Source organism: Segatella copri (genome assembly GCF_009494835.1).
GTDB lineage: Bacteria > Bacteroidota > Bacteroidia > Bacteroidales > Bacteroidaceae > Prevotella > Prevotella copri_F.
The window spans coordinates 1-57,671 of the sequence record NZ_VZBE01000026.1 but is presented as its reverse complement, the minus strand read 5'-3'; the positions used below and the strand labels follow the sequence as shown (position 1 = coordinate 57,671).

The window sequence follows — 57,671 nt, the reverse complement described above, 5'->3', positions numbered from 1 at the left end:
TGTGGAGAATGTGAATCAGGTGATTGCTCCTGCTTTGGTAGGTTTCTCAGCCTTGGAGCAGCGTGCCATCGATTATAAGATGTTGGAACTCGACGGTACCAAGACCAAGTCTAATCTGGGTGCCAACGCCATCCTCGGTGTTTCTTTGGCTGTGGCTCATGCTGCTGCTGAGTATCTCCACATCCCATTGTATCGCTATATTGGCGGTTGCAATACTTACACCCTTCCTGTTCCTATGATGAACATCATCAATGGTGGTGCTCACTCTGATGCGCCTATCGCCTTCCAGGAATTTATGATCCGTCCTGTGGGTGCTCCTTCCGAGAAGGAGGCTATCCGTATGGGTGCTGAGGTGTTCCATGCCTTGGCTAAGCTCCTGAAGAGCCGCGGTCTTTCTACTGCCGTAGGTGATGAGGGCGGTTTTGCTCCTGCACTCGATGGTATTGAGGATGCGCTCGACAGCATTTGCCAGGCAATCAAGGATGCCGGTTATGAGCCAGGAAAGGACGTGAAGATTGCCATGGACTGTGCTGCCAGTGAGTTTGCCGTTCAGGAGAATGGTGAGTGGTATTATGATTACCGCCAGTTGAAGGATGGCAAGAAGAAGGATCCTAATGGTAAGAAACTGACTGCTGCTGAGCAGATCAAGTTCCTGGAAGAACTGATTACCAAATATCCTATCGATTCAATCGAGGATGGCCTTGATGAGAACGATTGGGACAACTGGGTAAAGTTGACTGCTGCCATCGGCGATCGTTGCCAGTTGGTAGGTGACGACCTCTTTGTTACCAACGTGAAGTTCCTGGAGAAGGGCATCAAGATGGGTGCTGCCAACTCTATCCTCATCAAGGTGAACCAGATAGGTTCTCTTACCGAGACACTGGATGCTATTGAGATGGCTCACCGTCATGGTTACACCACCGTTACTTCCCATCGTTCTGGTGAAACCGAGGATACAACAATTGCTGATATTGCTGTAGCAACTAACTCCGGTCAGATTAAGACGGGTTCTATGAGTCGTACCGACCGTATGGCTAAGTACAACCAGCTTATCCGCATCGAAGAGCAGTTGGGCAATAGCGCAGCTTACGGTTATACGAAGTTGAAATAGGAATGATGATATGAAATTGGAAAACACCAATTTCACCATAACAAAACATAATTAGTAATAACTGAATAGATCAGATACGAAATAGATGGGCATGGATAACCGTGAGGGTTGTCCATGCTTTTTTTCTTCTATGATGTATCTGCATCTTCATGTGTTTAACTGGATAACTTCGATATATATATTGATTATGACAAACGTATTGATTAGTGCCGCCGGACTTTGTGGTGCCACCATTATTGGTGCCATTTTGGGATTCTTCGTCAAGGAGTTGCCTCACAAATGGAACGACGCCGTATTGGGATATTGTGCCGGAATCATGCTGGCAGCTTCCACGTTGGGACTGATAGTGCCAGCCTTCGAACAGACCAGTCTTTGGTGGCTGGTCGTAATCGGCGTAATGGCAGGCGCCCTGTTTCTGAATGTGCTAGACCTGGTGACTCCCCATCTTCATCATATCACGGGACTAGACCCAGAGGAGCATCGCAACAATGCCAGGCTCAGTCATGTGATGCTCTTTGTGATGGCGATAGCCCTACATAAACTGCCCGAAGGCATGGCTGCTGGAGTGAGTGTCTGTTCGGCAGAGGGAGCAACGGAGTGGGGGGTATCTTTCGGTATCGCCCTGCAGAACATCCCTGAGGGTATGGTGATTATTGCTCCTTTGATGATGGCTGGTGTTACAGCAGTCCGCACCTTTTTTATTTCCATCTTCATCGCCCTGCTCGAAGTGATAGGCATTCTGTTGGGTTTCGGTTTGGGTTCAGCCTCTTCCACCTTCCTCCCCGTGATGCTGGGCTTTGCCGGTGGCGCCATGCTTTATGTAACGAGCGATGAGATGATTCCCGAAACCCATGCCCATGGCTTTCAGAAGCAAGCCACCTACGCCCTTCTCCTTGGATTCATCACCTTTGTGTTGATGGAGAAATATGTATGATTAGATTCTGATATTCGTTGCCATAATGTTGCTTACATATATAAAAAGGGGTAAATAACCCAAAAGCAACATGAATTACAAATAAAAGTTAGTATTATGGCAACAGTAAAAGTAAAATTCAGAGCATCCTCGGTGCCAGGAACGGAAGGCACATTGTATTATCACCTCATTCACCAGCGCTGCCTGCGCTGGATCAGCACCGACTATCATGTCTTTCCGGACGAGTGGAACGACAAGAAGTCGGCTATCATTGTTTCTAACCGCAACAGCAGACAGGCACATCTGCAGCTCATCCAGTCGCAGATAGATTGGGAGATGAAACAGATGCAGCGTATCATCCGTGATAAGGATGCCGAGGGCATCCCTTATACCATAGACGACCTAGACAAAGAGATACAGCAGCTGCCACCCTGCCAGAGCGTCTTTACCTTCTTCCGCCAACAGATAGCCAAGAAGGAGCAGATGCAGTGCATTGGCACCAAGAGCAACTATGTCAGTGCCGCCAACAGATTTATGGAGTTTCGTCATCACGAAGACCTCACCTTCTCCCAGATGACCAGCGAGATGATGGAAATGTATCAGGCATGGCTATGGAATAGAGGTGTCGGACAAAACACCGTGTCCTTCTATCTGCGAACCCTGCGCACATTCTACAACAAGGCAGTGGAAACAGGTCATGCGCCAGCCAATGATATCTTTGCTCACGTGCAGACCGCTAACGTGAGAACTGCCAAACGAGCCATCTCTGTAAAGGATATTCGCAAGATAGAAAACCTGGACTTGCCAACAGGATCCTCCCTTGACAAGGCACGAGACCTGTTCCTGCTCAGCTTCTATCTCCGAGGCATGGCATTCGTGGATATGGCATTCCTGAAGAAGACCGACCTGAAATGTGGCTTGGTAAGCTACAACCGTCGCAAGACCCACCAAAACCTCAATATCGAGTGGATGAAGCCAATGCAAGCCATCATCGATAAATACGCCAAACAGACCAAGAACTCCCCTTATCTGCTACCCATCCTGACAGGCAAGGAATCCTCTCCATACACGGCATACCGCAAAGTGGAGCACAACACCAACTACAACCTGAAGAAAATCGGTGAGAAGGTAGGCTTGAAGATACCGCTCACTACCTATGTGGCACGCCACACATGGGCAAGCGTAGCCTTGCACATGAACATCCCAATAGCCACCATCAGCCAGGGCATGGGACACAACTCCTATAAGACCACACAGATTTACTTGCAGTCATTAGACGTAGCAACCATCAATGAAGCCAACAAGCGGATTATAAAAACGATCTCAAAAGAGTTGTAAACAAATCGTTATGTTTACCCCATTTCGGATTGATGGGGTAAAATTTTTAGCAAACTTCGCCCTTTCTTCTTAGAAGAGAGTAATTTGGTTACAAAAGTACGAAAAATAGTTGGATTACGTGTCCATTTTTTATATTTTCTGTGTCCTTCCCCAAAATTTAACACAAATGTTTAGCAAATCTGCCTAGGGTGATTCCTGTAAATGGCAGATTTGCACTTATTTCGGCAGTTGTTGCCCTTTTCTAAGAAGAAAGCGCAAATGATGTAAAATAAAGCTACATGTGTAGAGGCTGTATGGCTAATACTCATTTATATAAGATTATGCATAATCATAAGAAATGGACCAGGCTTCCACAACCATCATGTATGGTTGCAGCTGAGGACATAAAGTAGAACGAGAATATGACGCAGGATTGCTTGAATTCACCTTCTACAGCCGACGTAAGTAAACGCTTACCAAAGGGCATCCACGTTATCGGGGCTGAAAGACTTTCGGATCCGAGTGTAGAAGGAATATCCCAACGTAAACGGATAAGAAAGAAAGAAGACCCTTCCACCAACCCCACTTCATGGAGTTATATTTTTATTCTTCACATGGCAGCTAAAGGGATGGAGAAATGGCTTGAAAAATTTAATGCTGACGAGAAAAATACCAAACGACCTTATTTCATTCATAAAACCCTTCGTTATTCTTACAAGGATGAAGAAAAGCAACAAGGAGTGAAAAAGACTTTGGAACAATCTGTCAGCGGACTTGTATTCTTGCAAGGTACGGTGAAGGACCTACAAGAATTTCTTGCAGATTATTTTCCCCAATTTCATTTAGTCAAAGACCGCAGTTTAGGACGACCTGCATCCATCAAGGACTCCATCATGCAACCCTTTATGAATGTGATGAAGACCCATCCGGAGCAGGTTACATTCCTTCGTGATGATTTTGAGAAGTTTGCCAAAGACCACGTGAAGTTGCGTGTCCTTACAGGACCATTCAAAGACTATGAAGGCTACATTGTCCGCATAGACCGTGACCGCCAGCTCGTCTTCGACTTCGGTGGACGAGCTGTAGCTATCCGTGGCGTGCATAAGGAAGACTTCGAAGTTGTAGAAGAGTAGTCGTAAAAACTCCCCCAAAAATTTGGTAGTTTCACAGAAAACCCTTATATTTGCACTGAATTAAAAAAAATAGGAGGTTTTATGGAAATATTGAATAAAGAATTTTGGGAGAAGCGTGATGCTGCGATGAAAAGATTCATGGCATCAAAGGAAAGAAAAAGAAAGCGTATGGCAGAGTTAGAGCAGATGCTCCGTCAGGATTATTTAGCTCGTACAGGAGAAGAGCCAAAGTTTGTAAATGTTTGGTGACATGAAACAGCTTTCTTTGAAAAGAATCAACGCCTCTTCACCGTATGATGTTATGATGGTAAATCCAAATACTTACCGTTTCGTAACAGATTATAGCGTTGAGATTGCTATTAGCTTTGATCTTGATGACTTGCTGGAGCATGGCGAGGCATACATGTTTAATATCACGAATGTGAACAAGCAACGTTCACCTCGTGATATGAAGGTACGAGATACCGTAATTGCTATCATAGACAATTTCTTTGAGACAAACGAGTTTGCTCTCCTTTATATATGTGAAACGGGCGATAGAAAGCAAGCTATGCGAAATCGCCTGTTTGATTCTTGGTTTGCTTATGCTAATGACAAAGAACAATATGTCATTATGGTTGCTAATATCCAAGACTTAGAAGGAGTAGAAAATTACGCAGCAATGATTCTAAGAAAAGATAATCCGCATTTTGTAGATTACGTGTCAGAATTCAACAATACTGTTAATATGTTTATGTTGAAACCCGAACATTAGCCTGGCGGTCCCAATCAGCATGCTGTCCCCAGACGGTCCCATCCCGCACAACCATGGCGAGGACTTTGATGCCCCGCCAACCTTATAGCGTAGCGGTTCCGAGCACCGGAGGGCGGTTACATCCTCTCGTCCCTGAGGGAAGAGAGGCTTGGTGAGAAAGGTGGAGCCTTCTTTAATGGTAAAGAAGGACGGGATGATTTTAGAAAATCTTATCATGTCCCTAATCTCATGTAATTATAACTCGAACAAAAAGGTGAATGTCAAGGCTGCCTAAATGGTAGCTTTGGCAATACCAATTAATAATATGTTTTTTGAAAAATGTTGGATGTGCTAACTGCTGAAAATCAGTAGTTACGTTCTAACGGTGATTTACAAAAAAACGTAAAATTCAAAATGATTATAATATGGATAAAATAACAAGATTCAGAGCATATCAGTTAGGAGTAAAAGGTGCTTCTTTTTCACTAGCAGTAGATGATGACTTTACTCTGATAGAGGCAAGGTTAAACGATTGTAATAGAGCAAACGTATTAAAAGAAATGCGAATTGCTGGAGCGAAAAGCATATCGTTACTGCATATTACCAGTTGGGATGTAGACCATTGCAATCCTAATGAACTTTGTGACATCCTTTGTTATCTAAAACCTCAAAGAATTCAATATCCAGGATATCAACCAGATTCAGATGGTGGCAGGGACTCGTTAAAGATGATAAATGATTATCTTTATCAAAAACAAATTCTTGCTGGTGTCATTTCTCCTGAATATGTCAATTCATTGGATGCTGGTGAGTCTGCAAAGTATTCAACAATTGTCTATAATCCAACCAAAGAATATGAAAAGCATAATGACATGTCTATTGCGGCTCTATTCAGAAAAGGTCGTTTTACAGTGTTAAGTTTAGGCGATTGTGAAAGCCCTGAGATAGCTAGCACCATAATGGATTGTGGTATTGCTAGTCATGAAACTGATGTGATGCTTATGGCGCATCATGGAGCAGATAATGGGTTTACAACGGAGGAGTTCATAAGGAGAATATCTCCCAAGATAGCGATATGTGCCAGCGATTATGATAATCAGTATGATCATCCTCGTCAGGAAGTAAGAGAAATGCTTTATAATAACGGCGTGAGATTTTTTACAACCAAGACTGGGGATGTGCTTGTGGTTTGTGATACGGATAACAATGTACATGTTACCAACTATATTGGGAATGGGACAAAAGTAAGTTCTACATATGAATTTAGACCAAAGTTTATAATAGAAAAATGAATTCAGAAATCGCTATAGCTCTATCAGGAGGTGGTTATCGTGCAGCAATGTTTCATTTAGGGACTTTGTCTTATTTGAACCACGTTGCTTTTCCCAATGGAAAATCTCTTCTTGATGTTGTAAATACAATATCTACTATATCAGGAGGCTCAATAACTGGTCTATGGTATATGATGAATTATAGTCTTTCTAATGAGATTGATAAAAGTTTCAAAACTTTGTATCATATCTTGTGTGATGAAGATTTGCCAAAGTCTGTATTGAATTCCTTTCTTTCTAAGGAAAATGAAAATACATCTCTGATAAAGGAGACTGTTAAATTTTATGATCAAATTTTCTTTCATGGCCAGACGTTTGGATTGTTGATGGAGACTGTTGAGTATGGTCATGTTCATCATTTCAGTGCTAATGGTACTGATTTTTCTAATGGGTATGGATTTCGCTTTCAGGCTTCTCGTGCAATTGAAAATGCAGCTCCTCAATATAGATATGGCTTTATAGGAAATAATAAACATAACATACCAAGAGATGTTGCAAAGGATATCAAACTTTCTGAAATATTAGCAGTATCAAGCTGTTTTCCTGGAGGTTTTGAACCTATGATATTTCCTGATGATTTCGATTTCTGTAAAAGTGGTAAGTATATTGATTTCTGTAAATCATGCAAATCGTTTGAGTTAATGGATGGTGGTATAGTAGATAATCAAGGAATTGAACCAGTTTTGTTGGCTAATCGACAAATGACTTTTAACAATTCTGAGGCACAAGGCAGAGCTGATTATCCTTGTCACGATTTGATTATTGTGTCAGATGTAGCATCTCCGATTCTTTCGGAAGAGAATGTTATAGACTTTGCTTTTCCATTAAAAAATATGTCTCTTAATAAGATAAGATATATACTTTTTGGGGGCTTGCTTATGTCTATTATCCTGTGTGTCTTGTCATTGGTTATTCATCTTGATTTTATTAGTGGAATATTCTGTGCTCTTTCAATGTTGTGTGGATGGTTCTGTAGATGCATTTATAAAGTTCAAAATAAAATTAAAGGAATACTAAGCACACTTCCAATTGATTTTGAAAATAGTTTGATAAATGGCTTACAGTTTGGTAAAGTTTGTGTCTTATTGAAAAATAGAGTTTCTTCGCTTCTTACTTTGGCGCAATCTATTTTTATGAAGCCTATCCGCCAAATGCGTTATAATGCATTGTATGAAAATGCTATTTGGAAAAATCGTTTGTTGAGTAACAATGTCAATGAATTATCCAGTAAGGGATCATGGAGATGGAAGAATAATTATCCTGATTATTTAAAGCCTTCGCAAGCAATAATAGAGAATAGTGACAGGGCTTCTTCTATGGGAACAACCTTATGGTTTACTAAAGATGACAGGGAACAGGAAATTCCCGAAGCTTTGTTTACTTGTGGACAATATACTATTTGCATGAATTTGTTGGAGTATATTGAGAAGTTAAAGAAAAATATGTCGAACACAACGAATACCCATAAACTCCTATTGGGATGTGAACAACAATTGAAATCGGATTGGGAGCAATTTCAATCTAATCCAAGATATCTTATAAATTTAGTAACAGCATGAAACATTATACAAGATTCAGAACTGGACACCCTAGAATTTAAGATAAAACAATTATGAGCGAGGAACAATACAATGAATTGCTGAAAGCCTACACAAAGGAGGCTTTAGCAAGTATGATAAAGGCTGATGTACGCAGTAGGTTTCCCGAACCTTATGTCAGTATGTATTGCCAACAATTTGATGATTTCAAAAATGTTGCAGACTTCTTTGAATTTGCAGCAAAGTTAATGAGAAGATAATAACATGTTTAACTAGTCTTTGCTTTCCTCTGATTCATATAAAATAAGTCTTAAGATTAGGTATAGAAAGCATTGCATCAAGGCGGTCCCAGCCCGCACAACATGGCGAGACCTTTGATGGTCCGCCAACCTTAGAGCGTAGCGGTTCTGAGCACCGGAGGGCGGTTACATCCTTCCTTTCTGAGAAGGGAAGGCTTGGTTAGGATGTGGAGCTCCCTTTGGAAAGGGAGACGGAGGGATTCGAAAAAACTCCTTTTAGCTAGCAATGCCAGCCAAAAGGAGTTATAAGAGTTAATCAAGGCGGTGTCGGGCAGCCCAGCTTCCAGCATCCAGACACGGACACTCCTTTGGAGTAGTCCCAGGCAAGTCCCGATGGCCCACAATCTTCGCTTTCGGAAAGAGAATCTTCAGATTCCTGAAAAGATCAATGAGTCTCGTTTCCTGCTCAGTTGTCATGGTGTTGCAAGGCTTGCCTTGCTCATCGAGCCCTCCCTCATAGCAGATGCCGATAGAGCATCTATTATATGGTCTGGCATGAGCCCCCACCTCCAGCAGCTTACGGTGCTGCGTCATCGTACCATTCTTACGGATGTAGAAGTGGTAGCCGATGTCATAAAACCCACGAGCCTTATGGTCACGGCGCAGCTGTTCCACACTATAGTCCTGATTGCATCGGGTAGCCGAGCAATGCAGTACCAGAAATCTCACAGAGTCGGCAGACATCATGTTCTTGCCGTTCTCCACTTTGGCGAGAAGCATGCGCTCAGAGCGTACCTTCTCCCCGCCAATGTTCATTGGAAAAGTATCTTTCGTCATAGGAATAATTTAACATTCAACATTCAACACTCAACATTGCTATAAGGCACTCGCGCACGAGCTTACTCCCAGTGCCGTGAGAGCAGCAATCAGCGCCTGTACGACTGCGTTCAAAATCGAAACCCAAGAAATCTTCTTGGAACCATCATTAAAATTCTTCATAATCAGAAATGTGTTTAAAAGTGAAACATTAGTTTGAAGGGGTGACCACACCCTGCACTATGCAGGATGCAGTCACAGGGAGAGTCTTACTCCAGGCCATCACCGCCACCTTCGCCGTTCTCAGAACCGGTACCTCCCGTGTTCTCGCTGCCACCACCTTGTGTGGTATCACCAGTGCCTTCCTCCTTGTCGGTAGTAGGCTTCTTCTTGGCAGCTTCCAGGTCTACGGTAGTCTTTCCTTCCTTCTCAGCCTTGAGCGTTGCAGCCTGGGCAGCACGACTTGCCACGGTCTCGAACTCAGCCTTGCTGATGAGGTTCTCGAAATCAGGACCTGGAGTGAAGATAATGTTCACCGCCTTGATGTTGTCGGCAGTAAACTTGTTCACTGTCTCAGCTCCATCGCAGGAAAGTGAAACCCAGAAGTCGCCCAACTCATCGAGTTGCACCTTCTTGCCATCCAGGAGCATCTCTACCAGACAGGTACACATGTCAGCGAGTACACCCTTCACCTTGCCTCGGGTATAACCACCATGTTCGGCAATGTGCTGCACGAACTTTCTGAATGAAATCACTTCCTTCACCTGGGCTCTTGCATAAGCCAGTGGGTCCTTTTCAGGATGGATAGGGTTTTGCATCATAAACACGGAATAATTAATCATAAAGTTGCCCATCGTCGGTATGGGACTTGGTATTTCCACATGCAGTCAATGTGCCCGACAGAAACGTTGTTACTTCCGAACTGCGTTGCAAAGGTACTACATTAAGAAACTGAAACCAAGGAAGAAAACAGTACCTAACTTTCTTCTTTCTTTCAGCTTGAATATCAGATAGATAAACGTAAAAAAAGAAACCGTTATGGAAATCAATATTAAAGGCGATCCCGGTCAAGGCAATACCTTCCAGGATATACATATAGATCATGTGGATAATTTCAATCCTAATGCTACCACTGTCGTCAATAATTATTATGGTGATAAGCAGAAATCTGTACCTGCAGCCGAAAAAGTACTGCAGGATGCAGAGCGGGAGAAGCGCAAAGCTGATATCATGCAATATGTAGCCAAACTTGCACGGTACGTATCCAAGGATTGGAAGAACCGCTACGAAACCCTATGGAAGAATATTCTTGCTCTTCCCGAGGTAGAAGCCGAAGTGTATGAGCCAGGCAAACAGAAGGGAACCACCTTCAATCGCAATCTCATAGCTAATATAATATTTATGATGGGTCGTGCAGAAGTTTTTACTACTGATAACGCTACCCATCTTACCATTGCCCTAGAAGGTGACAAAGAACATTCCGTGCGTAACCAATTGAGGGAATATCCCCAAAATGACGATATAAAGGAAAAGATCAATGATTTGCTGTATTAATCCAATATGCTATTATGCCATTTTCACATTGGGAATTTAATGCTTTCATCCACGAGAATGAATTCTGTCGGTTATTGTATGACTTTTTAGAGGATAACCAAGATCAAGTCTTACATAAAGACAACGATGACTTGCTTACCATCCTGTATGAAGCCTATCGTATAAGCGGAGGTATCATGAGCCAGGCGGCATCAGGCTGCCATATTGATGACTATATTAAATATGTACGCGCGGAATACGAAGGCATGACGAACGTCATCCTGGCAACAGTATGGGCAATCTTGTCCTTACAGAGTAATATCGCCCAATCCCTTCGTCCAGCCGTCTGCCCCCTCCGTAACGTAGTGTATGGCGATAAGTTTTTCCGTCTCATCAACCGTTTCGTTTCTTCCGTCAAGAGATCAGAGAGGCATTTGGAGATACAGTTTCCCCATGATATGCTCATCATTGATAGCGATTCGGTGTCTGCAGAAGAATCAATGGCACAAGCCCATCAGGCAGTGGAATCTATAAAGGCTAAGACGGACACCTCTATACAGCAGACATTGATATTCCCTCATGTAGAGCAATTCAACAATAACCCTGACAAGGTAATCAATCAGATTAAAAACAAATAGCCTATGTTTTTCAATACATGCATTCCCATGGTATCGCCAAGGATGAGAAACTATCAGGTTTCTTCCTGTTTCCTTAGCGTGAAGGGTGGTAAACTTGATTGGCTTCGCATAGCCACACAACTCAAAAACTGTGGCAATCCCCAGCTCATCATGTCTGCTACCGATGATATAGCCCATCATCAAGGTGTCATCGACCGGGTGATATGGGGTAATGCCATGCCTGCGTCTATCAAGACCTTGGGTAATGGAGCCAACTGCTATTTCTTCAAGCCTGTTTCTCTCGACAATGAGCTGGGATGGGTCATTACAGGATTGCGTCGGTATAAGAAGCAGCTGCACGAGTTTGTGCAGATCCGAGATGCAGTGGAGCGCCATATCTTGCTGGGCAATTATACAGAAGCTCATGCCATCTTGGATGAATCGCTTAAGAAGGTAGGTTATACGGTATGGTATTATGAGATGAAACTTCTCATATATGGTTATCAGGACAATCTCCAGGCAGTCCTTACAACGCTGAGCAATGTAAACAAGGAGAAGAAGAGCGACAAGGTAGGTATCGTGAGTGAATTGCTGAATTATCTGGCAAATCGCAGTCTTAAAAATTCCTCTGCCATCGAGTATGATATCAATCTCGTATCCCGGTACAAGCGGAATCGCAACGACTTCCAGAACGACCGTTACAATTATTTCCTCTTCCGGCTCAACTACTATCAGCATTATGACATAGATGATCTTTCTGTAACGCTCATCATGGAGTCGCTCAATTCTGCCATCGACCGCTACAATCTTCTGCTCTATGTGTTGCGTTCCTATCTTATCAAGGAACCGGAACATATGGCAAGTGTCTTGCATTTTGCTCGCAAGCTCTATCGTTTGTCGGGTGACAGCCTGCTTTATCCATTCCTGGCAATCAATGATGTGCAGAAAATGCCAGAGGATTACTATTCCGAAGAGTTCATCCGTATCCTGGATTACTATTATACAGGCAAGTATGAGGAAACAATCACGGCATGCAGGAATTTCTTGCTGAAGGATCCTTCTAATTTTGATGTAGTCAAGTTATACAGCCGTGCCTTGTTGTTCCTGCATCGGGGATTTCGAAACATCGACGGCAATAAGGATTGCATACTCAACGAGATAGCCTTCAATGTTTATCGGGTGATGACCGAGAAAGACAACGACCAGTACAAGGATACCCTTTATAAACTCAACAAGCATATCTATGGTTTCCAGATAGCAGCAGGTCTTGATTACTTCATCCGTGAGGAGCGCAATACGAGTCGATGCGAAACCTTGCGCCAACTCTCCATGACCTGTTTCGATCCTTATTTCAATGGCATCTTCCAGGATGATGACATACGTCAGGAATATATAGAGGCAGCCCTGCAGCGGATGCCTCATTCCAAGGCTCTCAACTATCAGCACCAACGCATACTGAAAGAGGTCATCGAGGATACGAGCATCGTGTCATACATTCGTGACGTTGATAATGCCAAGATATTGTTCGAAAACGGAATGTATGAGGAGGCATTGGAAAAGTGGAAGGTTATTCTTGACGATAATCACGACATTACGCCTACAGCCCAGACGGCAGTGGAATATATCTTCCGTTCTTATATGAAACTGGGAGTAGAATATCGTCAGCAGGCAGTTCGCTTCTATATCGACAAGTACATCGATAACAAGGCGTTTGTTTCGAAGATAGATACCCACCAGTTCCTTGCCGACATCAAGAAGCAGCGCTACGAAGGTATACGTAACAATATCGATTTCCTGCTTTTCATATTCCTCAATGCTGAGAAATATCCTCAGAAGCAGTTTGTGCTGGAGCGATATTGCAAGTATGAGGGTGTCAATTATCCTTCAGAGTTGATAGAACTCATGACCGGCAAGTCACCAGCCAAGGTAGAACTTTTCTTCTATATCTTGCTGACGGATGACATTCTCTATCATCATTACAAGTTGAAGAGTACCATGGATGTGCTGGAGGAAAAGCTCAAGATTGTAAGTTTCCTGCGCATGAAGTCACCTGACGACAAGCGATATTCCGCCATCTATACAGAACTGATGCACGAGTTGATTGCCTATCGAGGCATGAAGAAGCTCGATGACAGCAAAATCTATGTCAACGAGGAAGCAGTTTTCAAGTATGAATTGCAAGGCATATCCGACTTATACGACCGCTTCAAGAAACAGGCAGCCTTGGCAAATCAGGATCGCGTATATTACCTGGTTGGCGGATTGGATTATTCCAGTACCGAAAAAAATGCCGAGATGATAAATAATGTCGCCACATATTCTGATAATGTAATAGCTGAGGCTGCTACCCAGCTTTTTGATGTGATTCGCAGAGCATTTTTGAAGAGCCGTTTTGGATTGGGCACTTATCTCAGTACCCGTATTCGCCATGGTGTATTTGAGGGAGAGTTGCGTTCAGGCTTGGCACGTCTCAACTTGGTATATAGTACCGAGGGCACCACATATATTCCTAGCCATGTATGGCAAAGGGAATTTAATCTCGATGCAAAAAGCAACGATATTCTCAATAAGTCAATCATAGAGTTCTCCAAGAAGATAGATCATCTTATCTCAGAGTTCAAGGATACCGTGATACAGATTCATGTGGATGAGAATGACAACATGATGGGTGATTTCAACTATGAGGTATCCACCGATGACATCTGCACTCGTTTCCTGCAGATAGAAAGTACGGCTTCCGGAGTTGAAGACTTCTGCCGTCAGGTGATGGTATATCTCTGGGAGATTACCGAGCAACGCCTCGAAAAGATTCGTGGCAAGGTGAAGAATGAGCTGGCACCAGGCATGTTTGCCTTGCTCATCGACCTGGAATCGTCCATCCAGTCGCTTTCTACCGTACCAGAGCTCTACAAGCAACTCAACTCCACCATCAACAAGGCACGTGAGGAACTTACCGCCAAGCTGGCAAAGGTAGAGAAGTGGTTCTATCGCCAGGCTACCAAGTATGATGATTTCTTACTCGATAACCACATGCAGATGGCATTGGAATCTGCCGTCAAGTATATACCTGAGTTGAACGAGACAGGCAATGAGTTGTCGCTCGACATCAAACTGCACATTCGCTCGGAATACAGTGCCTCCATGTTCGATCTCTTCACCATATTCTTCAGCAATATGCTGAAATATTGCAAAAAGGAGCAGCGCTTTTCCTTTGGTATCAGTCCAACGGTGAAGGATGGGCACATTTTGCACCTGCAACTTGTTAACGACTTGCCTGATGGTACGGATGAGGACAGACTCAACCAGATATTCTATGAGCGCCTGCAAGACCAGTGCCGTCTCCAGAAGGAGAAAGGTAGTGGTTTGGTAAAGGCTATGAACATCCTGCAATTTGAGTTTGGCGACCAGAACAATTATTTCACCATCGTGGCGAAGGACGGTAAATGCCACACAGACATATATTTCAATCTCAACGAAATGCTGGTAGACACATCCCAGCTGAATCATCTCCCTTCATCTATAGCTTATGAGTAAGAACAAAAGAATACTCTTGGTAGAAGACTATGAGGAAAAGGCAAAGGACATCAGAAATTTCCTGAAGGCGAAATTCCCTGATTCCAAGGTCTATCATTGCACCTCTTATAATTCCGCCCAAGAGATGATATTCGAGGCAGAGCAGGAGTACGATCTTATCCTTCTCGATATGTCGATGAGCACCTTCGATCTCAACGATGATGCCAGTGGAGGCTTGCCAGAGCCAGCCGCAGGTCAAAATATCCTGGAGGGAATGTATCTGCGCAATATCTCCACGCCGGTCATAGTTGTCACGATGTACAACGTGTTTGGACGCAAGGAACTTGCCACCTTCGATATAGAGTTGAAAGAACAATATCCCGATAATTACCGTTCCTATGTTTACTATTCAGCCCAGAAGGGCGACTGGCGCAACAGGTTGGAACAACAGATTAAAAGCATATTCTCATGATAGACATACTGATAATGGACGATTCCGGCATCAAGGTAGAAGCGCTTCGTCACGTCATAACCAATCTCCTGCCACATGGAGAGGTGAAAATTGATACTGCTCCCAATATCTACAAAGGTAGGCTGCAGATGCAGGCAACGCAATACGATCTTCTTATTCTCGACATGGTGATGCCACATCATGAAGACGAAGAGCAATCGCATACGGCAGGAGCGGAGTATCTGGATGAAATCTATCAGAACGAGAGCATCAAGGTGCCTCTTCAGGTGATAGGTTTGACCGAATATGAAAAAGAGTTCACCCAACAGCAGCAGGATTTCCGTGACAAGCTATGGCATCTTCTCTTTTATAGTCACAAGGATACTAACTGGCGCAAAGACCTTCAGCAGAAGCTTCTACAGCTGCACCAGTTTAAGAAGTCGCTTGCAGAAAGCCTGGAGAATCGTTGTAAATACGATGTAGCTATCATCTGCACCCATGCCGAAGAATTTGAGCAAATGCTGAATACCTTTAGCCGTTGTCAATGGGATTATATGGAAAATGACGCTTTGCCCTATATCTTTCGCACGGCAACTATCCATACTGCAGGCTTGCATGAGCTTCGCATCATAGCGACATGCACAGATAAACCTGGAGTATGCGCCACTTCTGTTCTGGCTACTGCATTATATACGGTATTCAAGGTTGATACCGTCTTTATGGTGGGTTCGGTATCGGGATTGGAAAAAGAGAATCATGCCGAGGAACATATTGTTGTGGCAGAATGCATCAAGGGCAAAAATAAGGCAGAAAGTCCGGAAACCGCCAATCGCTCATTATTAGTCAAGATGTCTTCCTTCCTTTCCGAGTCAGACAATCCTTCCGTGCAGGTTTCGCGCCAGGTTGATGATGTGGAAGGCTATTCTCTTTATTATGCTTCCCATACCTTGGATAAGAAATCACTTAGCATAAAATCTTCAAAGGTAAGCCAAAGTGCTAAACTCCTTTATGATTTTATCCGTGAGATGCTATAGGAGGGGAAAATAGAAGAAAAAATGCAATAGGCTGCGATGGCAGATGCAGCCTATTGCGATGAGGAATGCAGCAGGCTGCAATGGCAAATGAAGTTAACTTCGTTGAAATTGAAGAAAAAGGCATTCTTACCCGCATGATTCAAAAATAACTTTTTCAAAAAACTGATAGGTGTAACTGCTAGTAATATAGTGGTGACGCTGTATTGGTGATATACGACAGAACGAACCAAATCTCTCAAACAAGTGAGTTAATATTGGAACATAGAACTGGATACAATATAAAAAATACAATAATGAGAACATATACATTTTGGAATAATAAAGGAGGCACTGGTAAAACAAGCTTGTGCTTCCAGAGTGTCTTGGAATATTCTCTGATTCATCAAGACCAAAGAATTTTAGTGGTGGATTTATGCCCACAAGCAAATTTGTCAGAGTTGCTATTGGGTGGAATGGAAAATAATGGTGCAGCGCATTTGGATGCTTTGTATCAATCTCAGCCTCGAAAGAGTATTGGAGGTTATTTTGAGGAGAGAATGCAGACACCTTTTGCTTATGCGACAAAGGTAAATCCTAGGGAGTATGTTTCTAGTCCAGTAACGGTGAATGCTAATATCCCACAAAATGTAGAACTAGTAGCAGGAGATCGTTTGGTGGAATTGCAGTCAAGTTTTATTTCTTCATTGACAGCTAATAAGATGCCTTCTGTTAATACGTATATTACAGTGATTGCATGGTTACGTGATTTACTGCAAGCGTTAGAAGAATATGATATCGTTTTTATAGATACAAATCCGAGCTTCTCTATTTATACACAGATAGCTTTGGCGGCAACTGATAGACTCATAGTTCCTGTTATGGCTGATGATTCTTCTAAGCGTGCCCTGTCAAATGTCTTGAGCTTAATATATGGTTATAAATTACCATCTAAAATTTATGCTTCTTATACTTTCAATAGTGAATTAACAAAAGCAGGCATGACATTGCCTCAAATACATCTTATAGTTAAGAATCGAATTACCCAATATATGGGAACGGCTGCAGCATATAGAGGAGTCTTGGCTTCCATAGACCAGGAGATAAATACCTTGATGAATGCCAATCATCAATATTTTTCAAGTAATAATGTTATAATGGAGGTGAGAGATTTTCAAACTTCAGGAGTTGCAGCTTTTGCAGAAGCAAAAAGCTTCAGTCAGTTGGTAAACGATCGAAGAATAAGGACAATTGGAGGCGAACGAGTTCAGTTGGATATTAATCAAATTCAAAATAATCAGCAGAGTATTGCTGGTATTGTTGCTCGTTTATAATATCATATAAGTTATATAGTATAATACCCAAAATATTATGTGTGATTTTACTGAAGAACAGAAACTGGCAGTTTGGAATAAAGGCAGAAAAGTAGAAGAGTTTCAGGATAGATATGTTCGTAAGGACGCTTGTGGTGCTTGGATGCTTTTTGAAAAGTATGGTGATCGTGATAGCCCTTTTGGTTGGGAAATTGATCATGTTTATCCCAAGTCAAAATTGGAAGCTCTTGGGGTTCCAACAAATTTGATAAATGATATTGATAATCTGCGACCGATGAATTGGCATAATAATCAGTCTAAAGGTTCAGATTACCCTTCTTATATGTCTGTGTTAAAAGCAGAAGATAATCATAATATAGAATGTGAGGATTCGAAATTGGTAAATCCTACAACACAAAGAAAAATATCTAGACTTTATCAGGAATATGGTATCTAGTTTTAGTTCTTTTATTGAGTTTTTTGCAGCAGTTTATGTTACAATGTGCATAGATAATGCATATTGTAAACAGTTTTGGACGCCTGTTTATTATAAAGAAATGAATAGTTTGTTGTCTAGTTATGATTTTACAGCAAGTAATTTGTCGATAAATAAAATTAAAGATGAAATAGAATCAACAAACAAAAGAGTGCAAAGTTATTCCCAGCATAAAGGAAGTATTATGCTATGTTATTGTGTTGTTCTTTTGACTTTTATTGGTTTTGAAGATTCTAAAGATGGTATAAGTAATTATTTACCATTAATTTATTGCTCTTTGGCTGTTGCCATTCTAGTCGTTGTTCCAAATTTTTTATTAAGATCTTGGAGATGGGTTGTTTTTTGGTTGATAGTATTTGCTTTTTTATATTATTATATAACTATAACAAGCTGTCAGTTTCTCTTAAACAATCCGATAGTATCTTTATTGTATGAGCATATTCGTTTTTCTCTTGTAATTTTAATAAGTTTTCCGATATTACACCAATTATATTTAGATTGGTTGTATTCTCGAATTTATAAAGCATATTTAAAAGATAAGATACACGATGAATATAATAAGTATAAAAGGTCTTTGGATGGCATTCAAAATCATCAAGAGACGTTAGTTCATAAACATTATAAAGAAGCGTGTTTTAAAAGTTGTTTTTCTAATAGGGATGATGAGTCGGATGAAACGTTGACTTTGTTTAACGATGTGTTGAGAAATAGACTTTTATCGGTTGCATCTCCATGGCAATTGACACTACTCTATTCGTTATTTGTACATTGGATAAAGGTTTTAAGAGATAAAGTTATTCTTCGTTTCTTTCATGAAGAAGTTGACGAAGAAATTCAGCCTAAAGGGGAGTATGATCTAAGTAGATTCTTGATAAAAGATTATTCTGAGTCATATAGGGATTATCTAATTGAAGCAAAGAAGCCTGGTGGTCCCAAAAATATTAAAGCTTATTGTAGGGCAAAAGGCTTGAGTGCAGAAGAGATGATAATTTGGGTAAAGAAAAATAACCCGAAGAGAAAGAATAAGCAAGATTGATATTCTGCAATTATGAATAGAATGAGAGTCTAATTTACTCAATACAGAATTATGAGCTAGCCGATAGTTCCTCTATCTCTGTTGTGTTAGTAAGACTTTATTACTCTCTAGGCGGTCCCATACCGCACAACCATGGCGAAGACCTTTGATGGTCTGCCAACCTTAGAGCGTAGCGGTTCCGAGCACCGAGTAGGGCGGTTTCCCTCTTCTTCCCTGAGGGGAGAAGACCGAGATGAGAGGTGGAGCCTTCTTTAATGGTAAAGAAGGACGGGTTGATTTTAGAAATAACACTATAATGATGAAAAATTTTAAAGATATAAAAGTAGCAGTAGCCGGTACCGGCTACGTAGGTCTGAGCATAGCAACCCTGTTGTCTCAGCACCATCATGTAACAGCAGTAGATGTAATCCCAGAGAAGGTGGAGAAACTCAACAACAAGATTTCTCCAATCCAGGATGATTACATCGAAAAGTATTTGGCTGAAAAGCCATTGAACCTCGTGGCAACCCTTGACGGCAAGTCAGCCTATAAGGATGCAGACTTCGTAGTGATTGCAGCACCAACCAACTACGACCCAGTAAAGAACTACTTCGATACATCCCATGTAGAAGAAGTTATCGACCTGGTTCTGGAGGTAAACCCAGATGCAGTGATGGTCATTAAGAGTACCATCCCTGTAGGTTATACCCGTAGCCTCTACTTGAAGTATGCCAAGAAGGGCGTGAAGAAGTTCAACCTTCTCTTCTCTCCAGAGTTCCTTCGTGAGAGCAAGGCACTCTATGATAACCTTTACCCAAGCCGCATCATCGTAGGCTATCCAAAGATTATCGATCGCCCTGAGTTCGCAGAGGAGAACGAGGCAATCAAGTCAGTAACCAATGTCGAGATGTTGAAGGAAGCAGCCAAGACATTCGCCGCTTTGCTCCAGGAAGGTGCCATCAAGGAAAACATCGATACCCTCTTCATGGGTATGAAGGAAGCTGAGGCTGTCAAGCTCTTTGCCAACACCTATCTGGCACTCCGAGTAAGCTACTTCAATGAGTTGGATACATACGCAGAGGTAAAGGGACTTGATACCAAGGCAATCATCGAAGGTGTAGGTCTTGACCCACGAATCGGCACTCATTATAACAATCCAAGTTTCGGCTATGGTGGTTATTGCTTGCCAAAGGATACCAAGCAGCTCCTGGCGAATTATGCCGATGTTCCGGAGAATCTGATAGAGGCAATCGTAGAGAGCAACCGTACCCGTAAGGACTATATTGCTGATGCCGTACTCCAGAAGGCAGGCTATTACAGCTATGCCGATGCTAACAGCTATGATGCCAGCAAGGAACACAACTGTGTGATTGGTGTCTATCGTCTGACCATGAAGTCAAACAGCGATAACTTCCGCCAGTCAGCCATCCAGGGCATCATGAAGCGTATCAAGGCAAAGGGTGCCGAGGTAGTCATCTATGAGCCAACCTTGGAAGAGGGTAGCACCTTCTTCGGCAGTAGAGTAGAGAACAATCTCGAAGCATTCAAGGCACTGTGCCATGCCATCATCGCTAACCGCTACGATGCTTGTCTGGATGATGTAAAGGATAAGGTATATACTAGAGATATTTTTAGAAGAGACTAAAAAATATTATTATGATAACAAAACTTTTCATAGACAACTATAAGGGCTTCGATAAGACATTTATTCCTATAGAGAATGTTAATTTCTTGGTCGGAGATAATAGTACAGGTAAATCGACAGTGATGGATTTGTTGTATCTCATAGATCACAATCATAACCCATTTATATTTAAGTTTAATCAGGATTCAAAGATGGGGAATTTCTTTGATATGGTAAACAGATATTCTGATGATAAATCATACTTTTCTTTTGCTTGTGAAAAGAAAATAGATGATAAACGTTGTTTTTTCAAGTGGAAATTCACAAATGATAATGGAGCTGCTTCTGTTGTTGAATATCAATCTACAGCAAATAACAAGACAATCATTCTTAGTAAGAAGAAAAATGATAATGTCGAACTTTATACACGAGCAACTGAAGATGATTTTCGTTTGTGGATAGAACATTCTACAAGTGATTATTTTGAAGATATTGATGAAAAATCAGAAAATGGCTTGTTGTTTGATTTGATGGTTGGTGACAAGACTCGATTTCCGAAGGTGTTGAGCCAGAAAGATATGCTGCGATTTTCTCCAGTCAGAGCACAGGCGAAGCCGTATTATGATTCGTATGAGCGAGATTTTGTACCAGAAGGTGATCATATCGCATTTTTTCTAAAATCATGTTTTGATAAAAGAAATGGAAAGACTAACTCTATTATTGAAACGTTAAATCAATTTGGACAGGAGAGTTCTCTGTTTGAAGGTGTAGAGGTGGAGTCATATTCTGGTTCAGGTTCATCTTCACCTTTTTCTCTCGATTTGAAGTATGGTAAGGTAAAGATAAATATCTCAAATGTTGGATATGGTGTATCTCAAGTGATGCCTCTTATTGTTGAGATGCTTCGTCGCAAAAAAACTCAAATAGCAATTCCGCAACCTGAGGTTCATCTTCACCCAAAAGCTCAATGTGCTTTTGGAACGTTGGTATTTAAAAATTGGAGAGATAATGCCAATTCTTTTTTACTGGAAACTCATAGTGAATACATGATAAACCGTTTTCGCTATGAGATGCATCATGCTGAGAAAAAGCCTAAAGGAGAGGCGCAAGTTTTGTTTTTTGAAAGAACAGAGGCTGGTAATGTAATTACGGTAATGCCTATAGGAAAGAATGGCAGGTTTAATTGTGAGATACCTGATAGTTATGGGGATTTCTTTGTTGATGAGGAGTTGAGAATGCTTGATCTTTAGCTTATGTGTATTATTGTAGATACCAATACATTCGGACCGGTTTTCGATTCGAATAATGAAAAACATGCTGAATTCAAACCAGTTTTGGATTGGATCTTGCATGGTAAAGGGAAGTTAGTTATCGGCGGCTCGAAATATATGGCAGAACTGAAGAAAGCCCAAAAGTTCCTTAAGGTATTCGGCGTTTTAAATGTCTATAAGAATAAAGTTATTCGGTTGGATACAGCCGAAGTAGACAAAGAACAAGAAAGAATTGAGGCTATGATTTCAGACACTGATTTTGATGATCCTCATCTTCCTGCTATGGTGATTGTTTCCAAATGTCGTTTGATATGTTCCGATGACAGTCGTAGTATTCGATTCGTAACAAATCCTGATCTTTATCCAGATAAGGTAAAAACTCCAAAGTATTATACAGGTAGTAGAAACTGCGATTTGTTGTCTGATAAATATATAGATAAAAGATACAAACCTCTTGAAAAAATACCCCAGAATACGGCAGATGTAATAGAAACAAAAATAAACTCATGCTTGACCAAACAAAGTAAGAAATGAGTTTTTGAGTATTTTAAGTTAAAGCCATATAAAAATCCCTTCATATTTTATAAGATTCGGGGTATAATAATGAAAAATAGTTATACTAATCCAAAAGTAGTGTTCATGGGTTACGCTTTTGACACAAAAGCGTTGAAGTACAAGTTCTTTCATTGTAGAGATAGATATTTAATAATGGATATACAAATTATTATCATGGCGGGCGGCGTAGGTAGCCGCTTCTGGCCTATGTCAACCCCCGATTACCCAAAGCAGTTCATTGATGTGATGGGTGTGGGGCGTTCCCTTATTCAATTGACAGTAGATAGATTGAAGCCAATCTGTCCTGTCGAAAACATGTGGGTAGTGACAAACGAGAAATACATTCGCATTGTCAAGGAGCAAATCCCTGACATGCCAGTAGATAACATATTAGCAGAGCCGGAGGCTCGCAATACAGCTCCATGTATCGCTTATGCCTGTTGGAAGATCCAGAAGAAGCATCCTGATGCCAACATCGTGGTGACACCATCCGATGCCCTGGTGATCAATACCACCGAGTATCAGCGAGTGCTCTGCAAGGCACTGAGTTATACTTCCGACAAGAACGCCATCGTTACTATCGGTATTAAGCCAAGCCGCCCAGAAACAGGCTATGGCTATATAGCCTCAGCAGAGCCAACATCCGTAGATGAAATCTACAAGGTTGAGGCTTTCAAGGAAAAGCCAAATCTGGAGACAGCCGAGCAATACCTTGCCGCTGGCAATTACTATTGGAATGCCGGAATCTTCGTTTGGAACATCGATACCATCAGCAAGGCAATCCGTACCTTTCAGCCTCAGCTTGCCAGCATCATGAACGAGATGGCTCCTTCTTTCTATACCGAACAGGAGAAAGAGGTAGTCGGCAAGCTCTTCCCAACCTGCGAGAAGATAAGCATTGACTATGCCGTGATGGAGAAGTCGAAGGAAATCTATACCTTGCCAGCCGAGTTCGGCTGGAGCGACTTAGGCAGCTGGGGAAGTCTCCGTACCTTGCTCCCACAAGATGATGCTGGCAATGCCAAGGTAGGCAAGGACATCCGATTGTATGAATGCACGAACTGCGTGGTTCATGCAGCCGATGAAAGCAAGGTGGTAGTTCAAGGCTTGGATGGCTATATTGTAGCCGAGAAGAATGGACAACTGCTTGTTTGCTCTTTAAAGGAAGAACAGAGAATTAAAGAATTTGGAAAATAATTAATATCATATCATGAAAGGAATAGTATTAGCAGGTGGTAGCGGAACACGCTTATACCCCATCACGAAAGGTATCAGCAAGCAGCTGATTCCTATCTTTGATAAACCGATGATATATTATCCTATTTCGGTTTTGATGTTGGCAGGTATTCGTGAGATACTCATTATTTCAACACCATTCGATTTGCCAGGCTTCAAGCGCCTCTTAGGCGATGGAAGCCAGTTCGGAGTCAAGTTCGAGTACGCTGAGCAGCCATCACCAGATGGCTTAGCCCAAGCCTTCATTATCGGAGAGAAATTTATTGGCGATGAGGCTGCTTGTCTTGTTCTTGGTGACAACATCTTCTATGGTGCAGGTTTGAACAAGATGCTTCATCAGGCAGTAGTAGATGCAGAGCAGAACGACAAGGCAACCGTCTTCGGTTATCGTGTCGGCGATCCTGAGCGATATGGTGTAGCAGAGTTCGATGAGCAAGGCAATTGCCTCAGCATTGAGGAGAAGCCTCAGCATCCAAAGAGCAACTATGCTGTGGTAGGCTTATACTTCTATCCTAACAAGGTGGTAGAAGTAGCTAAGCATATCAAGCCATCCGCTCGTGGTGAGTTGGAAATTACCACCGTTAATCAGGAGTTCCTGAAGGATAAGCAACTGAAGGTACAGACCATGGCAAGAGGATTTGCCTGGCTCGATACCGGAACTCATGATTCTCTTTCAGAGGCATCTACCTTTATTGAAGTTTTGGAGAAGCGCCAGGGCTTGAAGGTGGCTTGTCTGGAAGGAATTGCATACCGCCAAGGTTGGATTACTGCAGAACAGTTGAGAAAAAATGCACAGCCTATGTTGAAGAACGACTATGGAAAGTATCTGCTTTCAATCCTTGACGAAGTAAATAGTACATTAAAGAAGAATTTAGAATATTAAAATATAAGATAGGTGAGGGAGAGAATAAGAGCATTTTTTAAGCTACTTTTCGCTCTGTTCTCAAACTCATCTATCTCTCTTTAAGTAAAATATGAACATACTAGTAACAGGTGCTAACGGTCAGCTTGGTAATGAGATGCGTATCGTTAGCCAAAATACAACAGATCATTATATCTTTACCGATGTCAATCAGGTAGAAGGTTTGGAAACTACTTTCCTTGATATCACCGATATTGATGCCATCCGTAAGATGGTGAAGGAAAATGATGTGAAAGCCATCGTGAATTGTGCGGCATGGACCAATGTGGATGCTTGCGAAACTGATGAGAAACTGGCTGCATTGGCTGAAAAACTCAATGCGGATGCTCCTGAGAATCTGGCTAAGGCGATGAAGGAGGTGGATGGTTTGCTCATTCAAATCTCAACAGATTATGTCTTTGGTAAGGAACCTTATAATGTGCCATGTAATCCAGATCAGAAGGGAACTCCTACTGGCGTATATGGAACAACGAAGCTTCATGGTGAGCAGAAGATCATGGCTACTGACTGTGACTATGTGATTATCCGCACGGCGTGGTTGTATTCTGAGTTTGGCAAGAACTTCTGCAAGACGATGCTCAACCTGACGGCCACCAAGCCACAGTTGAAGGTTGTCTTCGACCAATGTGGTACACCTACCTACGCACTCGATCTGGCTAATGCCATCATCACCATATTGGATAAGGTAAAGGCTGCCCAGAGCAAGAATGAATATGTTGGAGTTTATCATTTCTCAAACGAGGGTGTCTGCTCCTGGTATGATTTTACTCAGATGATTGCAAGAATAGCCGGTCATACGGAATGCGATATCCAACCTTGTTATAGCTCGGAGTATCCTTCTCCTGTAACTCGTCCTGCTTATTCCGTATTGGATAAGCGAACCATCAAGGAGACCTTTGGTGTTAAGGTTCCTTATTGGGTGGATTCTCTGGAGAAGTGTATTGCTAATCTTAAGCAGGATTGTTAGAAGTCTGCTCAAAAATACTAATCATAAAGTTTAAAGTTCAATTTTCAAAGTTCAAAGTAAATGAAGAATATCATCATTACTGGCGGTGCGGGATTTATCGGCTCGCACGTCGTAAGGCTTTTTGTGAATAAATATCCTGAGTATCATATTATCAACCTCGACAAATTGACATACGCTGGCAACCTTGCCAACCTCATGGACATCGAAGATAAGTCAAACTATACATTCGTGAAGGGCGACATCTGCGACTTCGATCTCATGCTCAAGCTCATGAAGGAGTATCAGGTGGATGGTATTATCCATCTAGCTGCCGAGAGCCACGTGGATCGAAGCATCAAGGATCCTTTCACCTTCGCTCAGACCAACGTGATGGGAACCCTGTCTCTGCTCCAGGCTGCCAAGATTTACTGGGAGAGTCTTCCTGAGGGTTACGAGGGTAAGCGCTTCTACCACATCTCTACCGATGAGGTGTATGGTGCATTGCAGATGACTCACCCTGAGGGCATTCCTGCTCCTTTCACTACCAAGGCATCCAGCGATAAGAACCATGAGGCTTACGGCGAGGAGTTCTTCCTGGAGACAACCAAGTACAATCCTCACTCTCCATACTCAGCATCAAAGGCAAGCTCAGACCACTTCGTCCGTGCTTTCCACGATACATACGGTATGCCTACCATCGTGACCAACTGCTCTAACAACTACGGTCCATACCAGTTCCCTGAGAAGTTGATTCCGTTGTTCATCAACAACATCCGTCATCGCAAGCCATTGCCAGTATATGGTAAGGGTGAGAACGTGCGCGACTGGTTGTATGTAGTAGATCATGCCCGTGCCATCGATATGATTTTCCACAAGGGTAAGATAGCCGAGACTTACAACATCGGCGGTTTCAACGAGTGGAAGAATATCGATATCATCAAGGTGGTAATCAAGACTGTTGATAGATTGCTCGGCAGAAAGGAAGGCGAGGATATGGATCTCATCACTTATGTAACCGACAGAAAGGGTCACGATATGCGTTATGCTATTGACTCTAGAAAGCTGCAGAAGGAACTCGGTTGGGAGCCATCTCTCCAGTTTGAGGAGGGTATCGAGGAAACTGTGAAATGGTATCTCGATAACCAGGAATGGATGGATAATGTAACATCGGGTGATTACCAGAAGTATTACGACAACATGTATAATATATAAAAGGTATGGACTTAATAAAGACTGATATTGAAGGCGTTCTCATTATAGAGCCACGCCTCTTCCGTGATGCTCGTGGCTACTTCTTCGAGAGCTTCAGCGAGCGAGAGTTTGAAGAAAAGGTCTCTCCTATCCTGGGGCACAGTGTTCACTTCTGCCAAGACAACGAGTCAATGAGCAGCTATGGCGTGATGCGAGGCTTGCACTTCCAGCGTCCACCTTACACACAAAGCAAGCTAGTACGCTGCGTAAAAGGTAGAGTCCTCGATGTAGCTGTAGATATTCGTAAAGGTTCCCCTACTTATGGCAAGCATGTAGCTGTAGAACTGACAGAAGACAATCATCGCCAGTTCTTCATCCCAAAGGGCTTTGCTCATGGTTTCGCAGTCCTTTCAGAGACAGCCGTCTTCCAATACAAGTGTGATAACTTCTATCACCCAGAGGCAGATGGAGGTATCTCTATCTTGGATGAATCACTCGACATCGATTGGAAAATCCCGACAGAGCATGCCAATCTCTCAGAGAAAGATACAAAGCATGCAATGCTGAAAGACTTTGATAGTCCGTTCGATATAAACATAAATCTTTATTAATATAACTCGTTTAAATGTAAATAAATTAACATAAGATATGTCTAAAAAAGAAGAATTAAAGAAACAGATTCTCGAATTGACACGAGAATATTATCGTGAGGTACATGGTCAGAAGCAGGAGTTTGTTCCTGGCAAGACCAAAGTGAATTATGGCGGTCGTTATTTTGATGACGAGGAGATGGTGAACTTGGTAGACGCCTCTTTGGACTTCTGGCTTACTGCTGGTCCTTGGGCTCACAAGTTTGAAACACGCTTTGCCAAGTGGTTGGGAGTGAAGTATTGCTCACTCTGTAACTCTGGTTCTTCTGCAAATCTCCTTGCCTTTAGTGCACTTACTGCTCCAGAACTGGGCGATCGTGCTATCAAGCGAGGTGATGAAGTGATTACTGTGGCAGCTGGATTCCCAACAACAGTATCTGCTATCCTTCAATATAATGCTGTGCCTGTTTTCGTGGATATGAGCATCGAGGAGAGTAATATTGATACCACCCAGTTGGAGGCTGCGCTTTCTCCTAAGACTAAGGCGGTGATGATTGCACACTCATTGGGTAATCCTTTTAACCTTCAGGCTGTGGTCGATTTCTGTCGCAAGCATAACTTGTGGTTGGTAGAAGATAACTGTGATGCACTTGGTTCAGAGTACTTCATCGATGGTGAGTGGAAGAAGACTGGTACTATTGGGGATATCGGTACCTCCTCATTCTATCCTCCTCACCACATGACCATGGGTGAAGGTGGCGCAGTCTATACCAATAACCCTGAGCTTCACAAGTATGTGATGAGTTTCCGTGACTGGGGACGTGATTGCTGGTGCGTAGGTGGTGTGGATAATACCTGTGGTTGCCGCTTTACAAAGCAGTTTGGTCAGTTGCCATTGGGCTATGACCATAAGTATGTATATAGCCACATGGGTTATAACTTGAAGGCTACCGACTTGCAGGCAGCCATTGGTTGTGCCCAGTTGGAGAAGTTGGATGACATCGTGGCTCGCCGCCGTGAGAATTTTGATTATCTCCACAAGGGATTGGAAGGTGTCAAGGGACTTTTACTTCCTGAGCCACAGAAGAACAGCAAGCCTAGCTGGTTTGGATTCTTCATCAACGTATTGCCAAATGCAGGTTATACTCGTACTGAGTTGACCAAGTACTTGGAGGATCACAAGGTACAGACTCGCAACCTCTTCGCTGGTAATCTCTTGAAGCATCCTGCTTTCGACCAGTATGTATTGAACAAGGATTATCGAGTAGTGGGTGATTCTCTTCCTGTCACAGATAGCATCATGAACGATTGCTTCTGGATTGGAGTTTATCCAGGCATGACTCAGGAGAAACTCCAGTATATGATAGATACCATCAAGGCTTTTGTTGCTACCAAATAAGGTAGCAACTAAGTCTAATCAGATTAACCAAATTTTTAGAATTATGAAGGTCGTATTATTGGCAGGTGGCTTTGGCTCACGCATCAGTGAGGAGAGCCAGTTCAAGCCAAAACCGATGATAGAGATTGGCGGAATGCCTATCCTCTGGCACATTATGAAGGAGTATTCCTACTATGGTCATAATGAGTTTATCATCTGTGCAGGCTATAAGCAGGAGTATATCAAGGAGTGGTTTGCCAACTATTTCCTCCACAATAGTGATGTCAGTTTCGATTGGCGAAACGGCAGCAATGAGGTAACCATCCATCATAGTGAGTTGGAGCCATGGAAGGTAACTGTGGTAGATACAGGCTACAACACCATGACTGGTGGTCGCATCAAGCGCATTCAGAAATATGTGGGTGATGAACCATTCTTTATGACTTATGGTGATGGTGTTTGTGATGTGGATATCAACAAACTCTTGCTGTTCCACAAGTCTCATGGCAAACTCGCTACCTTGACCGCTGTCAAGATAAAACAAGAGAAGGGCGTGCTCAATATAACAAAAGACAATGCAGTAAAATCTTTCCGTGAGAAGAATATCACCGATGGTGCACCTATCAATGCTGGATATATGGTTTTGGAACCAAAGGTCTTTGACTATATCGAAGATGATACAACAGTTTTCGAGCGTGAGCCATTGGAGCGTCTTGTTGAGGAAGGTCAGCTGATGTCTTATATCCATGAAGGCTTCTGGCAGTGTATGGACAATGTACGTGAGAAGGCTTTGCTCGAAAAGTTGCTTGCCGATGGTACTGCACCTTGGAAACGTTGGGAGCGTTCTATTCCTAATGTACCAGAATATGCTAAATAAAATATCAATATGAAAGACATTTTTAATAATTTCTATAAGGGAAAGCGAGTCCTTGTTACTGGTCATACAGGTTTCAAGGGAAGCTGGCTTTCTCTTTGGCTTCATGAGTTAGGAGCCGAGGTTGTAGGAGTAGCCTTGAAGCCATACTCTGATAAGGACAATTTCGTATTGTCTGGTATAGGCAGTAAGATAAAGGCTGACATACGTGCAGACATTCGTGATGGTGAGAATCTGAAACAAATCTTTGCTGAGTATCAGCCAGAGATTGTCTTCCACCTAGCTGCTCAGCCATTGGTGCGTTTGAGTTATGACATTCCTGTGGAGACTTATGAAGCCAATGTGATGGGAACCATCCATGTGATGGAGGCAATCCGTGCTACCGATAGCGTGAAGGTAGGTGTGATGATCACCACCGACAAGTGCTATGAGAATAAGGAGCAGATTTGGGGCTATCGAGAGGACGAACCTATGGGAGGTTATGACCCATATTCGTCTTCCAAGGGTGCAGCCGAAATCGCCATCAACTCTTGGCGTAGAAGTTTCTTCAATCCTGCCGATTATGGCAAAAAGCATCATGTGAGCCTTGCTAGTGTAAGAGCTGGTAACGTGATCGGTGGTGGTGATTGGGCTTTGGACAGAATCATTCCTGATTGCATTCGAGCAATAGAGAATGATAAGGTGATAGAGATTCGTTCACCAAAGGCGATTCGTCCATGGCAGCATGTATTGGAACCATTAAGTGGTTATATGCTCTTAGCTTCCAAAATGTGGGATGAGCCAACTAAGTATTGCGAAGGATGGAACTTCGGACCTCGCACCGAATCCATTGCCAATGTTTGGGATGTGGCAAGCAAACTTATCCGCAATTATGGCAAGGGTGAACTGAAGGATGTATCAGATCCTAACGCCCTGCATGAGGCTAAGCTCTTGATGCTAGACATCAACAAAGCTCATTTCAAATTAGGTTGGGAACCTCGCATGAATATTGACCAATGTATGGCAATGGTTGCCGATTGGTACAAACGTTATCAGAACGAGGATGTTTACCAACTATGTGTAGAACAGATAAATAATTATTCAGCTAAATGAACATTCATTTAATTGGTTCCAATGGAAGTTTGGCTACCTCAATAGGTAAGTATTGTAATAGCAAAGGGCATCATTTGAATGTCTTCGGACGTTCGATGCCAAAAAACTATCAATATGACCAGTTTGTTAGCTTAGACTTACTGAAAGATTCATTGGATAACCCTGAACTTTATCAGGCAGATGTACTTATCTATGCAGCTGGCGCAGGAGTTCAGTCTTACTTATATGAATCAGAAAATCAGATATATAGGCTGAATGTAGAAGTTCCAATCAAACTTCATCAGCAGCTAAGTCAAACTAGTATAGGGGGGCAATTCTCGTCTCTTTTGGCTCCTATTTTGAGATAGGAGAAAATTCAGAAAATAGATCATTCTCGGAGAATGATTTGCTGCTGTCCATGAGACGTGTGCCCAATGCCTATTGCATTTCTAAGCGACTTCTTTCAAGATATTTCTCGTCAGTGTCAGATAAGGCTTCTTTTCTACATTTCATACTTCCTACGATTTATAGTGAATATGAAGACCAAAATCGTTTGATACCTTATATGTTGAGAGCGATTAAGAATGGAGAAAAGCTATCTTTCACTTCTGGTGAACAGGTAAGACAATATCTTTATGTGGATGAAGTGCCAAAAATAATAGAAGAAGCTATAGATAGGCATATCCCTAGTGGAATATATAACATAGAGGGTAATGAGACTTTGAGTGTGAAGCAAATCGTATGTAAGTTGCTTGAGGCTTATGGCATCCAACCCGACGTGGGTATGTTCGGAACAGCTCAGCGCCAAGACGAAGGAATGAAGATTCTTCGATTGGATGGTAGCAAACTTAACTCCCTGATTGATCATTATTGTAATCATACAATATTATCAGTCCTAGGGAAATATGAATCCTTTATTAGACAAACATAAACAAGTATTTTTAATAGGTGGTAGTGGATTTATTGGAAAAAATCTTGCTGTGTATCTGTCGGAAAAAGAGTATGCTGTTACTGTTTTTGACAAGTACATAGATAAAGAGTTTTTTCTCCAGTATCCAAGTATTCAAACATATCAGTTGGACCTTGTAGAAGAAAAGATTCCAGCAGATTATTTAACACCTGATTACATCATCAATTTAGCATCCATAGTAACAGCAGCAAGAGACTTTAGTCTATTTGACGGTTTGATTTCTTCAAATCTCAAAGTTCTTTTGAATCTATATGAAAGATTTAAAGAAGACAAGAATCTAAAGCTGTTCATTCAGTTTGGCAGTTCGGAAGAATATGGCAATGAAGGCTCTCCTTTTAAGGAGACCATGAGAGAATCCCCAAATTCTCCTTATGCTCTTGTTAAGCAGTTGACAGTCAATACGACCTTGATGCTTCATAACAATTATGGATTTCCATCTATGGTTGTACGCCCTGGCAATTTGTTTGGCAAATTCCAAAATAGCAGTAAATTCATTCCTTATGTTATTGAACAGTTGAAAAATAATGCACCTCTAAATGTGACCCCTTGTGAACAGAAGAGAGATTTCATATATGCAGAGGATTTTGCATGGTGTATAGAACAATTGTTGCAGCATTATGATAAAGCAGTAGGTGAAATCGTTAATGTAGGAAGTGGTGAAAGCGTTTCACTGAAGAGCATTATTGAGATTTGCAAGAAGCATATATCAAGCCAGTCTATAATAAACTATGGTGCACTAGCTTATCGTGAGAATGAAGTGATGGACTTGAGATGTGATATAGGTAAGTTTGAATCAATAATAGGTACTTGTATACATTTTAATTTGCCAAATAGGCTAGTTCAAATAATTTAAAAAAATAGTTTTTATATGTCATGTAAGTCGGTTTTGAAATTTGGAAATGATGCTTTGCTTAACAATGTGAAGATAACTGTATTGATGCCAATTTTCAATCATAATAAATTTTTGTTAGAATCAATTACTTCTGCACTATGTCAAGATTGTACGGTGAGCTATGCGATTTTGATAGTTGACAATGATGCAAATGATGAATATCATAATTTAGATATCATAAAGAAGCTTGAAAGTGACAAAATTGTCTATTATAGAAATACGGAAAACTTAGGTATGGTTGGCAATTGGAATCAATGCTTGCTTTTGTCTAAATCTAAATATGGAGTTTTTTTACATGATGATGATAGATTAAAAACAAATTCTTTGAAATATTTGTCATCGTTGAGTGAAAAATATTCGGATTTTGCGATAATTGGCAATACAGATTTCATTGATAATAAATCTGAGATTATTAAAAAATGTGGCAGTAAACTTTCTCCCTATACAATAACTCCAAGTGATATGGTGATTAATAATGCTTGTAGCAATGGAGTCGGAAGTTTGTTCCGCTTGGATTATCTTAGACAATTGGGCGGTTTTGTTGAAGACGATTATCCTTGCTTAGATTATGCTTTATTTGCAAGATATGTAGTGGCATATGGAGCAGTCAGAACCAGAGTGTCAACTGCCGATATTCGATTGGCGGAGAATGCTACATTAAGCTGTTATCCAGAAATGGCAGATTCTAATAGAAAAGTTCGTTATTCTTTAATAAATTCAATCAAGCTGCCACATTGGTTTTTAAAGTTTTTTATAGGACTATCTTATATCCAAGAACAAGAATATTTGTATGCAACATATAGTGAACTTCCTTGCCCTTGTAAGAATACTAAGGCAAAGCGAATGATGTATAGATGTTGCCTCAAGGTCTTGAGATTATATAAACGTTTTCAACTGTTGTCTTATGCTAAAAAAAATCGTAGTTAAAATTTCGGATTTATGGTTGTTCCTTAGTGACAGAAAATTGTATTATTTTCGAAAAGGAAAATGTATAAGTCGTAAAATCTCTCTAAGTATACAGAACTTAGATGATTGCAAATTAGGGAATCATATTATAATTAGTGATTATACTAAAATTGCTGTAGACAATAGATTTGCAAGCAACAATGCCAAGTTGCTTATCGGTGATAACACTTACATTGGGGAATTTAATAATATTAGAGTAGGAGGAGCTGATATTAATATCGGCTCTAACTGCCTAATTAGTCAGCATATAACTATTGTTTCTTCTAATCATTCGATAGCTATGGGGGGGGCAAATTAACGAACAAGGTTGGATTGCTAAGCCTGTAATTATTTGTGATGATGTCTGGGTTGGAGCAAATTCCGTAATATTGCCAGGTATAACTATAGGAAAAGGAGCTGTTGTTGGGGCGGGCTCTGTTGTCACAAAAGATGTACCAGCATATGCAATAGTTATGGGAAATCCAGCAAAAATTAAAAAATATAGAGAATGATAAATGAAAATTCTGCAAATAAGAGATTAATTAAGAATACACTTCTGTTATATTTTCGTATGTTCTTGTCAATGGCAATGTCGCTGTATTTAAGTAGAATAACATTGTCATATTTAGGAATAAATAATTATGGTATTTATAATGTTGTGGGTGGCGTTGTAATGTTGATAACAGTAGTTTCATCTGCATTTACAAGCTCTTCACAAAGATTTTTATCAATATCCTTAGGTAAGGATGATATTAATGGAGTAAATCGATGTTTCCTGACGATACAAAATATACACATTTTGTTGGCTGTTATCTTTTTAATTTTGGCAGAGGCTTGTTCTGTATGGATGATTGAAGATTATTTGACGATACCTAAAGAGAGAATATCTGCTGCTTATGTGGTTTTCCATTTGTCGGTTCTAACGACTCTCTTAACTCTGTTAAATGTTCCTTATCAAGCTTTGCTTATTGCATCAGAAAAGTTTTCTGCATTTGCTTATATTGGTATTATAGAACAGGCTTCTAAGTTAGTAGCTATATTAATCTTGGTTCACTTAAGCGGTGATCATTTGATTCGGTATGCGACACTTCTGTTTGTATTATCTTTGTCTATTCGTTTAGTGTATGCTGTTTACGCTCGTAAGAATTTTAGGCAAATTACTGCTTACAGATTGTTTATTGATAGGGAAAAGTTTAATGAAATTTGGAGGTATGTTTCATGGGCATACTTGGGAAATTTTTCAGGAATTGCTAAAGAACATGGTATAAATATTGTTATTGGTCATTTTTTCGGAGTTGCAATCAATGCAGCAAGAGGAGTTTCTATGCAGGTTTATAATGCGATTTTCCAATTTGGAAATAATTTTGTTGCTGCTTTACATCCGCAAATAACAAAGTGTTATGCCTCGCAAGACTACGATAGAGCAATAAAGTTAGTAGTTAAAGGTACAAAATTTACTTTCTTTTTGATGTATGTTATAGCAGTTCCTATTTTGATTAGGTTAAATCAATTATTGGCTATTTGGCTTAAAGAAGTACCAGAGCATACTCTCATATTTTGTCGGTTGATAATAGCCTTATGTATTGTACGAACGATTCAAGATCCAATAAATACTCTGTATTTGGCAATAGGTAAAATTAAAAAATCACAAATCTTTGCAGCCATTAATACAGTAATTTGCTTACTGTTCTGTGCTTTGCTGTTTTATGTTGGGCTTCCACCTGAATCATCTGTATTCTTGAGCTTATTATTGGAAATTTTTAATATATTAGTAACTTGTCATCTTTTGGCAGAATTAATTAAAATCGATTGGGGAAGTTTCTTTAAAAATGGAGTCGTACCTATTGGAAAAGTTGTTATTATAAGCTTGCCTGCTAATCTCTTCTTTTATTGGATGAGTGGAACGGGAATAGTTTGTACACTATTGATATGTGCTATTGCATTTGTAGTTAATGTTAGCATTGTGTTTTTGTGTGGCTTAGATAAGAATGAAAAAAAATACATAGTTGTTTTATTTAATGAAAAATTGAGGAAATTACAATGAAAATATTATTTTTAATGAGGTTTTGGCCATATTTTGGTGGAGGTGAGACTGTAACTCGTCTTCTCATTAGCGAATTTCTTCGTAGAGGATATGAAATGTATGTCGCTTATTGGTGGGATAGAAGTGAAAATCGTGTCTATTTGGACAAGGATAAAATTTTAAAATTTAAAATGAAGGTCCCTTCTCCATCATCAACAAATGATATACCTTCCTCTTGCTATGAAACTGTTTTTCTTCAATTAGCAGATTTGATTGATAAGCATAATATTGATATTGTAATCAACCAATGGTGGCCTTATGAAATATTCAAAAATAGCTTAAAGATACCATTGATTTCTTGCCATCATTTGAGTGTGATGAAGAAAGAAAGTAATTATGTGAAGAAAGTATATCATCATATCTTTCCACGAAGATTTTATGCAAAGGCTTTTGAGAAATTAAATGGGCTTTATAAAGTTTCGGATGCTTTGGTTTTCTTGGCACATTCATATCAGTGTGAATTTGAAAAATATACGCCAAGCTTTGATAAAGAAAAGAAAACATTCTTTATTCATAATCCTTCAACCTATTCAGGAGATACAACAATGTGTACAGATAAAAAGAAAGAAATTCTTTTTGTTGGACGAATTTATGAGAATCACAAAAAGGTTTCTCGTTTATTATATGTGTGGAAAAATCTATTAGATTTAGGTTACTTAGATTGGAAACTAAAAATCATTGGGGATGGTCCCGACTTAGAAAAGGTTAAACTATTAAGTGGTAGATTAAATCTTTGCAATATAGAGTTCCTGGGCTCAAAAGATCCCTATGAAGATTATTTAACGGCCTCTATATTTGTTCTTACTTCTCAAGTTGAGGGTTGGCCTATGACCATTGTAGAAGCTCAACATTTTGGGGCAGTTCCTGTTGTGATGAATAATTTTTCTGCTTTGAACGAAATGTTATCAAATCATTCTGGAGTAATTGTGGATTCTTCAGATCCGCAAAAAATGGCGTTAGAAATAGCAAAACTAATTGAGGATAAAAAGAAAATGGCGTTATATTCCCAAAATGCAATTCGTCAGTCGAAACTTTATGAAGTTAGTAAAATTTGCGATGATTGGGATGATTTAATCAAAAAAATAATTAGAAAATTCAATGAAAATCATTTATTATAGCAAGCCTTGTTTTGCTGATTGTGATATTCCTTTGATAAAAGAAATGCAGGAAAGAGGGATAGATGTATATTATTATATTCCAATTCCTCGAAATTTTGTAAGTTCTTCCGTAATAGAGTTCCCTAAACCTGTAAGGAAATATGGATTAATATGTGCCAAAGAACTTCCAGAAATGGCATATCTTTCAAAAATGCTAGATTTATCTAAAGTATTCTTTATTTCTGGCTTTAGGAGAACTCCATTATCAATTTTGTCATGGTTACTATGGTTTAAGGTTGCCTTTCATATGTTGAAAAAATGTGCCGATATTTTTCATATAACTTGGCAATTTTCTTTGTGCTTTGAAAAGCTATTCTATTATTTTAAGCCATGCAAGAATGTGGTTATGACAGTGCATGATCCTTTTTCGCATACAGGTAATGATAGTAGCATAGAAGAAAGACGGAGAATAAAAACATTTAGCTATGCTAATGCGTATTTGTTGCTAAACAAAACATTTGTAAATCGTTTTGCTAAGCATTATGGCAAAAATATAAAACAAATATTTGTGAGTAGATTAGGCTCTTACGATGTGCTTGGTTTATTTCCTGATGGTAAGCGAACAGATTTGGATAATTATATTTTATTCTTTGGTACAATAAATAAATACAAAGGAATTGAATATCTATTAGAAGCCATGAGTCTAGTGCATAAAGATTATCCTCGGTTGAAGTTAGTTATAGCTGGTAGTGGTAAGTTTTATTTTGATGTGAGCAAATATACAAGAAATGACTATGTAAAGATAATCCATAAATATCTTACAATGGGCGAATTGTCATGCTTGATAAAAAATGCAAAATTTGTAGTTTGTCCTTATACTGATGGTACCCAAAGTGGCGTGATAAATACATGTTTTACATTATGCAAGCCTATTGTTGCTACTAATGTTGGCGCCTTCTCTGAAAGTGTCATTGATGGAAAAAATGGTTTTCTTGTTTCTCCTAAGGACAGTATAAAATTAGCTGAAAAAATATCAGAATTAGAAAACAATCCTATTCTGATTACCGAAATGGCTTCATATATACGAGAAGAGTGGTTACCAAATCATGGATGGAAAGATATCGTGAACGATTATGTGAAATGTTATAACAATGTTTTGTATGATGAAAAATAACATAATTCTAAAATCATTTGTTTTTATATTCTCCAATATAATCTTATTTCTAGGATTAGATGGATTCCTAAATTTTGCTGGTCTTCAATCGATAAATAAGTGTATATTGCTAGTTCAGTTAAGTCTTCTTGTTCTAGGCATTTATTTTATGTCAAAAAGAATCAGCGCATGGGATTATAGCATTTTGTTTTTTTGTTGTATAATCATCGCAAATAGCTATTTGATGTCTTATGATTCACAGTTAAGGTGGGAAGGTATTAAAGGTCAACTATTGTTCATGTTTGCATTTATATTGGGAGAAAATTTTAAAAACAACGATATTTTATATCGAGGCAGGTATATTTTTGGTATAATAGTTGTCGTCGCATTTTTGTTGTATATCGTTCAACCATCTTGGTATGTCGCATATAGGTTATCTGTAATCTCTGAAAAAAATGTGGCTGAATCTACATTGCTTGAAATGACACGTCTGTCAGGTTTCTGGATTTACCCATATTGGGTTAGTTATGGAAGTGCAATTTATTTCCACTATATAATATGTAAAATGTTGAATAAGGAGATAGTACATAATAACATTTTAATAGCATCTTTAGTGCTCTTGGTATTAATTGTTATATTAACACAGCAGCGAGCTCCTCTTTTTCTCATAGTGCTTTCGATATTTATATATTTTTCGAAATCAATGGCAGAAATAAATGTAAAAAAGCTTTTAAAAATATTGACCTTTGGATGTATGTTAATTGCTATTGTTTATTTTTTCTGCAAAAATTATCTTAGTGCTGAGCGTTTGGATTTTATTCTTGACAAGTTTATGGTTTTTCAATCTGGAAATTCCACTTCTTTTGTTTCAGACAGAGCGAATATTTTTGAGACGTTGTTGAAGAAAAATATTAGCTTTTGGGGAGATGGTATTGGACGTTATGGACATGGTGCCTTTTTTGAAGGTAGTATTTCTGTAACAGATCAGCAGTATATACAATTATTGTATGAAACGGGACTCTTCGGTCTTTTGTATAATGTTCTTATGTTGTTAATTTGTTTAATTTTAGGATTTAAGCATTTCGATAAATGTAAATTTGAAGTAGGTGTTATCTTATTTTATTTACTTGCAATGAGTGGTGCGAATTGTTTGAGTTCTATTCAGTTGCATCCAATAATACTGTGGTATTGTTGTGGTGTGGTTATTTTTAAAACTAAAAGAAAATTGCAAAATGTTGAAAAATAGTAAAAAGCGAGTTATCGCTATTCATTTGCCACAGTTTTATCCATTTAAGGAAAATGACGAATGGTGGGGAAAAGGTTTTACGGAGTGGCGTACAGTGACGAAAGCGAAACCTCGTTATTGGAATCATTATCAACCAGTGCTTCCAGCGGATTTAGGTTTTTATGATTTAAGAATGAAAGAGGCACGCTTAGCCCAGGAGACAATGGCTAAACAATATGGAATTGATGGCTTCTGCTATTATCATTATTGGTTCAATGGTCATTTGATTATGGAAAAGCCTATTGAGGCTAAGCTTAATGATAAAGATGAGAATTTTCCATTCATGCTTTGTTGGGCTAATGAGAATTGGCATAGAAACTGGGATGGTGAGCATAATGTTATGCTTTTGGAGCAACATTATAGTAGAAGTGATGATGAGCAACATTTTAAATATTTGCTTAAGTTCTTTAAGGATCCTCGATATATAAGGATTGATGGTAAACCGGTTTTTGCTATTTATAAGCCTCATTTGATTCCAGATTTGAAAGATATGCTTAATACATTTAGAACCTTAGCCAAAGAGAATGGGATAGAGCTATATATATGTAAGTTTGAGTCTAATGGCTCAAGAGGTAAGCAACTCATGGATTCAGGTTTTGATTCTTCTATTGAATTTCAACCACAGAATACAGAGGGGTATGATAAAATTACAGAATTCTTTTGTAAAGTATATAAAAGATTGTTCCATACAACAAATTGTGGTCTGATATTAAATTATAGAAAGTATGTGAATTTTCAAATCAAGAAACCGACATTTAAGGAATATAAGCGTTTCCCTTGTGTTTGTCCTTGCTGGGATAATTCTCCAAGAAGAGTAAAAAACTATTACTTTAGTTTCAAAAATCCATTGCCTAAATATTTTAAAAAATGGTTTTCTCATGTTTATAGTACATTTATTCCTTATTCTGATGAAGAAAACTTAATCTTTATAAATGCTTGGAATGAGTGGGCTGAAGGTTGTCATTTGGAACCTGATTTGAAATATGGAACAGGGTATTTAGAAGCGATTAAAGATGTACGTAATTATGGAGAAAATAAAGGTTGATTTTGTTTTTGTCATATTACATTATAATACTGTAATTGACACCAAGGAATGCGTAGATTCAATAGCTGAGAATTTTGTCTCAACGTATACCTACCAGATTGTTATAGTTGATAATTGTAGTCCTAATAAATCTGGAAAAGAATTAGTAGAATACTATAGCAACAATGAGTTTGTAAAAGTTTTGATTTCAGAATCAAATTTGGGCTTTGCTGGAGGTAACAACCTTGGGTGCTTATATGCAAGTAAAAAGTATAATTTTAAATTCTTGGTTATGCTTAACAATGATACATTATTAATGGATAAAAAGTTTTGTGATTTAATATTCCGTGAGTATTCTGTATCAAAGTTTGCTGTTTTAGGACCAAAGGTTATTACTCCATCTATGCCTTATGACTCTAATCCAGGACCAAGTGAATTACGAACGATAGCATATTGCAAAGATTATATATTTCGTATGCGCTGTTTGTTGTTGTTGAATATGTTTCATCTAGATTTCTTTTATAAGAAAATGAAACATCTTTTTAGTAAAGATGATACGGGTTCAAATAGAGAGGTAAATGAGAGACGTGAAAATGTACAGTTGCATGGGTGTTTTTGGATTTTTTCTCCTATCTATACTTCTAAGTTTGTTGGAATTAATGATAAAACTTTTTTGTATCGAGAAGAAGAACTTTTGTTTTTAAGATTAAAGCAAAATAATATGAAATCAGTGTTTTTGCCTGAGTTGAAAGTTTTTCATAAAGAGGATAGATCGACAAATACAATCAATAAAACAAGTCATTCTCGTATGCGTTTCTTTTATCTTAATATGTTAAAATCAACAAAGGTTTTACTGCATGAACTAGAAGGGGCTGATTAAAAATATAGGAAGGCTATAATCAGGTCCTTTGTATTGTCCGGAATGTTGTTATAGATTTGTTTAAACTTAAATTAAATATAATGGAGTTAAATATTGCATGTAGCACAGATGATAAGTATTCTGTTTTGTGTATGGTGATGTTATGTTCTTTACTAGAAAATAACAAAAAAAACCATGTGATAGCTCACATACTGGTAAATCATCTAAGTTTGATTAATCAAACCAAGATCTTAAAGTTGTTTTCAAAATATGATAATGCTCAATGCGTATTTCATGAGGTTAATGTTGATTTGTTGAAGAACTGCAAGTATCGTACTAAACTTCATAAATTAAGCAAGGCTGCATATTACAGAGTGCTGTTAGCTTCTATTTTGAAAGATGTTGATAGAGTAATATATTTAGATTGCGATATGGTAGTTCTTTCGGATTTGGTGCCTTTGCTAAATATTGATATGCAAAATTTTGGTATTGCTGCTGTTGAGGATTATGGCTTGCCTTACAACCAAGAGCATTTCGCACAATTAGAGTTTTCTGAGGGCGACAAGTATTTCAATAGTGGTTTCTTGCTTATAAATTTAGCTTATTGGAGACAACATAAAATAGAAAAGGCATTGATTGAGTTTTCAGAAAGTGACAGAAAAGTCTTTTTTCATGATCAAGATGCCTTGAATTTTGTCTTTAGAGGATCGTGGATTAGATTAGAACCCAAATGGAATCATTTTAATATATTCCATATTAGGTTGAAAGATATGTTTAAGGATAAAGCAGAATATCAAGCTTTCTTTCATAAACCATGTGTTATCCATTATTCGGATAAGTACTTCAAGCCATGGTTTAAAACACCTTTGATTCCGTTTAAGAATACATGGTTCAAATATTTAAAGCTAAGTGCTTGGAATGATTTTGAATACAAAACAAATGATAGACCATTTTATACGATTTTCAAAATCCTTTATCTTCATCTGGAAATATTAATGTTTAAGTTTAAGTTTAAGTGCGTATGAGAATTGCTATTAGTGGCTATGTTGGCAATAAGCTAACTGGTATTGGCCGTGTATTAATAGAGGTGCTGAATGAAATGGCACCAATGAATAGAAACGATGAATATATTTTATTCAAGAATTTCGATTTTAATGATTATGATGTGTTGAAAAAGCATTCTAACATTAAAATCGTAAACATAAATGTGTCAAAAAATAGTTCTCTAAAAAATATATTATGGCATCAATGGAACTTCCAAAAGTTGCAGAAAAAGTATCAGTGCGATGTTGCGTATATACCAAATTTCTCTTTGCTTCTTTGGAAAAGAATTCCTACAATTGTCACTATACATGACTTGATTGAGTTTAATGTGCCTAATAAGTTTAGCAAACTAAGAATGATGTATCGTAAAGTGATAGATCCTTTAATGGTAAAAAATAGTACATTCATCACTTCTGTTTCAGAATGTTCGAAACGAGATATTATTAAGTTCTGTAATGCAAATCCTAAGAAGATTCAAGTGATTCCAAATGCTGCAGATAGAACTCGTTTTAAACTTTATGATGAGTTTGTTGTGACTGCCTGCTTGGATAAGTATGGTTTGAAAAATAAGGGTTACTGTTTATTTGTAGGCACAATAGACTATCCTGGCAAAAATATTATGTCAGCCTTAGAAGCTTATGTTTCCTTGAAAAAGAAATATAGAATTCAAGAGAAAATGGTCATTGTTGGTAAAAAGGGATTCAACTCTGAGGTAATTTATGATTTTGTGAACAATTCAGAATATAAAGATGATATTATATTCACGGGGTATCTCTCAGATGAAGATTTGCCTTTAATCTATTCTGGGGCAAAGGTGATGATTTACTTGTCATATTATGAAGGCTTTGGTTTGCCTGTACTAGAAGCTATGTCGTGTGGAATTCCTGTTGTATGTTCTAATACTTCTTGTTTCCCTGAAGTTATAGGTGATATTCCAGTAGGAGTTTCACCAACATCTATTCCTGATATTGAAGAGACAATGTATAGGCTCATTTCCGATAGCGAATATAGCTCTGAAATCGCTAAACAATGCTATAAAAGAGCAGAGCTTTTCTCTTGGAAAAAAGCAGCAAAAATGTACTATGATGTTTTTCATCGGTATTCTAAGTGATAAATAGCATGAAGCTACCAGACAATTTTATACAACAAGGAATAACAGAACAGGATGTTCTTCGTCTCAACAGCAATACTTACCAGCCTGGATTTATGCAAATTCATTTGACCTTTCCTTATTCAGAAAGTTTTGCAGCGTTGACGGATATTCATGACCAAGGTTCGTTTTTGCATGAATATGTACATTACTTACAAAATCTGACAACACCATGGGGGCTATATACGAGTATGCTTATGTATGAAACTATGGTAAATACATTTGCTTATATTCAGGAGACGAGTGAAACTATTAAACTTCCTTTGAGACTGAATTTTGGTGATAAAATACAGCAAAGAATGTCAATCGTATCAAATGGAAATGGAACCAATCCATTTGAAAATGATAATTATCATGGAAGTTTCAAAATTGATAGAACAAAAAGAATTATATGGCATAGGAATTATACTAATATAGGAAATGGGCATTATCCCTATATTGAGCTAGAAGTTCCTTGCATAGATGGAAGCAAAAAGATAAAACTTGGCGCATACATAATAAAAGAAAGTATGGCTGCTATGTGCCAAATGCAATTGGATTTTTCGGCTAAGCATGAAGAATATGATGTTCCCTATAATCTCATCAAGATTTTTGCTGAGCAGCATTTTCCTAAGATTGCAGCTGATGATAAAAAGCTAATATCAATATGCTACATATCCTTGTTTAGTTTAACGCCTGCTCAAACCCTCATAGACCAACTTGATTTTGCCAATCGTAATCCAAAATATTCTGGAATGGAGTTGTTGGAAATGTTTGTGAATGAATCTACTATTTCAATCAACAATAACACAAAGTTATCAGTTGTCGCATTTTTTGACGATATAGCAAATCGGTTTGAAGTAACTTTAGCTAAAAGTTTACGGACTCCTTTAGATTATATACATGAGGCAATATCAAGAGTTCGATTGTCAGGAGGAATAGTACCTTTAGTATCAGCTTTGTATGCTCCAAATTTTGATAAGGATACAGTCCAAACGATTATTGACCATGTCGGAATTCCCTATGTTTATACTGATTTTGGAGAATACTATTATCCAAAGTCAGTAAAGGGCGAGAATAAAGATTCTAATGATATTATTGTTTTAATAGGTATGTCTGCGTTGTATAACTATATAGTTCATCCTAATAGCCTTAAATGTTGTCCTTTAAGGTATATGTGTATGAAGTCTGATTTTGATAAAGACGAATGTTTTGACGCACCATGGGAGGGACATGCATGTCCGATGACAGTTATGGGGGATATGCTTGGTATAAAGCGTGGACAATTAGTGTGGTAATTATTAATTTGAAGTTTAAATATCGAAAATATTATGACAGAAAAGAAATTGAATGGTACAGTCATCGTGACTTACCGCTGCAACGCTCGTTGCTCGATGTGCAATCGTTACAAGGCTCCTTCTAAGCCTGAGGAGGAAATCTCTATTGAGACTATCAAGAAACTTCCTAAGATGTACTTTACCAACATCACGGGTGGTGAGCCTTTTATCCGTACGGACTTGAAGGACATCGTACGTGAGCTTTATAAGAAGAGCGACCGTATCGTGATCTCTACCAATGGCTTCTTTACCGACCGTATCATCGACCTGGCGAAGGAGTTTCCACAGATTGGTATCCGTATCTCTATCGAGGGTTTGGAGAAGACCAACAATGAAATCCGTGGTCTGAACAATGGTTTCAACCGTGGCTATACTACCCTGAAGAAGCTCTGTGAGATGGGATTGAAGGATGTAGGCTTCGGTATGACCGTTCAGGATAAGAATGCTCCAGACCTCGTGCCTCTCTATGAGTTGAGCAACAAGATGGGTATGGAGTTCGCTACCGCATCGCTCCATAACTCTTTCTACTTCGTTGAGGCTAAGAACATCATCCACGATCGTCCGATGGTGGCTAAGAACTTCGAGAACCTGGTGAACGAACTGTTGAAGTCTAACTCTCCAAAGAAGTGGTTCCGTGCTTACTTCAACCATGGACTCATCAACTATATCTATGGTCAGAAGCGTCTCTTGCCTTGCGATATGAGTTTCGATACCTTCTTCATCGACCCATACGGTGATGTGATGCCATGTAATGGTACCAAGGATAAGGAGGTGATGGGTAACCTGAACCGCCAGACTTGGGATGAGCTTTGGAGTTCTCCAGAGGCTGAGCAGGTTCGTAAGAAGGTAAGACATTGTGACAGAAACTGCTGGATGATCGGTTCTGTTTCTCCTGCCATGCACAAGTACATCAAGACTCCTGCCCTGTGGGTGGTTAAGCACAAGCTGAAGAGTCTGCTCGGTATGAAGTATTCTATGTATGAGAACCCTATCTGCTGCGAGTATCGTGATGGTAAGGTGACTAAGGAGCAGCTTGACAAGCTTTCTACCTGCGATATGAATGCAGTGGTGAACAATGGTCTTTCTGCCGATTCAAAGGAGGCTTTGAAGGGCAAGCGTGGCGAGGACATCGTGAACGCTGACGTGGCTAGCCAGGGTTATGAGGCTACCAAGAAGGAAACTGATAGAAATATCGAAATCAAGTAATCACTTGATTCTCTTATGATTGATAAGAAGCCACAGTGCTGAGAGCATCTACATCAAGATGATGCCGAAGTACTGTATGGCTTCTTTGATATAGTTTGAAATCTTATTCATGCCTGCAAAGGTAATACTTTTATTAAAAAAATCTCTAGCTTTTTATGAAAATAGTTGTAACAGGTACTCGTGGTATCCCGAATATCATGGGTGGCGTGGAGACGCATTGTGAGGAATTGTTCCCTAGAATGGTGGAACGTGGTTATGATGTAACGTTGATCCGTCGTTCGAACTATGTGAAGGATGACTTACATGAATGGAAGGGTGTGAAACTGGTAACGATTCCTTCTCCTAAGAAGAAGAGTTTCGAGGCCATCATCCATACTTTCCGTGCCATCAAAGAGGCGAAGAAGTTGGGTGCAGATGTATTGCATATCCATGCCATCGGTCCTGCGCTGCTGGTTCCATACGCCAAACTGCTGGGCATGAAGGTGGTGTTTACACATCATGGTCCTGACTATGACAGGGATAAGTGGGGATTTGCTGCCAAGACTATCCTGAAGATGGGTGAGCGTATGGGCTGCATGTTTGCCGATGATGTTATTGTGATTTCGAACGTCATTAAGAATCTCATTGCCCGTAAATATGGAAGGACGAAGAATGTACACCTTATATATAATGGTGTCTCTGAGCCTGAGATCTGCGACTATCCTGAATATTTCAAGGAACTGGGGATAGAGAAGGGAAAATATATCCTGGGAATGTGCAGATTTGTGCCTGAGAAGAACCTGCATCATCTGGTGGAAGCGTTCGTGAAATGGAAAAAGACGCACACGGATTCCACGGATATAAAGTTAGTGTTAGCTGGCGATACAGACTTCGAAGATGAGTATTCGTTGGGATTGAAGCAGATGGCAAGGGAGAATGGTGTGGTGCTTACTGGCTTTATCAAGGGCAGAAAGCTTCATTCGCTGTTGACGAATTGCCGTTGCTATTGTCTTCCATCTTCGCACGAAGGTTTGCCGATTGCCCTGTTGGAGGCGATGAGCTATGGTGTAAAGGTAGTAGTGAGCGATATTCCCGCAAATCTGGAGGTTGGATTGCCAAAGGATGATTACTTCCATTGTGGCAACGTGGATGAACTTTCGGAAAAGCTCGGAAAGATTATCGAGGCACCATTGCAGCATGCGGATTACGACATGAGCAAGTATGATTGGGACCAGATTGCTGATGAAGTAGGAGGAGTGTATCAAGGGTTGAAGAAATGATATTGCAGGATTTTTATACCATTCTTCAATCAGCCATAGGAAAAACGGTTCAATTATCCCATACGCTTTCTGAAAAGGAATGGAATGAGATCTTTGGATTAGCCAAGAAGCAGGCGCTTGTTGGGATTATGTTTGAAGGTGTTGAGCGTTTGCCGCAAGAGCAATGGCCTCCACGAAATGTAATCTTGCAATGGGCGATGGTGGTAGAAAGTATCAAGCATCGGAATCGACAGACTACTGATGTATGCCTTCGCTTAACCGAGGCGCTTGACAAAGATGGCTTTGAAACTTGTATACTGAAAGGTCAAGCCAATCATATATATTATGATGGTTTGAACTCGGCACATACCCTAGGACAGTTAAGAATCTGTGGTGATGTAGATGCCTGGATTTGGCCAAAGGAAAAGACTAAGCATCCTGTAAAGTCTATTATTGATTATTGTCAAAGCAAGAAAATCCTATTATCCTTATGCCATTTGCATGCAGAGGTGAAACCTGTGAATGGAGTTCCTGTTGAGATTCATTTTCGTCCTTCGTTCTTGAATGCTCCTTGGAGTAATCTATGCTTTCAGAAGTTATTCAAGTCTGCAGTTTTTGAAAATAAGGAAATTGATGAATGTGGAACGATTAAGAAACTGCGAGTTGACTATGACTTAATCTTCCAGATGAACCACATATATAGGCATCTCTTAGATGAAGGTGTTGGTATGCGACAGATTCTTGACTTTTATGTTCTTCTGAAAGCATATCAGAATGAACGGCAAGGTCAATCCGAGATGATTAATGTTGATGTACTGATGAAACATATCAGTGATTGTGGCATGAAACGCTTTGCATCAGCATTGATGTTTGTACTTCAAGAAATATTCGGTCTTGCTGATGAAGAACTCTTGTGTCCTGTTTCGGAAAAACATGGAGTGTTCCTCATGGAAGAGATGATGGCTGCAGGAAACTTCGGACATTACGATGAAAGGATGAAGACTTTAGCTGTAAAGAAAGGAAAGCTCTCGTATCAGCTGCAGAAAGCACTGCGTCGTTTCAAAAGGAATCTCAGATTCTTGACAAGTTATCCAGAAGAGGTGATTTGCGAGCCTTTTGCAAGAATTTATCACTTTATTTGGAGAAAGCTTGCTTTATATAGATTTTAAAAGATATACGGGCGAGCGATTCATTCTCCTTTGAAATTTTGAGACACTTTTGAGAATGGATTTTAGTAGCCCTTTTTGACTATATTCAAATCAATTATAAACATAAAATGGAAGTAATAAAGACAGATATTGAAGGCATGCTCATCATTGAGCCTCGCCTGTTTAGAGATACTCGTGGCTATTTCTTCGAAAGCTTTAGCGAGCGAGAGTTTAAAGAGAAGGTAGAGCAGAATGCAATATCAGAGCCTATTGGGCATATAATGAAACTTGTGGAGTTAATGAAACAAGAGGACGAAAGTTTTCTAAACCTGCACCTTCACAAAAAATGATAGAAAAGAAACTTACTTTCGAGGCAAGCGATGTTACTTATATCATTGTCAAAGAAGAATCTCAGGTGAGATTTATCATTAAAACGATTAATAAGTTGAAGTATCTTGGTGGTTCTAAGATACGCCTTCATCAATATGACAAGGACTTGTTATGCTCAAAGATTATTTCAAGGGAACGAATCAATAAAGATTTCTAGCTTATGGAAGAACAATTTAATAATATTGTAGAGAACACTACTGTCCAATAAAAAAGGGCAATTCGATCTTTGAAACAGTTGAATTATAGTCTTTTATGCAGTATTTTGCAATGAAACGGACTTGATTTTGTAACTTTGCAGCCAAAAAGAATTGGCTACTATGTTTCAAGACAAATATGTTTTCGCTCAACTTACTGCATTTCTGAATAGAACTCAGTTCAACAACTACGTACGCAAGTATGATGGCAACCGATACGTGAAACACTTCACTTGCTGGAATCAGCTTCTTGCAATGATGTTTGGGCAACTGAGCAATCGTGAGAGTTTACGTGACTTGATAGTTGCATTGGAAGCTCATCGAGCTAAGCAATATCATCTGGGGCTTGGACGTAATACTATCGTAAAAGCAACTCTTGCTTATGCCAATCAGACTCGTGATTACAGGATTTTCGAAGACTTTGCATTCTATATGATGAAGGAAGCTTGCAAAAAGCGAGAAACCAACATTTTGAATATACCAGGAAAGAAGTATGCTTTTGATTCGACAACTATTCCGTTGTGTCTTGCAACTTTTCCATGGGCAAAGTTCAGAAGTAAGAAAGGAGGAGTCAAAGCACATGTCTTATATGACGTAGAAGCACAAGTTCCAGCTTTCTATACTGTGACCACAGCATCAAAGCATGATTCTACAGCAATGTCTTCAATTACGTATGAACCAAATAGTTACTACATTTTCGATAGGGCTTATGATACTTTCAAGGAACTTTATAAGATTCATCTTACAGGTTCCTACTATGTAGTCAGAGCCAAAACGAACTTGAAGTACAAAATGGTAAAATGGAAGCGAAGAATGCCAAAGAATGTACTAACTGATGCAGAAGTAAAACTAACAGGATATCTTTCCGAAAAGAAGTATCCTGAATCATTCAGATTCATTCGATACTACGATGAAGAAGATGATCGTGAGTTTACTTTTCTGACGAATGCAAAGCATCTTTCTGCGTTGGATGTCGCGAATCTATATAAAAAAAATGGTTGGTTGAACTATTTTTCAAATGGCTAAAGCAGCATCTTAAGATAAAGAGATTCTGGGGCACAACGAAGAATGCTGTACGCATACAGATTAGTGTTGCCATTATCACTTATTGTCTCGTGGCTATTGTGCACCATGATATGCAATTGAAACGCTCGACATATGAAGTTTTGCAGATTCTAAGCATTTCATTGACGGACAAAACCCGTCTAAGAGATCTATTTGATAAGACTATTTTCAACGATGTCAAAGAACTCGATTATCCCCTTTTTAAGGGACTATTTGATTAATTAATTAACGTGTCCAATTTTTATTGGACACTAATGGTCCTTATTAACGAATACATCTCGTACAAAAATAGTAAAGAACAATATCAAGTTGTCCCATTTAATAAATTTCTGTTTCAAAAGGCCAAGCAAAAGGGGTATTTTTTTACAGCCTCATATCTGGTGAAGGAAATGATTGCAGAAATGGCAGAGAAAGAGAAGACAGAAAAAGCGACTTATGGAAATTGATAATAATAAATTAAAGAATTGCATACACTTTCTATATAGACGCAATATTTGGTTTTGTTGCGGTCTCATTAGTATTGTAGTTGTTTTCTTGGCTTTTTATAATCATGCAAAGATTAAAGAATATAAAAACAAACAAACTAAGTTAGATTCGGTATTAGCAAAGCAAGATTCTATTAAACATGAAATAGATAAAGATAAGGTCTTGAAGCTTCAAAAAATGAATCAGCAGCTTGAAAAACAAACAGTTACTTTGTCTTCTCAATTATCTATATTAGATAAAAATCTGAAAACGCTAATAGAAGTTTTAGATTCTACAATTATTAAAGAAAAATAATGTTTGATTTTACAAATTATACATATAGTGGTATGTTGTCTATTGTTGCTGCTGTATTTGGTATTGCTTATCCTCAGATAAATGCCAGTATAGAAAGAATAGACGACAAATACGGTTCTTCTCTTTTAACTAAAAGGTTAAAAAACGAGAAGGCTTTTGCTACATTCAATGTCTTATTGGTTGTCAATTTGATAATTGCGGTCGTTAATCCTTTTCTGTTAGACCAATCAAAATGTTGTTATATCTACATAGCGATTCAAACTATCGCTACCATTTTTTTGATAGGATGCTTCTTTCACTTGTTTGAGATAATACGCATGTATAATGATGCAGAGACCTTACATGAGAATATATGGAATGATTATAAGAAAGCAGTTGGAAAGTCTGCTGAAAATGCATCCATACATTTTATGGAATGGGTTGATCTGATAAATTATATACTTTGTTCTTCAAATCGAAAGGCTGCCAGAAATGTATATGACAAATGGGTTGAATATATTTCAGAGTTTCATAAGGGACATATAGGCACAAAGGTACGCTATGACAATTATGCCTATGATGGACTTACTAAAATAAATGAGAACTTATGTAAGTTAAATTATGAGCCGATGTCTATCAATAATGGTAATGCTTTTCTGACCGCATTGCTTTATCCTGATGGTTTTATATCAGAGGATACCTACACTATACTTTGGAGTAATCTTCGACTTCAAATATTTTATGGGAAAGACGAATGGGTGATGGATTATTGGGAACAGGCATCTCAAAAATATGATTTGTATATGGATAACGTTTCAACATATACAAGAAATCCACTGACAAACACTAGGTTTACAGAAGAAGAGGTTAAACAACATAATGAGGAGAGAAAGAGATTTTTAGAGTTCCATGTAATGTTCTGTGCGATGCTTCTTCAACAGGGGAAATACTCCTTATTGAAAAGAATCTTAAGTTTTACACAATCTCAACCACAAGTATATCCATTGGTACCTTCAACATTAACGGAATGTTTGGAAATGCTATCATATTTAAATGGAATTTATAAAAACTATCCATTTCTATTGGATAGAAGGTATCCTATGCCTCAATTGAATGGTATTACTGGTGGAAGAATTTTGGGTGCAGCAAATACATATATAGCACTCCTGACTTATCGACTTTATGCTTTGCCTTATTATCCATTTGGAGTAGGATATGTATTTAGCCTTCCTGCTGCTCCTCAGAATTCAATGGATATTCACAAGGAGAAAGATAACATAGATGCTCTAAAATTCTGCATAAGAAAGATAGAGTCTAAAAAGGAATATCTAAGATGTATTGATATTGTTCATATTACTGAGGCTATTTCAAATATCAATAGAATTTATCATGAAAAAGTAAAATGCTTAGACTGTTATATTGAAGATTATATAAATCGTTTAGATGAAAAAGATAAAGATTTGAGAGTAAATCAAGAATATGATAAAGATATTGTAGAAAATTTGAAAAAAGACATATACAATGAAATTTCTTCTGAACTTGATAAATACCAACTGTTTTATAACAATCAAAAAACAGATAACACAAAAGTATATCGGATAAATGCTTCTGTATGTCAACTTTATCCAAATCAAGCATTTGTTGATAAGCCTTCGGTAAGTTATGTTGATATTGATACAAATATAAGTGATAAAGTAAAATATAAGTTTTCTCATTTCTTTGCAACAACATTTTTGCAACATGCAACGCCACAGCTAAACATTGCCAGTCAAGATTTATTCGAAGCATTTGACAAATTGAAGTTGAATAATGATTATATTATAATTTCCTTTGGTGTATATTGGGATTATCATGTAGGAAGAAATGACGATTTTGTGAAAAAGAATGATAGAATATATTCATACGATAATATAAATATATATAATTACAAATGTGGTAGCAAATATCTTTCTGATTACATCTTCATTTTAGAGAAAAAATATTTGCCATATTTGGAGTTTGTTGAGCCATCAAATGGATGGACAGAAAAATATCATCTGAACAAATTTGGTAATAATCTGAACATTTGGTTAGGGCTTCTAAAAATTGCAGACCATAAGAGTTTGTTAGCTGAAAAAGAATTTGAAAATATTGATGGAGACCCTAATGAACTTTCATTGTTTTCATGCGTTGTCTTAGCCAATATTCATTGGATACCAAGCGCAAAAGTACTGTGTATTAAATATATGCACTTTGGAAGAGATAATGGTAATAATGAAAAAGTGGAGAATATAAAATCATTTAAGTCATATTTTACTGTTCGTTAGTAATACACTCTTGTATCATCAAATAGAGTGGTATACAGCACTAAGATTAAGTATGGAAACATTTTTAGATAAGATATTAAAAGCATTAAAGGCTACTGCTAATAATGAGCAACAAAAGACTTTAGCTGCTTACTTGATAAGTCATAATAATATGAATGTTATTACTAAGTTGCAAGAACTCTATCAATATTGTTTGAATATTGGAGAATTCAAATATGCTGAAGGAATAAAGCAAGAGATTATTAAGCGGCAAGTAGAAATCACGAAAGAACTTACTGAGAGTGCATTTCGAAAAAAATGATAATATGGAAATCAACAACACCCAACACAAATCCTTCCTCTGGCACCTTGACTTCGAGCCATTCACATGGCACACCTTCTATGGAGAGCAATGTCCGCCATTCGTTACTGAAGAGAATAAGGAGGCATGGAAACGCTATCTAAAAAAAGTCATCAAGAAGCATCTGAAGGCTGAGGTGATGAATACACCTGAGTTTAGGGATATTGAACTTCAGATAAGGGAAGAAAAGCTGTTGCGCATCAAATGGGACGAGCAGAGAAAACGATCACTGGAGAAGCAACGGTATCGCGCCAAGATGGAGCGACCGAGAATCAACTATATTCCCAAAGGGCTGAGTGTGGATTATGAGGAGAAATCACTCCTGTAAATTATCAACTACACCAATAATAAACAGAAACAATGAGAGAAGCACCTATAATTTTACCAGTGTTCACAACCAGTGTGCCTTTAGATTTTCCGTCTGAAGGTACGTTTGCGTTCAATAAAAAGACCAACAAGCAGTTGGAGGTGACGGTGAGAATCAACGAGCACCAGTACTTCAACATGAACTTCCTGAACCATGACGGATATATCATGGCATGCTGCAGATGGGCGCATGTGTTGGACTTTGCTGAGAACGGTTATGACCGTTACGAACAGATCATCAAAAAACATTTTCGGAAGAAATATCCTGTTATCAGCAGTCTGTATGGACAGCATACTGATACGGCTGAGGATATCCATATCTCCACCATCGGCTTTGAGGGCAATCCCAAGGAATGGTATATCTCTATGCGCATCTATGGAGAGAAGTTCGATGATCTGCTGCATGGCAATCTGCTGATGAATGTGGTGTTTGCCTCTGCCGTTGGTAATCTCTGTATGGCAAGCGTGGATGTTTTCAAGGAAATCATGAAGAGTGATGCCAAGCAGCCGAAGATATTGCTGAAGGAGTTGACTGGTATTGGCGAGATAGACAAGGACTTTGACTTCGGCAATTATCTGGATGCCAGGAATCCTGAGACTGGCGAGATTATATCGACAGCGAGAGAAGACGGCAAGGCTTCGGGAGTGGAGTTGCCTGAGGAAATAGAAATACCACAGAATATGGAGATGTACCCTGTTAGTACCTATTTCTTTTTCTTCACGAAAACACTGAAAGACAAGGACTTTGTCATATTCATTAATGCCTTGTATTTTGAAATCTATGGCATGATGAGGAAGTTGAAGGAATATGGTTTCTTTACTGATGAAAAGTTGGAAGAACTGGAGAAAACCGTTTCTATCTTGGGTGATAAGGTAATAGCAGGAGAAGATGCCGGTACTGAGCGACTGCGGATTACAACAACTGTATATTCGATAACGTCGAAGATGCGTACACCATTGTTGGAAGAGAAATACCATGTCAAGGAGACTGAAGAAGGTAAGTTTGCCTTGGAACTGGATGGATATATCAAGAAACTGATATGGAGAAAATGGGATACCACCTATCTGGAAGAGCGGATGAAGCAAGAGGATGAGGTCACGGCAAAAGTAGAAGCAGACCAAGCCCTTGTCAAGAAGAAGAGTGCTGAATGGAAAGCCATCATGGAGGGAATGTCGTTCAATGCCTTTCTGTTGTTCCACAACAAGATGAATGAACTGATGAAGACCAAGAAGGCAACACTCGTCAAGTATGGTTTCCTGGCATCGGAGATGCTGGATAACCATAAGCGCTATTGGGCAAGTTCCTACTATTGGCACAACAAGGAATATGATGAACAGGAATATATGAGGTACAGAAAACAGACTGAAATCATCGTAACCATCTTTTATGAAGGTATTCTGAGAGGAACACAGTATGGCAATCATCCGAGAACGAAATATGCCTTGAAGATTCATAGCATCATCGAGGAATTGATGAATAAAGACTGGAGTAAAGTCAACGAGACACTTAAATAATGAAGGAAATGATAAAGGAGAAGAAACTTGAGGGCGAGGAGAAGGCACTGTTTAGGAAGGGCTATGCCGAGCCGCTATGGGAGGACTTCAAGCTATGTGGTGTAGCGCATAGATTCTACGTCTGAGGATAAGTATTATACTCTTCTTTTCATGGATAGACATGCATAAAATAAAGAAAAACGATTATTTTTATGTTATTTTTGAGCAAAATTGATAAAATACGGTAAAAAATAGCTGACTTTACAAGAATTTGATTACTTTTGCACAAAGAATATAAATATTAGCAGATTATGGAAAAGAAAGATATGTGTTTATCGTATGTGGCAGTATGGAGTCAACCGATGACGATTATGCCACAGATGGATGCAAAGTTTTGCAGAGAACTGTTTGGTATGCCTTACGAAACTGTCAATGGCTTAATGCCTGATGGTTATACTATTGCTGTAAATAATAAACCATATCCATTGGTAGTGATTAATCCAGCTAAGTTGATAGTTAAGGCTCAAAATATTGATAGTCTCGTGAAGTATGTGGAAGCAGTAAAGGCTGAAATAGAGAAGGTGGAGATTCCTAATTTTAATATGTCTTTGTCTGCTTATGGCATTAATTTTGAAAAGGAAATCCTAGGACTAGGTGAGAATGCTGAAGTCTGGATGTGGAATCGTTTCATAAAAAATAATGTTCACCCTGATAGTAATTTTCATCTTTGTGGCAAGTTGACTTTACGAATTGGGGTAGACGAAAATCAGGTGGCGAATATTGATGTCGAGCCTAGAATGGGGGTGGATGATGGTATATTTGTCAACATAAACCATCATCATAACCAAAATATGGATTCGATACCAAATGCAGCGCAACTTAGGGGAATGATAGAAGCTTCTATTTCTAGAATAGAAGCACAAGTTGTCAATAAATTGTTTAATGAATAATTGTTTAGAATTATGGATAAAACAACAATGACAAAAAGTAGTCAAAGCTTTTATGCATTTATGGCTATGACAATGACTGCGTTGAGCGTAAATGCCAATGCCTGTGAATTGAACTCTGATTTTACTGCCAATGCATGTTCTTTCGCTTACACTAGTTCTGCTAGTGATGAACCTATATTGCAGGATAAGATCTATCTTTTCCCTAAAAAAAAGAATCTCAGGGAGAGATATAAGAGATTGTCTCAGTCTAAGTGGTTTAAAAAAACGTACAATGGTAAAACTTTAGGTGAAATAATAACAGTGGAAGAATGAGCATCTGGATTTCTGAATTTAATGGGGATTTTACCCAAGGAACCATCGTAGATGGTGTTGATTGGGGCCTTGGTGATGACAATCCCTTAGGTATTGTCATCACCAAGGCTTGTGACTTGGAACATGACCATAGCGGATTCTTGATGGTGGCAGCACTTGAGCCAGCTGCCGAGGTTCTTGGAGCGTCGAAGGAATTCCAAAGTCTTGTGAAAGATTCAACGGATGGTCTACTAAAAAGGAGACAATGGGATGCTTTGACTAGATTCTTAAAAGATTATATTCACAATAAGAATATCTGTAGGCATTTCTTTTTTGATCCTCGGCCTGTTTTAGATATGGATTGTGTCGTTGTTGATTTTCAGCATATCAGGTCGTTGGATTTGGAACAGCTGAAATCATTAGAACCAATAGGTCAAATGAAACATCCTTTTATCGAACAGATGATGATGCGTTTTACGAGTTATGTCGCACGTATTCCTGTTGATAGACCTGATGATGAGGAAGAACAGAAGTATATCAAAGAACTTGCTGGGATTTATACCTTAAAAAGGTAGTAGCATTTTCTATCCCAAGGAAAACACAACAAGAAAAGATATATATTTATGTGCAAGATAGGTTAACAAATGTCTAGTAAAGGCATTTGTTAACCCTTTATGATTTCTTTCATCAAGATGCATTCCTTTATGCAGAGCAATCATATTTCTGAAGATGAACACTTAGAGTCAAGGATGATGTATCTTGATCTGTTGGGATATATAAGATAAAAAAACAATTTGGAAAACACAAAAGGATAAGATTTTAAATTTTAATTATATACTTTAAGATTGGTAGGGCTTTTGATGAAGCTCTGCCTATCTTTATGACTTTTCTTTTTATTTTTTAAAAGATACCATATTACTTTTTAACATACTGATAGGTGTCACTGCTTGGAATATAGCAGGGACGCTATATTCATTATATGCTTTTATATGAAGAATATTAAGCTTTTTGATTACCAAGAGGATATGAAAGAACGGATTGAGAAGGCGTTGCGCCTTCATCGGTCCGTGATGGCACAAATGCCAACTGGTACGGGAAAAACGGTTCTACTCGCTTCGGTCGTAGAATCGTTTTTGAGGGAACATTCCAATTGCCATGTTTGGATTGTTGCCCATAGAAGGGAGCTGGTTTCTCAGATTCGAGAAACGATTCAAAGAGTTTTTTCGAAACCCCACCCGTCCTCCCTTACCATAAAAGAGGATTTTTCGAACCACCCTGTCAATTCTTCGAAAATCACCCCGTCCCTCTTTACCCTTAAAGAGGGCTCCACCTCTCACCCCGACCCTCTCACCCTCAGGGGAGAGGGAGG

The 57,671-nt window shown here is 39.0% G+C and carries 58 protein-coding genes and 3 pseudogenes (1 of these 61 running past the window's edge); 58 read left to right on the top strand and 3 right to left on the bottom strand.

Annotated elements, in window-relative coordinates; translation table 11 throughout:
- The 9 genes from eno to F7D47_RS04730 form a co-directional block, all read left to right on the top strand.
- Positions 1 to 1,111: the 3' portion of a phosphopyruvate hydratase gene (gene eno / locus F7D47_RS04770; RefSeq protein ID WP_153079702.1), read on the top strand. It extends 197 nt beyond the left edge of the window; 1,111 of the gene's 1,308 nt are visible here — the last part of the coding sequence; the start codon falls outside the window, past its left edge; its stop codon occupies positions 1,109 to 1,111.
- A gap of 187 nt (positions 1,112 to 1,298) precedes the next feature.
- On the top strand, positions 1,299 to 2,045 hold the full coding sequence (locus F7D47_RS04765) for a ZIP family metal transporter (protein ID WP_118080144.1): 747 nt from the start codon (positions 1,299 to 1,301) through the stop codon (positions 2,043 to 2,045).
- Positions 2,046 to 2,141: 96 nt separating this feature from the next.
- Positions 2,142 to 3,362 (top strand): site-specific integrase, encoded by a 1,221-nt coding sequence (locus F7D47_RS04760; protein ID WP_153095750.1) that lies wholly within the window; start codon positions 2,142 to 2,144, stop codon positions 3,360 to 3,362.
- A gap of 401 nt (positions 3,363 to 3,763) precedes the next feature.
- The gene (locus F7D47_RS04755; RefSeq protein ID WP_153084947.1) at positions 3,764 to 4,474 is read left to right on the top strand and encodes a hypothetical protein; all 711 of its coding nucleotides are present in this window, start codon (positions 3,764 to 3,766) and stop codon (positions 4,472 to 4,474) included.
- Between the two features lie 81 nt (positions 4,475 to 4,555).
- On the top strand, positions 4,556 to 4,723 hold the full coding sequence (locus F7D47_RS04750) for an ABC transporter ATP-binding protein (protein WP_153084946.1): 168 nt from the start codon (positions 4,556 to 4,558) through the stop codon (positions 4,721 to 4,723).
- A gap of 1 nt (position 4,724) precedes the next feature.
- Entirely contained in the window at positions 4,725 to 5,228 is a 504-nt protein-coding gene (locus F7D47_RS04745; protein ID WP_194252631.1) for a DUF6169 family protein, read from the top strand.
- Positions 5,229 to 5,632: 404 nt separating this feature from the next.
- Positions 5,633 to 6,499 (top strand): hypothetical protein, encoded by an 867-nt coding sequence (locus tag F7D47_RS04740; RefSeq protein ID WP_153084945.1) that lies wholly within the window; start codon positions 5,633 to 5,635, stop codon positions 6,497 to 6,499.
- Positions 6,496 to 8,097: a patatin-like phospholipase family protein gene (locus tag F7D47_RS04735; protein WP_153084944.1), complete on the top strand. Its 1,602-nt coding sequence runs from the start codon at positions 6,496 to 6,498 to the stop codon at positions 8,095 to 8,097. Before F7D47_RS04740 ends, F7D47_RS04735 begins: the two co-directional genes overlap by 4 nt.
- Before the next feature lie 53 nt (positions 8,098 to 8,150).
- Positions 8,151 to 8,336, top strand: coding sequence for a hypothetical protein (locus F7D47_RS04730; RefSeq protein WP_153084943.1), 186 nt, complete (start codon positions 8,151 to 8,153; stop codon positions 8,334 to 8,336).
- A gap of 291 nt (positions 8,337 to 8,627) precedes the next feature.
- On the opposite strand, the gene F7D47_RS04725 is transcribed toward F7D47_RS04730, so the two are convergent.
- From F7D47_RS04725 to F7D47_RS04715, 3 genes are all read right to left on the bottom strand, one after another.
- Positions 8,628 to 9,152, bottom strand: coding sequence for an N-acetylmuramoyl-L-alanine amidase (locus tag F7D47_RS04725; RefSeq protein WP_153098505.1), 525 nt, complete (start codon positions 9,150 to 9,152; stop codon positions 8,628 to 8,630).
- 39 nt (positions 9,153 to 9,191) lie between these two features.
- Positions 9,192 to 9,314, bottom strand: a complete 123-nt coding sequence (locus F7D47_RS04720; RefSeq protein ID WP_153095748.1) for a smalltalk protein — start codon at positions 9,312 to 9,314, stop codon at positions 9,192 to 9,194.
- Positions 9,315 to 9,400: 86 nt separating this feature from the next.
- Positions 9,401 to 9,973, bottom strand: a complete 573-nt coding sequence (locus tag F7D47_RS04715; RefSeq protein WP_153086587.1) for an HU family DNA-binding protein — start codon at positions 9,971 to 9,973, stop codon at positions 9,401 to 9,403.
- Between the two features lie 196 nt (positions 9,974 to 10,169).
- Between F7D47_RS04715 and F7D47_RS04710 the strand changes: the two genes are divergently transcribed.
- The 49 genes and pseudogenes from F7D47_RS04710 to F7D47_RS04475 all read left to right on the top strand — a co-directional run.
- The gene (locus tag F7D47_RS04710; RefSeq protein WP_153086588.1) at positions 10,170 to 10,685 is read left to right on the top strand and encodes a hypothetical protein; all 516 of its coding nucleotides are present in this window, start codon (positions 10,170 to 10,172) and stop codon (positions 10,683 to 10,685) included.
- A gap of 14 nt (positions 10,686 to 10,699) precedes the next feature.
- The gene (locus F7D47_RS04705) at positions 10,700 to 11,302 is read left to right on the top strand and encodes a hypothetical protein (RefSeq protein WP_153086589.1); all 603 of its coding nucleotides are present in this window, start codon (positions 10,700 to 10,702) and stop codon (positions 11,300 to 11,302) included.
- 3 nt (positions 11,303 to 11,305) lie between these two features.
- Positions 11,306 to 14,815 carry a hypothetical protein gene (locus F7D47_RS04700; protein ID WP_153086590.1) on the top strand — a complete coding sequence of 1,170 codons (3,510 nt, stop codon included), beginning with the start codon at positions 11,306 to 11,308 and terminating at the stop codon, positions 14,813 to 14,815.
- The gene (locus F7D47_RS04695) at positions 14,808 to 15,266 is read left to right on the top strand and encodes a response regulator (protein WP_153086591.1); all 459 of its coding nucleotides are present in this window, start codon (positions 14,808 to 14,810) and stop codon (positions 15,264 to 15,266) included. Before F7D47_RS04700 ends, F7D47_RS04695 begins: the two co-directional genes overlap by 8 nt.
- A complete protein-coding gene (locus F7D47_RS04690) occupies positions 15,263 to 16,279 on the top strand; it encodes a response regulator (protein WP_153086592.1) in 1,017 nt (338 codons plus the stop codon). The genes F7D47_RS04695 and F7D47_RS04690 overlap by 4 nt, the downstream gene beginning before the upstream one ends.
- A gap of 293 nt (positions 16,280 to 16,572) precedes the next feature.
- Positions 16,573 to 17,589 (top strand): ParA family protein, encoded by a 1,017-nt coding sequence (locus F7D47_RS04685; RefSeq protein ID WP_153086593.1) that lies wholly within the window; start codon positions 16,573 to 16,575, stop codon positions 17,587 to 17,589.
- Between the two features lie 37 nt (positions 17,590 to 17,626).
- On the top strand, positions 17,627 to 18,025 hold the full coding sequence (locus F7D47_RS04680; protein WP_153086594.1) for a hypothetical protein: 399 nt from the start codon (positions 17,627 to 17,629) through the stop codon (positions 18,023 to 18,025).
- A gap of 100 nt (positions 18,026 to 18,125) precedes the next feature.
- Positions 18,126 to 19,100 carry a hypothetical protein gene (locus F7D47_RS04675; protein WP_153086595.1) on the top strand — a complete coding sequence of 325 codons (975 nt, stop codon included), beginning with the start codon at positions 18,126 to 18,128 and terminating at the stop codon, positions 19,098 to 19,100.
- 298 nt (positions 19,101 to 19,398) lie between these two features.
- Entirely contained in the window at positions 19,399 to 20,724 is a 1,326-nt protein-coding gene (locus F7D47_RS04670) for a UDP binding domain-containing protein (RefSeq protein ID WP_153086632.1), read from the top strand.
- Between the two features lie 11 nt (positions 20,725 to 20,735).
- Positions 20,736 to 21,953, top strand: a complete 1,218-nt coding sequence (locus tag F7D47_RS04665; protein WP_153086596.1) for an AAA family ATPase — start codon at positions 20,736 to 20,738, stop codon at positions 21,951 to 21,953.
- A gap of 3 nt (positions 21,954 to 21,956) precedes the next feature.
- Positions 21,957 to 22,508, top strand: coding sequence for a hypothetical protein (locus tag F7D47_RS04660; protein ID WP_153086597.1), 552 nt, complete (start codon positions 21,957 to 21,959; stop codon positions 22,506 to 22,508).
- Between the two features lie 174 nt (positions 22,509 to 22,682).
- A complete protein-coding gene (locus F7D47_RS04655) occupies positions 22,683 to 23,726 on the top strand; it encodes a mannose-1-phosphate guanylyltransferase (protein ID WP_153086598.1) in 1,044 nt (347 codons plus the stop codon).
- A 13-nt stretch (positions 23,727 to 23,739) separates the two neighbouring features.
- The gene (rfbA, locus tag F7D47_RS04650; RefSeq protein ID WP_153086599.1) at positions 23,740 to 24,648 is read left to right on the top strand and encodes a glucose-1-phosphate thymidylyltransferase RfbA; all 909 of its coding nucleotides are present in this window, start codon (positions 23,740 to 23,742) and stop codon (positions 24,646 to 24,648) included.
- A gap of 91 nt (positions 24,649 to 24,739) precedes the next feature.
- Positions 24,740 to 25,654, top strand: a complete 915-nt coding sequence (gene rfbD, locus F7D47_RS04645; RefSeq protein WP_153086600.1) for a dTDP-4-dehydrorhamnose reductase — start codon at positions 24,740 to 24,742, stop codon at positions 25,652 to 25,654.
- Between the two features lie 60 nt (positions 25,655 to 25,714).
- Positions 25,715 to 26,845, top strand: a complete 1,131-nt coding sequence (locus F7D47_RS04640) for a dTDP-glucose 4,6-dehydratase (RefSeq protein ID WP_153086601.1) — start codon at positions 25,715 to 25,717, stop codon at positions 26,843 to 26,845.
- Positions 26,846 to 26,850: 5 nt separating this feature from the next.
- Positions 26,851 to 27,435 carry a dTDP-4-dehydrorhamnose 3,5-epimerase gene (rfbC, locus tag F7D47_RS04635; RefSeq protein WP_153086602.1) on the top strand — a complete coding sequence of 195 codons (585 nt, stop codon included), beginning with the start codon at positions 26,851 to 26,853 and terminating at the stop codon, positions 27,433 to 27,435.
- Between the two features lie 37 nt (positions 27,436 to 27,472).
- A complete protein-coding gene (gene rfbH, locus F7D47_RS04630) occupies positions 27,473 to 28,813 on the top strand; it encodes a lipopolysaccharide biosynthesis protein RfbH (protein ID WP_153086603.1) in 1,341 nt (446 codons plus the stop codon).
- Positions 28,814 to 28,856: 43 nt separating this feature from the next.
- On the top strand, positions 28,857 to 29,669 hold the full coding sequence (rfbF, locus tag F7D47_RS04625) for a glucose-1-phosphate cytidylyltransferase (RefSeq protein WP_153086604.1): 813 nt from the start codon (positions 28,857 to 28,859) through the stop codon (positions 29,667 to 29,669).
- Positions 29,670 to 29,678: 9 nt separating this feature from the next.
- Positions 29,679 to 30,758: a CDP-glucose 4,6-dehydratase gene (gene rfbG / locus F7D47_RS04620; RefSeq protein WP_153086605.1), complete on the top strand. Its 1,080-nt coding sequence runs from the start codon at positions 29,679 to 29,681 to the stop codon at positions 30,756 to 30,758.
- Entirely contained in the window at positions 30,755 to 31,105 is a 351-nt protein-coding gene (locus F7D47_RS04615) for a hypothetical protein (protein WP_153086606.1), read from the top strand. Before rfbG ends, F7D47_RS04615 begins: the two co-directional genes overlap by 4 nt.
- Positions 31,072 to 31,668: an NAD-dependent epimerase/dehydratase family protein gene (locus F7D47_RS04610; RefSeq protein ID WP_228113409.1), complete on the top strand. Its 597-nt coding sequence runs from the start codon at positions 31,072 to 31,074 to the stop codon at positions 31,666 to 31,668. Before F7D47_RS04615 ends, F7D47_RS04610 begins: the two co-directional genes overlap by 34 nt.
- Positions 31,643 to 32,560, top strand: a complete 918-nt coding sequence (locus F7D47_RS04605; RefSeq protein WP_153086608.1) for an NAD-dependent epimerase/dehydratase family protein — start codon at positions 31,643 to 31,645, stop codon at positions 32,558 to 32,560. The genes F7D47_RS04610 and F7D47_RS04605 overlap by 26 nt, the downstream gene beginning before the upstream one ends.
- A 66-nt stretch (positions 32,561 to 32,626) precedes the next feature.
- Positions 32,627 to 33,526 carry a glycosyltransferase family 2 protein gene (locus tag F7D47_RS04600; RefSeq protein WP_194252628.1) on the top strand — a complete coding sequence of 300 codons (900 nt, stop codon included), beginning with the start codon at positions 32,627 to 32,629 and terminating at the stop codon, positions 33,524 to 33,526.
- A gap of 368 nt (positions 33,527 to 33,894) precedes the next feature.
- Positions 33,895 to 34,044: pseudogene (locus F7D47_RS04595) on the top strand (DapH/DapD/GlmU-related protein); the annotation flags it as partial.
- Between the two features lie 8 nt (positions 34,045 to 34,052).
- Positions 34,053 to 35,588, top strand: a complete 1,536-nt coding sequence (locus F7D47_RS04590; protein WP_153086610.1) for a lipopolysaccharide biosynthesis protein — start codon at positions 34,053 to 34,055, stop codon at positions 35,586 to 35,588.
- Entirely contained in the window at positions 35,585 to 36,745 is a 1,161-nt protein-coding gene (locus F7D47_RS04585; RefSeq protein WP_153086611.1) for a glycosyltransferase, read from the top strand. The genes F7D47_RS04590 and F7D47_RS04585 overlap by 4 nt, the downstream gene beginning before the upstream one ends.
- Positions 36,726 to 37,898 (top strand): glycosyltransferase family 4 protein, encoded by a 1,173-nt coding sequence (locus F7D47_RS04580; protein WP_153086612.1) that lies wholly within the window; start codon positions 36,726 to 36,728, stop codon positions 37,896 to 37,898. The genes F7D47_RS04585 and F7D47_RS04580 overlap by 20 nt, the downstream gene beginning before the upstream one ends.
- A 148-nt stretch (positions 37,899 to 38,046) precedes the next feature.
- Positions 38,047 to 39,123 (top strand): hypothetical protein, encoded by a 1,077-nt coding sequence (locus F7D47_RS04575; RefSeq protein ID WP_153086613.1) that lies wholly within the window; start codon positions 38,047 to 38,049, stop codon positions 39,121 to 39,123.
- Positions 39,110 to 40,207, top strand: a complete 1,098-nt coding sequence (locus F7D47_RS04570) for a glycosyltransferase WbsX family protein (protein ID WP_153086614.1) — start codon at positions 39,110 to 39,112, stop codon at positions 40,205 to 40,207. The genes F7D47_RS04575 and F7D47_RS04570 overlap by 14 nt, the downstream gene beginning before the upstream one ends.
- Positions 40,188 to 41,066 carry a glycosyltransferase gene (locus F7D47_RS04565; protein WP_194252629.1) on the top strand — a complete coding sequence of 293 codons (879 nt, stop codon included), beginning with the start codon at positions 40,188 to 40,190 and terminating at the stop codon, positions 41,064 to 41,066. The genes F7D47_RS04570 and F7D47_RS04565 overlap by 20 nt, the downstream gene beginning before the upstream one ends.
- Before the next feature lie 80 nt (positions 41,067 to 41,146).
- Complete coding sequence (locus F7D47_RS04560) at positions 41,147 to 42,070, top strand: glycosyltransferase family 8 protein (RefSeq protein WP_153086616.1); 924 nt, start codon at positions 41,147 to 41,149, stop codon at positions 42,068 to 42,070.
- Positions 42,067 to 43,200: a glycosyltransferase family 4 protein gene (locus tag F7D47_RS04555; RefSeq protein ID WP_153086617.1), complete on the top strand. Its 1,134-nt coding sequence runs from the start codon at positions 42,067 to 42,069 to the stop codon at positions 43,198 to 43,200. The genes F7D47_RS04560 and F7D47_RS04555 overlap by 4 nt, the downstream gene beginning before the upstream one ends.
- Before the next feature lie 8 nt (positions 43,201 to 43,208).
- Complete coding sequence (locus F7D47_RS04550) at positions 43,209 to 44,516, top strand: hypothetical protein (protein ID WP_153086618.1); 1,308 nt, start codon at positions 43,209 to 43,211, stop codon at positions 44,514 to 44,516.
- Between the two features lie 33 nt (positions 44,517 to 44,549).
- Complete coding sequence (locus F7D47_RS04545; RefSeq protein WP_153086619.1) at positions 44,550 to 45,761, top strand: radical SAM protein; 1,212 nt, start codon at positions 44,550 to 44,552, stop codon at positions 45,759 to 45,761.
- 155 nt (positions 45,762 to 45,916) lie between these two features.
- A complete protein-coding gene (locus tag F7D47_RS04540; RefSeq protein ID WP_153086620.1) occupies positions 45,917 to 47,020 on the top strand; it encodes a glycosyltransferase family 4 protein in 1,104 nt (367 codons plus the stop codon).
- Positions 47,017 to 48,168, top strand: a complete 1,152-nt coding sequence (locus F7D47_RS04535; RefSeq protein WP_153086621.1) for a nucleotidyltransferase family protein — start codon at positions 47,017 to 47,019, stop codon at positions 48,166 to 48,168. Before F7D47_RS04540 ends, F7D47_RS04535 begins: the two co-directional genes overlap by 4 nt.
- A gap of 107 nt (positions 48,169 to 48,275) precedes the next feature.
- A pseudogene (locus F7D47_RS04530) lies at positions 48,276 to 48,398 on the top strand (dTDP-4-dehydrorhamnose 3,5-epimerase family protein); the annotation flags it as partial.
- A gap of 95 nt (positions 48,399 to 48,493) precedes the next feature.
- Positions 48,494 to 48,694, top strand: coding sequence for a hypothetical protein (locus F7D47_RS04525; RefSeq protein ID WP_153086622.1), 201 nt, complete (start codon positions 48,494 to 48,496; stop codon positions 48,692 to 48,694).
- Positions 48,695 to 48,854: 160 nt separating this feature from the next.
- Positions 48,855 to 50,017, top strand: a pseudogene (locus tag F7D47_RS04520) (IS4 family transposase).
- A 214-nt stretch (positions 50,018 to 50,231) separates the two neighbouring features.
- On the top strand, positions 50,232 to 50,576 hold the full coding sequence (locus F7D47_RS04515; RefSeq protein WP_153086623.1) for a hypothetical protein: 345 nt from the start codon (positions 50,232 to 50,234) through the stop codon (positions 50,574 to 50,576).
- Positions 50,576 to 52,861: a hypothetical protein gene (locus tag F7D47_RS04510; protein ID WP_153086624.1), complete on the top strand. Its 2,286-nt coding sequence runs from the start codon at positions 50,576 to 50,578 to the stop codon at positions 52,859 to 52,861. Before F7D47_RS04515 ends, F7D47_RS04510 begins: the two co-directional genes overlap by 1 nt.
- A gap of 52 nt (positions 52,862 to 52,913) precedes the next feature.
- Complete coding sequence (locus F7D47_RS04505) at positions 52,914 to 53,162, top strand: hypothetical protein (protein ID WP_153086625.1); 249 nt, start codon at positions 52,914 to 52,916, stop codon at positions 53,160 to 53,162.
- A 4-nt stretch (positions 53,163 to 53,166) separates the two neighbouring features.
- Positions 53,167 to 53,529 carry a hypothetical protein gene (locus F7D47_RS04500; RefSeq protein WP_153086626.1) on the top strand — a complete coding sequence of 121 codons (363 nt, stop codon included), beginning with the start codon at positions 53,167 to 53,169 and terminating at the stop codon, positions 53,527 to 53,529.
- Between the two features lie 32 nt (positions 53,530 to 53,561).
- On the top strand, positions 53,562 to 55,082 hold the full coding sequence (locus F7D47_RS04495; protein ID WP_153086627.1) for a hypothetical protein: 1,521 nt from the start codon (positions 53,562 to 53,564) through the stop codon (positions 55,080 to 55,082).
- Complete coding sequence (locus F7D47_RS15025; protein ID WP_262884371.1) at positions 55,082 to 55,207, top strand: hypothetical protein; 126 nt, start codon at positions 55,082 to 55,084, stop codon at positions 55,205 to 55,207. The genes F7D47_RS04495 and F7D47_RS15025 overlap by 1 nt, the downstream gene beginning before the upstream one ends.
- A 165-nt stretch (positions 55,208 to 55,372) precedes the next feature.
- Positions 55,373 to 56,011, top strand: coding sequence for a hypothetical protein (locus tag F7D47_RS04490; protein WP_153086628.1), 639 nt, complete (start codon positions 55,373 to 55,375; stop codon positions 56,009 to 56,011).
- 12 nt (positions 56,012 to 56,023) lie between these two features.
- Positions 56,024 to 56,323 carry a hypothetical protein gene (locus tag F7D47_RS04485; protein WP_153086629.1) on the top strand — a complete coding sequence of 100 codons (300 nt, stop codon included), beginning with the start codon at positions 56,024 to 56,026 and terminating at the stop codon, positions 56,321 to 56,323.
- The gene (locus F7D47_RS04480) at positions 56,320 to 56,877 is read left to right on the top strand and encodes a hypothetical protein (protein ID WP_153086630.1); all 558 of its coding nucleotides are present in this window, start codon (positions 56,320 to 56,322) and stop codon (positions 56,875 to 56,877) included. The genes F7D47_RS04485 and F7D47_RS04480 overlap by 4 nt, the downstream gene beginning before the upstream one ends.
- A gap of 414 nt (positions 56,878 to 57,291) precedes the next feature.
- Positions 57,292 to 57,671 (top strand): DEAD/DEAH box helicase family protein (locus tag F7D47_RS04475; RefSeq protein WP_153108136.1); only part of this gene is annotated, 380 nt, incomplete at its 3' end.

Excerpts from the sequence above, each read along its gene's own strand:
- F7D47_RS04715 (WP_153086587.1), bottom strand. The coding sequence starts at position 9,973 with ATGATTAATTATTCCGTGTTTATGATGCAAAACCCTATCCATCCTGAA.
- F7D47_RS04565 (WP_194252629.1), top strand. The coding sequence starts at position 40,188 with ATGGAGAAAATAAAGGTTGATTTTGTTTTTGTCATATTACATTATAAT.
- rfbC (WP_153086602.1), top strand. The coding sequence starts at position 26,851 with ATGGACTTAATAAAGACTGATATTGAAGGCGTTCTCATTATAGAGCCA.
- F7D47_RS04540 (WP_153086620.1), top strand. The coding sequence starts at position 45,917 with ATGAAAATAGTTGTAACAGGTACTCGTGGTATCCCGAATATCATGGGT.
- F7D47_RS04480 (WP_153086630.1), top strand. The coding sequence starts at position 56,320 with ATGAGCATCTGGATTTCTGAATTTAATGGGGATTTTACCCAAGGAACC.
- F7D47_RS04655 (WP_153086598.1), top strand. The coding sequence starts at position 22,683 with ATGGATATACAAATTATTATCATGGCGGGCGGCGTAGGTAGCCGCTTC.
- rfbD (WP_153086600.1), top strand. The coding sequence starts at position 24,740 with ATGAACATACTAGTAACAGGTGCTAACGGTCAGCTTGGTAATGAGATG.
- F7D47_RS15025 (WP_262884371.1), top strand. The coding sequence starts at position 55,082 with ATGAAGGAAATGATAAAGGAGAAGAAACTTGAGGGCGAGGAGAAGGCA.
- F7D47_RS04755 (WP_153084947.1), top strand. The coding sequence starts at position 3,764 with ATGACGCAGGATTGCTTGAATTCACCTTCTACAGCCGACGTAAGTAAA.
- F7D47_RS04525 (WP_153086622.1), top strand. The coding sequence starts at position 48,494 with ATGATAGAAAAGAAACTTACTTTCGAGGCAAGCGATGTTACTTATATC.
- F7D47_RS04500 (WP_153086626.1), top strand. The coding sequence starts at position 53,167 with ATGGAAATCAACAACACCCAACACAAATCCTTCCTCTGGCACCTTGAC.
- F7D47_RS04750 (WP_153084946.1), top strand. The coding sequence starts at position 4,556 with ATGGAAATATTGAATAAAGAATTTTGGGAGAAGCGTGATGCTGCGATG.
- F7D47_RS04545 (WP_153086619.1), top strand. The coding sequence starts at position 44,550 with ATGACAGAAAAGAAATTGAATGGTACAGTCATCGTGACTTACCGCTGC.
- F7D47_RS04495 (WP_153086627.1), top strand. The coding sequence starts at position 53,562 with ATGAGAGAAGCACCTATAATTTTACCAGTGTTCACAACCAGTGTGCCT.
- F7D47_RS04660 (WP_153086597.1), top strand. The coding sequence starts at position 21,957 with ATGTGTATTATTGTAGATACCAATACATTCGGACCGGTTTTCGATTCG.
- F7D47_RS04590 (WP_153086610.1), top strand. The coding sequence starts at position 34,053 with ATGATAAATGAAAATTCTGCAAATAAGAGATTAATTAAGAATACACTT.
- F7D47_RS04640 (WP_153086601.1), top strand. The coding sequence starts at position 25,715 with ATGAAGAATATCATCATTACTGGCGGTGCGGGATTTATCGGCTCGCAC.
- F7D47_RS04485 (WP_153086629.1), top strand. The coding sequence starts at position 56,024 with ATGGATAAAACAACAATGACAAAAAGTAGTCAAAGCTTTTATGCATTT.
- F7D47_RS04515 (WP_153086623.1), top strand. The coding sequence starts at position 50,232 with ATGGAAATTGATAATAATAAATTAAAGAATTGCATACACTTTCTATAT.
- F7D47_RS04670 (WP_153086632.1), top strand. The coding sequence starts at position 19,399 with ATGAAAAATTTTAAAGATATAAAAGTAGCAGTAGCCGGTACCGGCTAC.
- F7D47_RS04675 (WP_153086595.1), top strand. The coding sequence starts at position 18,126 with ATGAATAGTTTGTTGTCTAGTTATGATTTTACAGCAAGTAATTTGTCG.
- F7D47_RS04560 (WP_153086616.1), top strand. The coding sequence starts at position 41,147 with ATGGAGTTAAATATTGCATGTAGCACAGATGATAAGTATTCTGTTTTG.
- F7D47_RS04705 (WP_153086589.1), top strand. The coding sequence starts at position 10,700 with ATGCCATTTTCACATTGGGAATTTAATGCTTTCATCCACGAGAATGAA.
- rfbH (WP_153086603.1), top strand. The coding sequence starts at position 27,473 with ATGTCTAAAAAAGAAGAATTAAAGAAACAGATTCTCGAATTGACACGA.
- F7D47_RS04725 (WP_153098505.1), bottom strand. The coding sequence starts at position 9,152 with ATGACGAAAGATACTTTTCCAATGAACATTGGCGGGGAGAAGGTACGC.
- F7D47_RS04685 (WP_153086593.1), top strand. The coding sequence starts at position 16,573 with ATGAGAACATATACATTTTGGAATAATAAAGGAGGCACTGGTAAAACA.
- F7D47_RS04690 (WP_153086592.1), top strand. The coding sequence starts at position 15,263 with ATGATAGACATACTGATAATGGACGATTCCGGCATCAAGGTAGAAGCG.
- F7D47_RS04720 (WP_153095748.1), bottom strand. The coding sequence starts at position 9,314 with ATGAAGAATTTTAATGATGGTTCCAAGAAGATTTCTTGGGTTTCGATT.
- F7D47_RS04710 (WP_153086588.1), top strand. The coding sequence starts at position 10,170 with ATGGAAATCAATATTAAAGGCGATCCCGGTCAAGGCAATACCTTCCAG.
- F7D47_RS04585 (WP_153086611.1), top strand. The coding sequence starts at position 35,585 with ATGAAAATATTATTTTTAATGAGGTTTTGGCCATATTTTGGTGGAGGT.
- F7D47_RS04510 (WP_153086624.1), top strand. The coding sequence starts at position 50,576 with ATGTTTGATTTTACAAATTATACATATAGTGGTATGTTGTCTATTGTT.
- F7D47_RS04505 (WP_153086625.1), top strand. The coding sequence starts at position 52,914 with ATGGAAACATTTTTAGATAAGATATTAAAAGCATTAAAGGCTACTGCT.
- F7D47_RS04665 (WP_153086596.1), top strand. The coding sequence starts at position 20,736 with ATGATAACAAAACTTTTCATAGACAACTATAAGGGCTTCGATAAGACA.
- F7D47_RS04535 (WP_153086621.1), top strand. The coding sequence starts at position 47,017 with ATGATATTGCAGGATTTTTATACCATTCTTCAATCAGCCATAGGAAAA.
- F7D47_RS04735 (WP_153084944.1), top strand. The coding sequence starts at position 6,496 with ATGAATTCAGAAATCGCTATAGCTCTATCAGGAGGTGGTTATCGTGCA.
- F7D47_RS04605 (WP_153086608.1), top strand. The coding sequence starts at position 31,643 with ATGAATCCTTTATTAGACAAACATAAACAAGTATTTTTAATAGGTGGT.
- rfbG (WP_153086605.1), top strand. The coding sequence starts at position 29,679 with ATGAAAGACATTTTTAATAATTTCTATAAGGGAAAGCGAGTCCTTGTT.
- F7D47_RS04730 (WP_153084943.1), top strand. The coding sequence starts at position 8,151 with ATGAGCGAGGAACAATACAATGAATTGCTGAAAGCCTACACAAAGGAG.
- rfbA (WP_153086599.1), top strand. The coding sequence starts at position 23,740 with ATGAAAGGAATAGTATTAGCAGGTGGTAGCGGAACACGCTTATACCCC.
- F7D47_RS04765 (WP_118080144.1), top strand. The coding sequence starts at position 1,299 with ATGACAAACGTATTGATTAGTGCCGCCGGACTTTGTGGTGCCACCATT.
- F7D47_RS04740 (WP_153084945.1), top strand. The coding sequence starts at position 5,633 with ATGGATAAAATAACAAGATTCAGAGCATATCAGTTAGGAGTAAAAGGT.
- F7D47_RS04580 (WP_153086612.1), top strand. The coding sequence starts at position 36,726 with ATGAAAATCATTTATTATAGCAAGCCTTGTTTTGCTGATTGTGATATT.
- F7D47_RS04700 (WP_153086590.1), top strand. The coding sequence starts at position 11,306 with ATGTTTTTCAATACATGCATTCCCATGGTATCGCCAAGGATGAGAAAC.
- F7D47_RS04680 (WP_153086594.1), top strand. The coding sequence starts at position 17,627 with ATGTGTGATTTTACTGAAGAACAGAAACTGGCAGTTTGGAATAAAGGC.
- F7D47_RS04550 (WP_153086618.1), top strand. The coding sequence starts at position 43,209 with ATGAAGCTACCAGACAATTTTATACAACAAGGAATAACAGAACAGGAT.
- F7D47_RS04555 (WP_153086617.1), top strand. The coding sequence starts at position 42,067 with ATGAGAATTGCTATTAGTGGCTATGTTGGCAATAAGCTAACTGGTATT.
- F7D47_RS04615 (WP_153086606.1), top strand. The coding sequence starts at position 30,755 with ATGAACATTCATTTAATTGGTTCCAATGGAAGTTTGGCTACCTCAATA.
- F7D47_RS04490 (WP_153086628.1), top strand. The coding sequence starts at position 55,373 with ATGGAAAAGAAAGATATGTGTTTATCGTATGTGGCAGTATGGAGTCAA.
- F7D47_RS04745 (WP_194252631.1), top strand. The coding sequence starts at position 4,725 with ATGAAACAGCTTTCTTTGAAAAGAATCAACGCCTCTTCACCGTATGAT.
- F7D47_RS04575 (WP_153086613.1), top strand. The coding sequence starts at position 38,047 with ATGTCAAAAAGAATCAGCGCATGGGATTATAGCATTTTGTTTTTTTGT.
- F7D47_RS04695 (WP_153086591.1), top strand. The coding sequence starts at position 14,808 with ATGAGTAAGAACAAAAGAATACTCTTGGTAGAAGACTATGAGGAAAAG.
- F7D47_RS04760 (WP_153095750.1), top strand. The coding sequence starts at position 2,142 with ATGGCAACAGTAAAAGTAAAATTCAGAGCATCCTCGGTGCCAGGAACG.
- F7D47_RS04570 (WP_153086614.1), top strand. The coding sequence starts at position 39,110 with ATGTTGAAAAATAGTAAAAAGCGAGTTATCGCTATTCATTTGCCACAG.
- rfbF (WP_153086604.1), top strand. The coding sequence starts at position 28,857 with ATGAAGGTCGTATTATTGGCAGGTGGCTTTGGCTCACGCATCAGTGAG.